This is a genomic window from Mycobacterium sp. 1274761.0 (assembly GCF_001668615.1).
Taxonomy (GTDB): Bacteria; Actinomycetota; Actinomycetes; order Mycobacteriales; family Mycobacteriaceae; genus Mycobacterium.
On the sequence record NZ_LZMC01000088.1, the window covers coordinates 1 to 57,006 of the forward strand.

The 57,006-nt window shown below is 66.8% G+C and carries 53 protein-coding genes (1 of these 53 only partly in view); 33 read left to right on the forward strand and 20 right to left on the reverse strand.

What is annotated here, in order from left to right; all coding sequences use genetic code 11:
* From A5651_RS18280 to A5651_RS18290, 3 genes are all read right to left on the reverse strand, one after another.
* The coding region (locus A5651_RS18280) for an acyl-CoA dehydrogenase family protein (protein WP_197496671.1) at positions 1-551 on the reverse strand (551 nt) is incomplete at its 3' end.
* Between the two features lie 52 nt (positions 552-603).
* Entirely contained in the window at positions 604-1,602 is a 999-nt protein-coding gene (locus A5651_RS18285) for a 2-hydroxyacid dehydrogenase (RefSeq protein WP_369803971.1), read from the reverse strand.
* The gene (locus tag A5651_RS18290; RefSeq protein ID WP_066983966.1) at positions 1,578-2,717 is read right to left on the reverse strand and encodes an alpha/beta hydrolase; all 1,140 of its coding nucleotides are present in this window, start codon (positions 2,715-2,717) and stop codon (positions 1,578-1,580) included. Before A5651_RS18290 ends, A5651_RS18285 begins: the two co-directional genes overlap by 25 nt.
* A 100-nt stretch (positions 2,718-2,817) precedes the next feature.
* On the opposite strand from A5651_RS18290, the gene A5651_RS18295 reads away from it, so the two are divergent.
* Complete coding sequence (locus A5651_RS18295; protein ID WP_066983970.1) at positions 2,818-3,396, forward strand: VOC family protein; 579 nt, start codon at positions 2,818-2,820, stop codon at positions 3,394-3,396.
* Here A5651_RS18295 and A5651_RS18300 read toward each other — a convergent pair.
* Positions 3,393-4,022, reverse strand: a complete 630-nt coding sequence (locus A5651_RS18300) for a TetR/AcrR family transcriptional regulator (protein WP_066983974.1) — start codon at positions 4,020-4,022, stop codon at positions 3,393-3,395. The two genes, A5651_RS18295 and A5651_RS18300, sit on opposite strands and share 4 nt — an antisense overlap.
* Before the next feature lie 78 nt (positions 4,023-4,100).
* On the opposite strand from A5651_RS18300, the gene A5651_RS18305 reads away from it, so the two are divergent.
* The 13 genes from A5651_RS18305 (at position 4,101) to eccE (ending at position 20,176) form a co-directional block, all read left to right on the forward strand.
* Entirely contained in the window at positions 4,101-4,952 is an 852-nt protein-coding gene (locus A5651_RS18305) for an oxygenase MpaB family protein (RefSeq protein ID WP_082943834.1), read from the forward strand.
* 24 nt (positions 4,953-4,976) lie between these two features.
* Positions 4,977-5,876: a class I SAM-dependent methyltransferase gene (locus A5651_RS18310; RefSeq protein WP_066983979.1), complete on the forward strand. Its 900-nt coding sequence runs from the start codon at positions 4,977-4,979 to the stop codon at positions 5,874-5,876.
* Between the two features lie 103 nt (positions 5,877-5,979).
* Entirely contained in the window at positions 5,980-7,788 is a 1,809-nt protein-coding gene (gene eccA, locus A5651_RS18315) for a type VII secretion AAA-ATPase EccA (RefSeq protein ID WP_066983982.1), read from the forward strand.
* Positions 7,785-9,314, forward strand: coding sequence for a type VII secretion protein EccB (eccB, locus tag A5651_RS18320; protein ID WP_066983985.1), 1,530 nt, complete (start codon positions 7,785-7,787; stop codon positions 9,312-9,314). Before eccA ends, eccB begins: the two co-directional genes overlap by 4 nt.
* Positions 9,311-13,267: a type VII secretion protein EccCa gene (eccCa, locus tag A5651_RS18325; RefSeq protein ID WP_066983987.1), complete on the forward strand. Its 3,957-nt coding sequence runs from the start codon at positions 9,311-9,313 to the stop codon at positions 13,265-13,267. Before eccB ends, eccCa begins: the two co-directional genes overlap by 4 nt.
* Positions 13,264-13,572, forward strand: coding sequence for a PE family protein (locus tag A5651_RS18330; RefSeq protein ID WP_066983990.1), 309 nt, complete (start codon positions 13,264-13,266; stop codon positions 13,570-13,572). The genes eccCa and A5651_RS18330 overlap by 4 nt, the downstream gene beginning before the upstream one ends.
* Before the next feature lie 2 nt (positions 13,573-13,574).
* Positions 13,575-15,161 carry a PPE family protein gene (locus tag A5651_RS18335; protein WP_066983993.1) on the forward strand — a complete coding sequence of 529 codons (1,587 nt, stop codon included), beginning with the start codon at positions 13,575-13,577 and terminating at the stop codon, positions 15,159-15,161.
* A complete protein-coding gene (esxG, locus tag A5651_RS18340) occupies positions 15,158-15,451 on the forward strand; it encodes a type VII secretion system protein EsxG (protein WP_066983996.1) in 294 nt (97 codons plus the stop codon). The genes A5651_RS18335 and esxG overlap by 4 nt, the downstream gene beginning before the upstream one ends.
* A gap of 24 nt (positions 15,452-15,475) precedes the next feature.
* The gene (locus A5651_RS18345; RefSeq protein WP_066983999.1) at positions 15,476-15,763 is read left to right on the forward strand and encodes a WXG100 family type VII secretion target; all 288 of its coding nucleotides are present in this window, start codon (positions 15,476-15,478) and stop codon (positions 15,761-15,763) included.
* Positions 15,764-16,591 (forward strand): ESX secretion-associated protein EspG, encoded by an 828-nt coding sequence (locus tag A5651_RS18350; protein WP_066984002.1) that lies wholly within the window; start codon positions 15,764-15,766, stop codon positions 16,589-16,591.
* The gene (gene eccD / locus A5651_RS18355; RefSeq protein ID WP_066984004.1) at positions 16,573-17,988 is read left to right on the forward strand and encodes a type VII secretion integral membrane protein EccD; all 1,416 of its coding nucleotides are present in this window, start codon (positions 16,573-16,575) and stop codon (positions 17,986-17,988) included. Before A5651_RS18350 ends, eccD begins: the two co-directional genes overlap by 19 nt.
* A 17-nt stretch (positions 17,989-18,005) precedes the next feature.
* A complete protein-coding gene (gene mycP / locus A5651_RS18360; protein WP_369803972.1) occupies positions 18,006-19,334 on the forward strand; it encodes a type VII secretion-associated serine protease mycosin in 1,329 nt (442 codons plus the stop codon).
* Positions 19,331-20,176 carry a type VII secretion protein EccE gene (eccE, locus tag A5651_RS18365; protein ID WP_066984010.1) on the forward strand — a complete coding sequence of 282 codons (846 nt, stop codon included), beginning with the start codon at positions 19,331-19,333 and terminating at the stop codon, positions 20,174-20,176. The genes mycP and eccE overlap by 4 nt, the downstream gene beginning before the upstream one ends.
* Positions 20,177-20,186: 10 nt before the next feature.
* Here the strand turns inward: eccE and A5651_RS18370 are convergent, their stop codons facing one another.
* Complete coding sequence (locus tag A5651_RS18370; protein ID WP_066984013.1) at positions 20,187-21,395, reverse strand: S9 family peptidase; 1,209 nt, start codon at positions 21,393-21,395, stop codon at positions 20,187-20,189.
* 182 nt (positions 21,396-21,577) lie between these two features.
* On the opposite strand from A5651_RS18370, the gene A5651_RS18375 reads away from it, so the two are divergent.
* Entirely contained in the window at positions 21,578-22,342 is a 765-nt protein-coding gene (locus A5651_RS18375; RefSeq protein WP_066984016.1) for a trans-aconitate 2-methyltransferase, read from the forward strand.
* Here the strand turns inward: A5651_RS18375 and cysC are convergent.
* Genes cysC through A5651_RS18395 form a run of 4 tightly spaced genes read right to left on the reverse strand, consistent with a single transcriptional unit; the run spans position 22,339 to position 27,299 of the window.
* Entirely contained in the window at positions 22,339-24,195 is a 1,857-nt protein-coding gene (cysC, locus tag A5651_RS18380; protein WP_066984019.1) for an adenylyl-sulfate kinase, read from the reverse strand. The two genes, A5651_RS18375 and cysC, sit on opposite strands and share 4 nt — an antisense overlap.
* Entirely contained in the window at positions 24,195-25,121 is a 927-nt protein-coding gene (cysD, locus tag A5651_RS18385) for a sulfate adenylyltransferase subunit CysD (protein WP_066984021.1), read from the reverse strand. Before cysD ends, cysC begins: the two co-directional genes overlap by 1 nt.
* Positions 25,118-25,915, reverse strand: coding sequence for a Stf0 family sulfotransferase (locus tag A5651_RS18390; protein ID WP_066984024.1), 798 nt, complete (start codon positions 25,913-25,915; stop codon positions 25,118-25,120). The genes cysD and A5651_RS18390 overlap by 4 nt, the downstream gene beginning before the upstream one ends.
* A 7-nt stretch (positions 25,916-25,922) precedes the next feature.
* Positions 25,923-27,299 (reverse strand): sulfatase, encoded by a 1,377-nt coding sequence (locus tag A5651_RS18395; RefSeq protein WP_066984026.1) that lies wholly within the window; start codon positions 27,297-27,299, stop codon positions 25,923-25,925.
* Between the two features lie 164 nt (positions 27,300-27,463).
* Between A5651_RS18395 and A5651_RS18400 the strand changes: the two genes are divergently transcribed.
* On the forward strand, positions 27,464-28,960 hold the full coding sequence (locus A5651_RS18400; protein WP_066984174.1) for an HNH endonuclease signature motif containing protein: 1,497 nt from the start codon (positions 27,464-27,466) through the stop codon (positions 28,958-28,960).
* Between the two features lie 12 nt (positions 28,961-28,972).
* Here A5651_RS18400 and A5651_RS18405 read toward each other — a convergent pair whose 3' ends face one another.
* Complete coding sequence (locus tag A5651_RS18405) at positions 28,973-29,458, reverse strand: hypothetical protein (RefSeq protein ID WP_066984029.1); 486 nt, start codon at positions 29,456-29,458, stop codon at positions 28,973-28,975.
* A gap of 36 nt (positions 29,459-29,494) precedes the next feature.
* Here A5651_RS18405 and A5651_RS18410 point away from each other — a divergent pair, with 36 nt between their 5' ends.
* Entirely contained in the window at positions 29,495-30,166 is a 672-nt protein-coding gene (locus tag A5651_RS18410) for a phosphatase PAP2 family protein (RefSeq protein WP_066984032.1), read from the forward strand.
* On the opposite strand, the gene A5651_RS18415 is transcribed toward A5651_RS18410, so the two are convergent.
* Positions 30,120-31,613 (reverse strand): bifunctional phosphatase PAP2/diacylglycerol kinase family protein, encoded by a 1,494-nt coding sequence (locus tag A5651_RS18415; RefSeq protein ID WP_066984035.1) that lies wholly within the window; start codon positions 31,611-31,613, stop codon positions 30,120-30,122. The two genes, A5651_RS18410 and A5651_RS18415, sit on opposite strands and share 47 nt — an antisense overlap.
* A 61-nt stretch (positions 31,614-31,674) precedes the next feature.
* Here A5651_RS18415 and A5651_RS18420 point away from each other — a divergent pair, with 61 nt between their 5' ends.
* Entirely contained in the window at positions 31,675-32,328 is a 654-nt protein-coding gene (locus A5651_RS18420) for a L,D-transpeptidase (protein ID WP_231988735.1), read from the forward strand.
* Here the strand turns inward: A5651_RS18420 and A5651_RS18425 are convergent, their stop codons facing one another.
* Entirely contained in the window at positions 32,329-32,790 is a 462-nt protein-coding gene (locus tag A5651_RS18425) for a nuclear transport factor 2 family protein (protein WP_066984041.1), read from the reverse strand.
* A 10-nt stretch (positions 32,791-32,800) separates the two neighbouring features.
* On the reverse strand, positions 32,801-34,306 hold the full coding sequence (locus A5651_RS18430) for an FAD-dependent oxidoreductase (protein ID WP_066984176.1): 1,506 nt from the start codon (positions 34,304-34,306) through the stop codon (positions 32,801-32,803).
* A gap of 137 nt (positions 34,307-34,443) precedes the next feature.
* Here A5651_RS18430 and A5651_RS18435 point away from each other — a divergent pair, with 137 nt between their 5' ends.
* The 8 genes from A5651_RS18435 to A5651_RS18470 all read left to right on the forward strand — a co-directional run bounded on the left by A5651_RS18435 (position 34,444) and on the right by A5651_RS18470 (position 42,031).
* Positions 34,444-36,255: an Hsp70 family protein gene (locus A5651_RS18435; protein WP_066984044.1), complete on the forward strand. Its 1,812-nt coding sequence runs from the start codon at positions 34,444-34,446 to the stop codon at positions 36,253-36,255.
* 192 nt (positions 36,256-36,447) lie between these two features.
* The gene (locus A5651_RS18440; RefSeq protein WP_231988736.1) at positions 36,448-37,227 is read left to right on the forward strand and encodes a glycoside hydrolase family 26 protein; all 780 of its coding nucleotides are present in this window, start codon (positions 36,448-36,450) and stop codon (positions 37,225-37,227) included.
* Positions 37,224-38,465 carry a PP2C family protein-serine/threonine phosphatase gene (locus A5651_RS18445; RefSeq protein ID WP_066984050.1) on the forward strand — a complete coding sequence of 414 codons (1,242 nt, stop codon included), beginning with the start codon at positions 37,224-37,226 and terminating at the stop codon, positions 38,463-38,465. The genes A5651_RS18440 and A5651_RS18445 overlap by 4 nt, the downstream gene beginning before the upstream one ends.
* Positions 38,462-40,435 (forward strand): glycosyltransferase, encoded by a 1,974-nt coding sequence (locus A5651_RS18450; RefSeq protein WP_066984052.1) that lies wholly within the window; start codon positions 38,462-38,464, stop codon positions 40,433-40,435. The genes A5651_RS18445 and A5651_RS18450 overlap by 4 nt, the downstream gene beginning before the upstream one ends.
* A complete protein-coding gene (locus tag A5651_RS18455) occupies positions 40,435-40,773 on the forward strand; it encodes an STAS domain-containing protein (protein WP_066984055.1) in 339 nt (112 codons plus the stop codon). Before A5651_RS18450 ends, A5651_RS18455 begins: the two co-directional genes overlap by 1 nt.
* A complete protein-coding gene (locus A5651_RS18460) occupies positions 40,763-41,176 on the forward strand; it encodes an ATP-binding protein (protein WP_066984058.1) in 414 nt (137 codons plus the stop codon). The genes A5651_RS18455 and A5651_RS18460 overlap by 11 nt, the downstream gene beginning before the upstream one ends.
* Entirely contained in the window at positions 41,173-41,559 is a 387-nt protein-coding gene (locus A5651_RS18465) for a hypothetical protein (protein WP_066984061.1), read from the forward strand. The genes A5651_RS18460 and A5651_RS18465 overlap by 4 nt, the downstream gene beginning before the upstream one ends.
* A gap of 37 nt (positions 41,560-41,596) precedes the next feature.
* Positions 41,597-42,031: a cupin domain-containing protein gene (locus A5651_RS18470; RefSeq protein WP_066984064.1), complete on the forward strand. Its 435-nt coding sequence runs from the start codon at positions 41,597-41,599 to the stop codon at positions 42,029-42,031.
* Position 42,032: 1 nt separating this feature from the next.
* Here the strand turns inward: A5651_RS18470 and A5651_RS18475 are convergent, their stop codons facing one another.
* Both A5651_RS18475 and A5651_RS18480 read right to left on the reverse strand, forming a co-directional pair.
* The gene (locus tag A5651_RS18475) at positions 42,033-42,530 is read right to left on the reverse strand and encodes a hypothetical protein (RefSeq protein ID WP_066984067.1); all 498 of its coding nucleotides are present in this window, start codon (positions 42,528-42,530) and stop codon (positions 42,033-42,035) included.
* Positions 42,531-42,540: 10 nt separating this feature from the next.
* Positions 42,541-44,775, reverse strand: a complete 2,235-nt coding sequence (locus tag A5651_RS18480) for a DUF4185 domain-containing protein (protein WP_156663058.1) — start codon at positions 44,773-44,775, stop codon at positions 42,541-42,543.
* A gap of 159 nt (positions 44,776-44,934) precedes the next feature.
* On the opposite strand from A5651_RS18480, the gene A5651_RS18485 reads away from it, so the two are divergent.
* From A5651_RS18485 to A5651_RS18500, 4 genes are all read left to right on the forward strand, one after another.
* Complete coding sequence (locus A5651_RS18485; RefSeq protein ID WP_066984073.1) at positions 44,935-45,210, forward strand: hypothetical protein; 276 nt, start codon at positions 44,935-44,937, stop codon at positions 45,208-45,210.
* Between the two features lie 116 nt (positions 45,211-45,326).
* Complete coding sequence (locus A5651_RS18490; protein WP_066984077.1) at positions 45,327-45,623, forward strand: hypothetical protein; 297 nt, start codon at positions 45,327-45,329, stop codon at positions 45,621-45,623.
* A 10-nt stretch (positions 45,624-45,633) separates the two neighbouring features.
* On the forward strand, positions 45,634-47,226 hold the full coding sequence (locus tag A5651_RS18495; RefSeq protein WP_066984080.1) for a protease pro-enzyme activation domain-containing protein: 1,593 nt from the start codon (positions 45,634-45,636) through the stop codon (positions 47,224-47,226).
* On the forward strand, positions 47,223-49,079 hold the full coding sequence (locus tag A5651_RS18500; protein ID WP_082943835.1) for a zinc ribbon domain-containing protein: 1,857 nt from the start codon (positions 47,223-47,225) through the stop codon (positions 49,077-49,079). Before A5651_RS18495 ends, A5651_RS18500 begins: the two co-directional genes overlap by 4 nt.
* On the opposite strand, the gene A5651_RS18505 is transcribed toward A5651_RS18500, so the two are convergent.
* Positions 49,071-50,231 (reverse strand): cytochrome P450, encoded by a 1,161-nt coding sequence (locus A5651_RS18505; RefSeq protein WP_369803974.1) that lies wholly within the window; start codon positions 50,229-50,231, stop codon positions 49,071-49,073. The genes A5651_RS18500 and A5651_RS18505 overlap by 9 nt on opposite strands.
* Before the next feature lie 332 nt (positions 50,232-50,563).
* On the opposite strand from A5651_RS18505, the gene A5651_RS18510 reads away from it, so the two are divergent.
* Positions 50,564-51,253, forward strand: coding sequence for a hypothetical protein (locus A5651_RS18510; protein WP_066984086.1), 690 nt, complete (start codon positions 50,564-50,566; stop codon positions 51,251-51,253).
* Between the two features lie 6 nt (positions 51,254-51,259).
* Here the strand turns inward: A5651_RS18510 and A5651_RS18515 are convergent, their stop codons facing one another.
* On the reverse strand, positions 51,260-52,030 hold the full coding sequence (locus A5651_RS18515; protein WP_231988737.1) for an SDR family NAD(P)-dependent oxidoreductase: 771 nt from the start codon (positions 52,028-52,030) through the stop codon (positions 51,260-51,262).
* Between the two features lie 90 nt (positions 52,031-52,120).
* Between A5651_RS18515 and A5651_RS18520 the strand changes: the two genes are divergently transcribed.
* Positions 52,121-52,822, forward strand: a complete 702-nt coding sequence (locus A5651_RS18520) for a DUF899 family protein (protein ID WP_066984091.1) — start codon at positions 52,121-52,123, stop codon at positions 52,820-52,822.
* Here the strand turns inward: A5651_RS18520 and A5651_RS26060 are convergent.
* Together A5651_RS26060 and A5651_RS18530 are read right to left on the reverse strand one after the other, a co-directional pair.
* Positions 52,815-54,503 carry an RNA polymerase sigma factor gene (locus A5651_RS26060; protein ID WP_066984094.1) on the reverse strand — a complete coding sequence of 563 codons (1,689 nt, stop codon included), beginning with the start codon at positions 54,501-54,503 and terminating at the stop codon, positions 52,815-52,817. The genes A5651_RS18520 and A5651_RS26060 overlap by 8 nt on opposite strands.
* Positions 54,504-54,640: 137 nt before the next feature.
* On the reverse strand, positions 54,641-55,435 hold the full coding sequence (locus A5651_RS18530; RefSeq protein ID WP_066984097.1) for a hypothetical protein: 795 nt from the start codon (positions 55,433-55,435) through the stop codon (positions 54,641-54,643).
* 261 nt (positions 55,436-55,696) lie between these two features.
* On the opposite strand from A5651_RS18530, the gene A5651_RS18535 reads away from it, so the two are divergent.
* On the forward strand, positions 55,697-56,188 hold the full coding sequence (locus A5651_RS18535) for a hypothetical protein (protein WP_156663060.1): 492 nt from the start codon (positions 55,697-55,699) through the stop codon (positions 56,186-56,188).
* Between the two features lie 58 nt (positions 56,189-56,246).
* Here A5651_RS18535 and A5651_RS18540 read toward each other — a convergent pair whose 3' ends face one another.
* Positions 56,247-57,006 carry the 3' portion of a L,D-transpeptidase gene (locus A5651_RS18540; RefSeq protein WP_066984103.1) on the reverse strand. The gene runs 47 nt beyond the window's last position, so only the last 760 of its 807 coding nucleotides appear in the window; the start codon falls outside the window, past its right edge — the gene reads right to left on this strand; it ends in the stop codon at positions 56,247-56,249.

Below are 57,006 nucleotides of genomic sequence, written 5' to 3' on the forward strand. Positions count from 1 at the left end.
CGCAGCGGGTCGACGCTTTGGACCGGTTCGATCTCGAGTTGGTCGGCGTCGAGCACGACCCACTCCCCACCGCTATCGATCGAGACCGGCAGGACGAGCACCGACGCCTGCTCGGCAGCCGGGACCGCGCGCACCTCACCGCGGATGACCAGCCCGTCGCCGTGCCGCGTCGCCGTCAACCCGGAGTCGATGGCATAGGCGGCGATCACCGCACCGGAAGTCAGATCGGACAGCAGCGCCGCCGCGGGATCGTGGGCGGCGATCAGCGCGCTGGCAATGGCCGACGGCACGAACGGCCCGGGCACCGCGCCGTAGCCGAATTCGGCGAGGACGATCGCTAGCTCGAGGATCCCAAAGCCCTGTCCGCCAACGGCTTCCGACAGGTGGACCCCCTGCAGCCCCTGTTCGGCGGCGGCTTTCCAGTACGGCGGCGGGTTCGGGATCGGCGTTTCCAAGGCCTCATGCAGAACCTCCGACGGCGCGACGCGCGCCACGAAGGACCGAACGGAATCGGCGAGGTCGTTGTGCTCGGAATTCACTGCGATGGGCATGCGTGCACCTCTTCGTGGAGCGTCCCTAATAACCGGTCGGTTGGGAACGAGATTACTCGGGCGAGTTGACGACGTTTCGAAGGTCCCGCCCCTCGCGCATCCGGCGGCAGTTGTCGACGGCCTCGGCTAAATAGCGGCGCATGGTGTCGACGGTGTACCAGGTGACGTGCGGTGTCAGCACCACGTTGGCCAGGCTCAACAGCGGATTGTCGGCAGGCACCGGTTCGACGGCGAACACGTCGAGCCCCGCCGCAGCCAACCGGCCGCTGCGCAGTGCGTCGACCAGCGCCACCTCGTCGACGATCGGGCCGCGCGAGGTGTTGACCAGCACCGCGCCCGGTTTCATCGTGGCGAGCGCAGGCCCGTCGAACATGTCGGTCGTCGCCGACGTCAGCGGTAGGTGAAGCGACACGATGTCACTGGCGGCCAGCAGGTCCGGAAGCGAACGCCAGCCCGGGTGCCCGTCGTCTGCCGTGCGGGTGTGCAGCACCTCGGCCCCCATCGCGGCGACGATCGTCTCGACACGCTTGGCGATGTTGCCGTAGCCGACCAGCCCGACGGTGCACCCGCCGATGTCACGCACGGTTTCCCCGAGGCTCGGATTCGACGGCCAGCCTGCGCCGGCGCGGATGGCGCGGTCGAGTTCCGGCAGCCGACGCAGCGCGGCGAGCATCAGCAGGACGGCGCCTTCGGCGACGGACGCGGCGTTGGCGCCGGGCATATTGGCCACCGCGACCCCCAAGCGGGAGGCGGCGTCGACGTCGATGGTGTTGACGCCCGCACCCAGCTTGTGCACCAGCCTGCACCGCGATGCCCGTTCGAGGTCGTCGGCCGTCAACGGCCGCAAGACATGCCAGATCACCTCGGCGTCGGGCAGCTCGCGGTAGAAGGTCTCGTCGTCGTCCTCTGCGCAGAACCGGACATCGAGCCAATCACGTTCTGGAGCAATGAAATCAAGGACCTTGTCGCCGGCCACGAAATGAGCCAGAACCCTCACCGACGAGCGCTCGCGCGAGGAGTCAGCAGCTAGCGCCACCGCTTCGCGATCCACCTGGCGATCGTATCGGCCTTCTCACTGCGCGCTCCCGGCGTGGTGAAGTAGTGGTCGGTGTCGACCGAAGTCTGCGTCTTGTCGGTGCTGGCGAGCGCGTCGTATATGCGCTGGGCGTCGGAGGGATAGACGCCGGTGTCCTGGTCGGCGTTGATCACCAGCGCAGGGCAGTCGATGCGCGCCAGGTGCGGTTCAGCGCGGGTCTGGGCATGCCGCAGGCTCCACATGCCGAGCCAACTGCGCAGGGTGGATGCGGCGGCGATGCCGTGGGCCGACCGGTTGGCCTTGACCGGCGCACCGGCGTAACACATGTTGGCAGGCCTCTTGGTCGGCTCCAGCGTCGGGTCGACCATGCGGGGATCGGCCCATGTGCGCAGTACCGTGAACGGGCGATCGGAAAAGCCCGCTGCACGAACACGTTTGAGCTCACGCTCGGCCCAGTCGGTGATTGCGTTGTTGCGTTCCACTTGTGCTTCGCGGTAGCAGGCGACAAAGTCCCGGCTGTAGGGCGGTCCGTTGTTCCCGTTGAACAGGTCGAGATCGGGATCGGTTGCCACAGGGTCGTTTTCGTCGACCACGGCGGCATCCATCCACGCGGTCAGGACATCGGGCCTGCCGGGGTGTGCGGCGCTGGCGACGTACCCGTCGGCGGGGGGCAGCTCGGTCAGCCCAGCCGCCGGACGCATGCCCTCCGTCGGCGTCACGTGCGGATCCACCGCTTGGGCCTGGTAGGCCGCCATTAGTGAGCCGCCACCGGAATTACCCAGGAGCACAATAGTTTCCACGCCCTGCACCTCGCGTAACCAGCGCACGCCGACACCGATGTCGACAAGGGCATGGTCCAGCATGAAACTGCTTTCGTAGCCCCGGAAGCGGGTGTTCCAGCCCAGGAACCCGACGCCGCGGGTGGCCATGTAGTCGGCCAGATAGTGCTCCGAGAAGTCGATCTGGTAGTGGGCCGCAATCATCGCCACCTTGGGTTTGCGCCCCACGCCGCGGTGGTAGAGCCCCTGGCACGGATGCCCGCCAGAACCCGCCCGCCGCGCGGTCGGGGAATCCAGGCCGACGAATTCGCGCATCACTCCCGGGCTACCGGATGACGATGTCCTGGTCATTCAGTCCGGTCTCCTCATTGCCCCCGCCTGAACCCCGATGTTAGATTCGGATCTCGCCGCCGACAGGCGTTTCGCGCAAGGCGGCTCAAGGGGATGCGACATGATCAAACCTGACAACCACAATCCCGAATTCGCGCTCGGTGGTATCAACCACGTCGCGCTGGTCTGCTCGGACATGCAGAAGACCGTCGACTTCTATTCCGGTGTGCTGGGCATGCCGCTGATCAAATCGCTTGATCTGCCCGGCGGAATGGGCCAGCACTTCTTCTTCGACGCGGGCAACGGGGACTGTGTAGCGTTCTTCTGGTTCGCCGACGCCGCAGATCGCGTGCCCGGCATCTCCTCGCCCGCAGCGATTCCCGGCATCGGCGAGATCACCAGCTCGGTCAGTTCCATGAACCACCTGGCCTTCCACGTACCTCCTGAAAAGTTTGACGAATACCGGCAGCGCCTCAAGGACAAGGGCGTACGGGTGGGCCCGATTCTCAACCATGATGAGAGCGAAGCGCAGGTGTCGGCGACCGTGCACCCCGGCGTCTACGTGCGGTCCTTCTACTTCCATGACCCCGACGGCATCACGCTCGAGTTCGCTTGCTGGGTCAAGGAATTCGATGATGCCGATGCCCGGACCAAGCCGAAGACCGCCGCCGACCGCCGTCCGAAGGTGACCGCCGGCTAGTCGAAGTAAAGACCCGGGTCGGCCAGCGCGTCGAGGATCGACGTGAGCTGATCGATGAGTTGATCCTGGTCTAGCTCCACGTCGCCGGCCAGCCACGCGCTGAGCGTCTGGCCCACACCGCCCACGACGAAGTGAACGGCGGCCGTGCTCCTGCCCGTCCGGTCGCGGCGCAACGCCGTCTCGAGGTGTTGACCCAGCAGCAAGGCGAACACGGCGCCGAGCTCGGCGCGCTTACGCAGGATCACCGGGCTGGACAGCCGCACGTCGAACAGCACCCGGCCGATACGAGAGTCGGCGCCGATGGTGCGCACTAGGTTCGCGATGCCGGCGCGGCCCTGCCCGGCAGGCGGCGACGCGGCGACGGCGGCCTGGGTGGTGGCCGCGATGTCGGCGACGGCGGTGTCGAACACCGCGGCGACGAACTCGTCTTTGTCGGTGAAGCTTTCGTAGAAGTAACGGGCGGTCAGCCCCGACCGGCGACAGACCGCCCGCACGGTCAGTTCAGCGTCGCCGCCCTCCCCGCCGAGCAGGTCGAGGCCGGCGTCGAGCAGCCGCCGTCGGCGCAGGTCAATGCGCTCTGCCGCGTCGATTCCGCGGTACGGACGGATCTGGGCCACGCGGCTCATACTGCCATCTTGACAGCAGTTCAGGAGGAGGGGAATATCTGAGAACAGACGTTATCACAAATAGAAAACAGGTGGTCAATGGCGATCCTGCAGAGTCGAAGGGTTTCGAAGCCCGGTCCCGACGCCGTCGGCGGCATGATGGGCGTGGGCCTGCTGGCCGGCGCGGCCAACGTCATCATGCAGCTGTCACGGCCGGGCGTCGGCTACGGCGTGATGGAGAGCCGGGTCGAAAGCGGCCGCATCGACCGGCACCCGATCAAGCGGGCCCGCACCACCTTCACCTACCTTGCGGTTGCAGCGCAGGGGACACCGGAGCAGCAGGCGGCGTTCCGCCGTGCGGTGAACCGCGCCCACGCGCAGGTGTATTCAACCGAGGAAAGCCCGGTTTCCTACCACGCATTCGATCCCGACCTGCAGATGTGGGTCGGCGCCTGCATGTACAAGGGCATCATCGACATCTACAACGTCTTTGTCGGCGAGGTCGACGACGCCGCGGCAGCTCAGCTGTTCGAGGAGGGCATCGCGCTGGGCACCATGCTGCAAGTGCCGCGGGAGAAGTGGCCGGCTGACCAAACAGCGTTCGACCGCTACTGGGAAGAGTCGATGGAGAAGGTGCACATCGACGACGCGGTGCGCGACTTTCTGTGGCCCATCGCGGCAGGCCGGGTGCGGGGCGCGAAGATTCCCGCTCCGATACAGCGCCGGCTGGACGACTTCAACCTGCTCATCACGGGAGGCTTTCTGCCGCAACGCTTCCGCGAAGAAATGCGGCTGGAGTGGGATTCCGACAAGCAGCGCCGGTTCGAGAAGTTGATCAAACGCATCCGGTTCGTCAACGACCGGCTGCCCCGTTTTCTGCGGGAGTTCCCCTTCAACGTCCTGCTGAAGGATCTCGACTGGCGGATCAGGACCGGGCGCGCGCTGGTCTGAAACGAGCCGCGTATAACCGAAGTTATGCGCAGCGATGACGACAGCTGGGACATCACCACGAGCGTGGGCGCCACCGCCCTGTTCGTCGCGGCCGCGCGAGCGCTGGAGGCCAACAAAGCCGATCCGCTCGTCGTCGATCCTTATGCGGAGATGTTCTGCCGGGCGGTCGGTGGGCAGTGGGCCGACGTTCTCGACGGCAAGGCGCTCGACGACAAGCTGATGACGGAATTCGGTGGGCACTTCGTCAACTACCAGGCTGCCCGCACCAAGTACTTCGACGAATGCTTCTATGCCGCCGCCGATGCGGGCGTGCGTCAGGTCGTCATTCTCGCGGCCGGGCTGGACTCCCGCGCCTATCGGCTGGCCTGGCCCGACGGCACCGTCGTCTACGAGCTGGATCGACCGCAGGTGCTGGAATTCAAGCGGGGCGTGCTCGCCTCCAACGGTGAGTCGCCGACCGCCGAGCGCCATGAAATCGCCGTCGACCTGCGCGACGATTGGCCACAGGCCCTGCTGCACAGAGGATTCGACGCGGCCACGCCGTCGGTGTGGCTGGTCGAAGGGTTGCTGGTGTACCTGCCGGCCGCGGCGCAGGCCGAGTTGTTCACCGGCATCAACGGCCTGGCGTCCCCGGGCAGCCGCGTCGCTGTCGACGACGGAAAACCCTTCAGCGACGAGCTCTTTCAATCGGCACGTGAACAAGAACTCGCATCGTCCGACGAGGGCGACGCGCGGTTCTTCTCCCTGATCTACAACGAACAGCACGCCCCGGCGATCCAATGGTTCAGCGAGCACGGGTGGAGCGGCAGCGACATCGACCTGCCCAGCTATTTCCGCCAGATCGGCCGCCCCGTTCCAGAGCCAAGCTCCGAGGCCTACCCGATGTTTGCGAATATCTCGCTGGTCAACGCCGTCAAGCGGTGACGGGGTCACTCGCCACCCGTTCCGGGTGCGTCTCGACAGCTTAGCTAGGTAATGCTAACTTCACTCAAGTTAGGCTAACCAAAGCTAGGAGACGTGGGCCCGAATGGGGAGTGACGTGCTTACGGCTCGGGTGGACAGCGATGTCGTAACCCGGTTCGCGACCTGCTGTCGGGCATTGGGCCTGTCGGTGCACGACCGCCAACGGCCCGCCGACAAGTCGGCCGCCCGCACCGGCTTCACCGCCCTGACCCACATCGCCGCCGACCACTGCGATGCCTGGACCGGGCTTGCTGCCTCCGGTGACGTCTCACCGACGGTGATCGAGTCGGTCTGGCGGACCTCGGCCACCGCAGGCCTGCTGGCACGTCAGATCGTGCTGTCGCCAAGGGCACTCGGCTTCGAGTACGACACCGGTCTCTATCTGCGATTCCGCGCCGCCGATCCCGACGACTACCAATTGGCCTACGCCGCAACGCTTTGCGATCAGCACGACTACCAGGAAGCCGACCGGCTCATCGCCGAAGTCCTGGAGCGGCGGCCCGACTGGCAGCAGGCGCTGTGGCTTCGGGTCGCGCTGAACTACCGGACGCAGCGCTGGTCCGACGTGGTGCGGCTGCTCACCCCGGTGGTCAACGAGCCGACGCTGGACGAGTTCTATGCCCATGCCGCGCGGGTGACGCTGGGTATTGCGCTCGCCCACGTCGGGATGTTCGCTCCCGCGCTGTCGCACCTCGAGGACCCAGCGGGCCCCATTGGAGTCGCCGCCGTCGACGGTGCACTGGCGAAGGCGCTGGCGTTGCGGGCCCAGGGCGACGACGAGGAAGCCGCCGAAGTCCTACAGGACCTGTACGCCGCCCACCCGGAGAACACCGATGTCGAGCAGGCGCTGTCGGACTCGACGGTCGGGTTCGTCACCACCACCGCCGCCCGCATCGAGGCCCGCACCGACCCATGGGATCCCGACACCGAACCCGGTGAAGCGGATTTCGTCGACCCCGGCGCCAAGGAACGCAAGGCGCATCTGCTGATCGAGGCGGAAGCCGAACTGGCCGAGTTCATCGGCCTCGAAGAGGTGAAGTATCAGGTTGCGCGGCTGAAGAGTTCGGTCGCCATGGCGCTGCGGCGCCAAGAACGCGGGCTGACCGTCGCCAACCGGACCAACCACCTGGTGTTCGCCGGCCCGCCCGGTACGGGAAAAACGACGATCGCCCGGGTGGTCGCCAAGATCTATTGCGGCCTGGGCCTTTTGAAGAAGGAGACCGTCCGCGAGGTGCACCGCGCCGACCTGATCGGCCAGCACATCGGCGAGACCGAAGCCAAGACCAACGCGATCATCGACAGCGCACTCGACGGCGTGCTGTTCCTCGACGAGGCGTACGCATTGGTCGCCACCGGCGCGAAGAACGACTTCGGGTTGGTGGCTATCGACACCCTGCTGGCGCGGATGGAGAACGACCGTGACCGTCTGGTTGTCATCGTCGCCGGGTACCGCGCCGACCTCGACATGTTCCTGGACACCAACGAAGGGTTGCGGTCGCGGTTTACGCGCAGCATCGACTTTCCCTCCTATACGCCGAAAGAGCTCACCGAAATCGCACAGCGGATGGCCGAGAAGCGCGACAGCGTCTTCGAGCCGGCCGCACTCGCCGACATGGAAAACCTGTTCAGCTATCTCGCCGATACGTCTTCACCGGACGCCAACGGGGTGTCGAGACGCGGTCTCGACATCGCTGGCAACGGCCGGTTCGTCCGTAATCTCGTGGAGCGATCGGAAGAGGAGCGCGAATACCGGCTCGACCATTCCGACACCGAGGACTTCACCGACGACGAGCTGATGACGATCATCGACGCGGATGTCCAGCAATCGATCACCCCGCTGCTTCGCGGCCTCGGCCTCACGGTGTCGCAGTGAGCGGCCAGGCAGACGACCGTCGCGCCTTCACGCCCCGCACGCCGGCCAACGAGAACCCCGACGGCGTGTCATATCGGCGTGGCTTCGTCACCCGTCACCAGGTGTCAGGCTGGCGATTCCTCATGCGGCGTATCGCATCCGGGGTCGCGCTACACGACACCCGGATGCTGGTCGACCCGCTGCGCACCCAGACCAGGGCCGTGTGGGTCGGGGCGCTGGTCGTCGTCACCGGCGTGGCCGGATGCTTCCTGTTCTCGCTGATCCGGCCGGGAGGCGTGGCGGGCAACGAGGCGGTGCTCGCGGACCGGTCCACCGCCGCGCTGTACGTCAAGGTCGACGAGCAGCTGCACCCGGTGCTCAATCTGGCGTCGGCGCGCCTCATCGTCGGCAGGCCCGACAACCCGACGACGGTGAAGTCGGCAGAACTCGACAGGTTCGGCCGCGGCAACCTTCTCGGCATCCCCGGCGCGCCGGAACGCATGGTGCAGAACACTTCTCGAGATGCGGACTGGACGGTCTGCGACGCCGCATCCGGACCGGCACGCGGCCCGACCGTGATCGCGGGTCACCTCGCCGGAGGCGGAGAACGTGCCGGCGCGCTGCCGGAGAACTCCGCGGTGCTCGCCGAGAACGGCGGGCGCACCTGGCTGCTGTGGCAGGGCAGACGCAGCCCGCTCGACCTCAACGAGCGCGCGGTTGCCGACGCGCTCGGCCTAGGCGCTGGCCCGCTCACACCTCGCCCCATAGCCACCGGCCTGTTCAACGCCGTCCCCGAATCGCCCGCCCTGAGGGCTCCGTCGATCCCGGGAGCCGGCGAACCGCCGCGATATCCGCTGCCGGTAGACGCGCCCGTCGGCGCTGTGGTGGTCGCCTTCGACACCGAAAACACCGTGCGCCACTACGCGGTCCTGGCCGACGGTCTGCAACCGATCCCGCCGGTGCTGGCCGCGATCCTGCGTAACACCAACTCATTCGGTCTCGACCAGCCGCCGCGGCTCGGCGCCGACGAGGTGTCGCGGACGCCGGTTGCCTCATCTATCGGGGCCCTCGACACCGGTGTGTTCCCCAACGATCCGGTCACCCTGGTCGATACCGCCGAGGCCCCGGTCATCTGCGCGCACTGGGCCAAGCCGGAGGGCGCGAACGTCAGCGGTCTGACCTTACTCTCAGGGGCCGCCCTGCCGCTCGAAACCGGAACGCCCACAGTTGATCTCGTCGCATCCGGAACGCGGGTCGTGGTGGCGCCCGGCCGCGGGTACCTGGTCCAGACCGTGGGACAGGAGCCTGGGTCACCGGTCGCCGGCGCACAGTTCTGGGTCAGCGACACCGGCGTCCGCTACGGCATCGACACCACGGGTGACACCAAAGCCGTTCAAGCGCTGGGCATCACCGCGCCGCCGCTGCCGATCCCGTGGTCGGTGCTGTCCCTGTATGCCGCTGGGCCGACCTTGTCCCGCGACAGCGCGCTGACCGTCCACGACACGATCCAGACACAGTCCGCCGCGATGGCGGGGGAGAACCGATGAGCAGGCTGATATTCGAGGCGCACCGCCGGTTGCCCCGGCCTGAGGTACGCAAACCCACGATCACCATCGAGCCTCCACCGGAACTGCCGCGGCTGGTGCCGCCATCACTGCTGCGACGGGTGCTGCCGTACCTGATCGTGATCCTGATCGTCGGGATGATCGTCGCGTTGGTGGCCACCGGCATGCGGCTCATCTCGCCGACCACCCTGTTCTTCCCATTCGTTCTGTTGTTGGCGGCCACCGCTTTGTACCGGGGTTCGGACAACAAGATGCGCACCGAGGAGGTCGACGCCGAGCGCGCCGACTACCTGCGGTACCTGTCGGTGCTGCGCGACAACGTGCGGGCCCACGCCGCCGAACAGCGCGCCGCACTCGAGTGGTCGCATCCGGCGCCCGACACGCTGGCCGTCATCGCAGGCACCCGCAGGCAATGGGAACGCGATCCGCACGACGACGATTACCTTGTGGTGCGGGCAGGTCTGCACGAGGCGCCGCTGAAGACCACGCTGCGCGTCAAGGACACCGCAGACGAGATCGACCTGGAGCCCGTCTCGCACAGTGCATTACGCGGGCTGCTCGACACCCAGCGCACGCTCCATGACGTGCCCGCAGGCGTCGACATCACCAAGATGTCTCGCATCAACTTCGTCGGCGAGCCCGACGACGTGCGCGCGGCGCTACGCGCGTGGATCGCACAGGCCGTCACTTGGCACGACCCGGAGGTCCTCGGTCTCGCGGTCGCCACCCCGGAGCTGGACGCCGACCACTGGACATGGCTGAAATGGTTGCCGCACACCGATATTCCCGGTGAAGCGGACGGCGTCGGACCTGCCCGACGGTTGACGACCAGTGCCGACGAGCTGCGTCAGCTGGTCGCCGGGCTCGACTGGACCAAGCACCTGCTGGTGATACTCGACGAACCAGACGCCGATGCAGACGATTTCGTCGGCGCGCAGAACCTGGACGGGGTCACCGTCATCCACACGTCGGCCATCGAACCGCACCGCGACCAGTACCCGGACCCCGAGCGGCCGGTGCTGCGGATCGCCGACGGCTCCCTCCACAGGTGGCAGGGCGCGGCCGGATGGCAGCCCTACATCGGCCGGGCCGACACCCTCGCTGTGGCCGACGCGGCGCACTTGGCGCGGCGGTTGTCCCGCTGGGATTCCAACCCGCTGCACACCCGTTCCTCGAGCACCGGCGGCGGCACGTTCGGCACGCTGCTGTCCATCCCGGACGCTTCGGCGCTCGACGTCGCGCAGCTGTGGGCGCCGCGCCCGCGCGATGAGGAACTCCGGGTGCCGATCGGCGTCACCTCCACCGGCGAGCCCCTGTACTTCGACCTCAAGGACGAAGCAGAGGGCGGCATGGGCCCGCACGGCCTGATGATCGGCATGACCGGTTCGGGCAAGTCCCAGACGCTGATGTCGATTCTGTTGTCGCTGTTGACAACTCACCCCGCCGACCGGCTGATCGTCATCTACGCCGACTTCAAGGGTGAAGCCGGCGCCGATATCTTCCGCAACTTCCCCCAGGTCGTCGCCGTCATCTCGAACATGGCCGAGAAGAAGTCGTTGGCCGACCGGTTCGCCGACACCCTGCGCGGTGAGGTGGCGCGCCGCGAGCAGTTGCTGCGCGATGCCGGGCGCCGGGTCCAGGGCAGTGCCTTCAACTCAGTGCTCGAATACGAGGCCGCTTGTGAAAGGGAAGGAGCGGCTGGTCACGACCTTCCTCCGATACCGACGCTGTTCGTCGTGGCCGACGAGTTCACCCTGATGCTGGCCGACCACCCTGAGTACGCCGAGCTGTTCGACTACGTCGCGCGGAAAGGCCGCTCGTTCCGCATCCACATCCTGTTCGCATCGCAGACGCTCGACGTCGGCAAGATCAAGGACATCGACAAGAACACGTCGTATCGGATCGGCCTGAAGGTTGCCAGCCCCAGCATCTCTCGCCAGATCATCGGCGTCGAGGACGCCTATCACATCGAGTCCGGCAGAGAACACAAGGGAGTCGGCTTCCTTGTGCCCGCACCGGGAGCTGTGCCGATCAAATTCCGCAGCACCTATGTCGACGGGATCTACGAACCACCGCGGCGAGCGAAATCCATCGTGGTGCACGCCGATCCGCAACCGCAGCTGTTTACCGCCTCGCGGGTGGAGCCGCCGCCCGAGACGGCGATCGCGGACTCCGATGGCGACGCAGACGTGCGGCCGCCGCGCAAGCTCATCGCCACCATCGGCGACCAGCTGGCGAAGTACGGACCGCGCGCCCCGCAGCTGTGGCTGCCGCCGCTGGACGAACCGCTGCCGCTAGAGGAGGTCCTGCAGCGAGCCGACATTCCGGATCGGCAGTGGCGCTGGCCGCTCGGCGAAATCGATCGGCCCTTCGAAATGCGCCGCGACCCGTTGATCTTCGACGCCACCTCGTCGGCAGGCAACATGGTGATCCATGGTGGGCCGAAGTCCGGCAAGTCGACGGCGCTTCAGACGTTCATCCTGTCGGCAGCGGCGCTGCATTCGCCGCGCGATGTCACGTTCTATTGCCTCGATTACGGCGGCGGACAGCTGACGCAGCTGGCCGGACTCGCCCACGTCGGCAGCGTCGCGTCGCCGCTGGAGCCAGAACGGATCAGGCGCACGTTCGGTGAGCTGGAGCAGCTGCTGTTGGCGCGACAGCGGCACGCGCACGCGAGGAGCGATAAGGGGGGCGGCTGTGCTGACCGCGATGACGGTTACGGCCAAGTGTTCCTCGTCATCGATAACCTCTACGCGTTCAGCAGAGACAACACCGACCAGTTCAACACCCGGAACCCGTTGCTGGCCAAGGTCACCGAGCTGGTCAACGCGGGCCTGTCGTACGGCATCCATGTCGTCATCACCACCCCGAACTGGATCGAGGTGCCGTTGACGATGCGCGACGGTCTCGGTCTGCGCCTCGAGCTCAAGCTCCACGACGCACAGGACAGCAACGTGCGCGTCGTGGGTGCCCTGCGACGGCCCGCCGAGAGCGTGCCGGCAGACCAACCAGGACGCGGCCTGACCATGGCGGCCGAGCACTTCCTGTTCGCCGCGCCGCCGCTGAACGCGATCGGTGAACTCAATGCGCGCTACCGCGGTCTGACCGCGCCGCCGGTGCGACTGCTGCCCACCGACCTGCGTCCCGAGACCGTCGCGCCGCTGTATGCGGGCCCCGAACGGATCGTCGTCGGTCAGCGCGAGGAAGACCTCGCCCCGGTCACGCTAGACTTCGTGCAGAACCCGCTGTTGATGGTGTTCGGCGACAACCGATCCGGCAAGACGACCTTGCTGCGCCACATCATCCGCACGCTGCGCGAGAACACGACGGAAGACCGGATCGCCTTCACGGTCATCGACCGGCGACTCCATCTTGTCGACGAGCCACTATTCCCGGAGAACGAGTACACCCCCAACATCGACCGGATCACCCCGGCGATGCTCGGTCTGTCGTCGATCATCGAGAAGCGCAGGCCGCCAACCGGTCTCACTCGTGAGGAGCTGAGCGGCTGGTCATACACCGGCCATACCCACTACCTGATCGTCGACGACGTCGACCAGATCCCGGACGCCCCTGCGATGGGTGGGCCGTTCGTCGGGCAGCGCCCGTGGACGAGCCTGATCGGGCTGCTGTCCGAGGCCGGCGACCTCGGCCTGCGGGTGATCGTCACGGCACGGGCCACCGGATCGGCGCATGCGGTGATGACCGCCCCGCTGCTGCGTCGCCTCAACGAGCTGCAGGCGACCACACTGATGCTGTCGGGCAACCCGCAGGACAGCGGCAAGATCCGTGGCCAGCGCTTCAGCCGGCTACCCGCGGGCAGGGCAATCCTGTTGAGCGACAGCGATTCGCCGACATACCTACAGATCGTCAACCCGCTTGTTTCAGAAGCGGTCGCACATGGCAACGGTGAGAGAAAGGACTACGGCCGATGACTCTGCGAGTAATTCCCGAGGGACTGACGGCGGCCAGCGCGGCGGTCGAGGCGCTGACGGCGCGGCTGGCGGCCGCACATGCCGGCGCGGCGACGCTCGTCACCGCCGTGATACCGCCGGCCGCTGACCCTGTTTCGCTGCAGACCGCAGTCGGGCTCAGCGCACACGGCGCCCAGCACGCCACCGTCGCCGCCCAGGGCGTCGAGGAGCTGGGCCGGTCCGGTACCGGCGTCGGGGAGTCGGCGGCCAGCTACGCCACCGGAGATGCCGCGGCCGCGGCGTCCTACCTCGTGGCGCGGGGCTGACGATGACCGGTCCGTGGATGGCGCTACCCCCGGAGGTGCACTCGACGCTGCTGAGCAGCGGTCCGGGACCGGGGTCGTTGCTTGCCGCGGCAGGGGCCTGGCAGGCGTTGAGCGCAGAATATGCCTCTGCCGCAGCCGAACTCACGGCCCTGCTGGGCGAGGTGCAGGCGGGATCGTGGGAGGGGCCGAGCGCCGAACAGTACGTAGCGGCCCACGCGCCCTACCTGGCCTGGCTCGCCGATGCGAGCGCGAACAGCGCCGCAGCGGCCGTGCAGCACGAGACCGCCGCCGCCGCTTACACCACCGCACTGGCCACCATGCCGACAATGCCCGAACTGGTCACCAACAAAGTCGTGCACGGCGTTTTGGTGGCCACCAACTTCCTCGGCATCAACACGATCCCCATCGCGGTCAACGAGGCCGACTATGTCCGGATGTGGATTCAGGCGGCCACCGTGATGGGCACATACGAAGCGGTATCGGGTGCGGCGCTCGCGGCGGCCCCGGTCATGCCTCCCGCGCCGCTTCTGCTGCAGCCGGGTGTCGGCGAAGCGGGCAATGCGGCAGCGACGGTCCACCAGATGGCCGCCCAGGCGCAGGCTGCGGAATCGGGTAGCTCCCTGGATCTTTCGGACATCATCTCCGACCTGCTGGCCTACTATCAGGACTACCTCGACCAGCTCTACGGTCCCATTCTCGATTTCCTGAGGGATCCGTTCAACAGCATCATCCAGCTGATCCGTGATTTTCTGACCAATCCGGCCGGCGCCCTGGTCACATGGTGGCCGCTGCTCTTCGCAGTGGGTTATCTGGTCATCACCAACCTCCTCGGCTGGCCCACCTGGGCGATGATCCTGAGTGCGCCGTTCCTGATCCCGTTGTTGATCGGTCTCGGACTGGCATACCTTGCGCCGGTCGCGGCGCAGGAAGCACCCCCCGCCGATGCCCCCGCGGCTGAGCCGCACGCGCCTGTGTCAGCACCGGCGCGGGCCGAACAAACGGCCCAGTGGCCGGTAGCCGGTATCGCCCCGACGACGGTCAGCCCCGGCGTCGCCCCGTCGAGTGCTGTCAGCCCCGCCGCGCCGAGCACGGCTGCGCCCGCGCCGGCAGCACCGGCTCAGCTGGTGCCGTACGCCGTGCGCGGCGACGACCCGGGCGAGGGGTTCACGCCGACGCTGCGAGACAGCGCAGCCGCAAAGGCCCCCGCCGCCGACATCCCCTCGGCTGCGGCGCTGGCCGCCGCGGCGGCCGCACGCGAGAAGAGGCGGGCCCGCAGGCGCGCGAAGGCCAAAGAGCGCGGCTACCGTGACGAGTACATGGACCTGGAACCCGAAATCGATTCCAGTCCACCGCAATCCGAAGAGGCTCGCGTTTCGGCGTCACTGCGCGGCGCTGATCCGATGGCTTTCAGCGGCACCGCGACGAAGTCCGATGCGCCCGCCGCCGGGCTGACCCGGCTGCCAGGTGACGCATTCGGCGGCGGAGCCGTCGCCCCGATGTTGCCCACCACGTGGCATGCAGATGATCAGGAAACCGAAAAAGGAACCGAAAAAGGAACCGAAAAAGGAAAAGGAAGGAAGAAGCCATGAGCCTCCTCGATGCTCATATCCCGCAACTGGTCGCATCGGAGGCGGCCTTCGGCGCCAAGACGGCGTTGATGCGGAGCACCATCGCACAGGCTGAGCAGGCGGCCACCTCCGCACAGGCGTTCCACATGGGGGAGTCGTCGGCGGCATTCCAGGCCGCCCACGCCCGGTTCGTCGAGGTGTCGGCGAAGGTCAATGCGCTGCTCGACATCGCACAGCTCAACCTCGGCGACGCCGCGGGTAATTACGTCGCCCAAGACGCCGCCGCCGCCAGCACCTACACCTCTATCTGAGTCAGATCGGAAAGGCCCAAAACCATGTCCCAGATCATGTACAACTACCCGGCGATGCTGGCGCATTCGGGTGAGATGGCAAGCTACGCAGCGGCATTGCACGCCGTCGGCGCGGACATCGCCAGCGAGCAGGCCGCATTGGCCGGCGCGTGGCAGGGTGACACCGGCATGACCTACCAGGCGTGGCAGGCGCAGTGGAACACCTCCATGGAAGAGCTCGTGCGCGCATACCGGGCGATGGCCTCGACCCACGAGCAGAACACCATGTCCATGAACGCCCGCGACCAGGCCGAGGGCGCCAAATGGGGATAGATGCGCCCTAACGCCGTCGAGCTGACCGTCGAACGGGCGTGGCGGATCGCGGATTCCCTTGGCGCGGGCAGTTTTCCGTGGGTGCTGGCGATCACGCCGCTGACACCCGGCAGCGGCGATCACATCCAGGTTGTCGCCGAACCCGTTGTCGAAGAATGGATCCGGCTGGCCTGCCATCCGGCGCAATGGCTCGAGCTCCGATTCGTCACCGCAGGCGGCGACCTGCTGCGGGGGCTCATCGCGCGCCGCGGTGACCGGACTGTGGTGGCCCTGCGCAACGCGCACCTGGTCACCTTCACCGAGATGGACATCGGCGATCCGCACGCGCTGGTGCCGATCGTGACCGCGGGCCTGTCGGGGCGGGCGCCGGCGCGGTTTGACGAGTTCATGCTGCCTGCGCAGGTCGGTGCAAGGGCGGACGAACGGATCCGCAACGGCACGCCGGTCGACGAGGTGCTGGAGTTCCTCGGCATCCCGCCGTCCGCGCGCCCTGTGGTGGCGTCGGTGTTCGAGGATCGCCGTACCTACGTCGAGATCGTCGCGGGGCAGCGCCGCGACGGCCACCACGTGGCGACCGACGTCGGTGTCGGCATCATCGATTCTTCTCAGGGTCGCGTGGTCGTCAGCCCGACTCGCGCACCCGACGGAGAGTGGATCTCCACCTTCTCCCCGGGCACACCGTTCGCGATCGCCACGGCCGTCGACCGGCTGATTGCCGCGCTACCGGACGGCTCCTGGTTTCCCGACCTACAGCTCACCCGCGACTTCGACCACACAACGGAACACCAGAGAGAGCACCAGAAAACGGCATGTCCAACAACACTGTGATACCCATTGTCCGCGTCGCCGTGCTGGCCGGCTTCCAGTCCGACACAGCATCGGAGACCGCCGCGCGGCTTACCGAGCTGGCGCTGCCCGCGGAGCTGCCGCTGCGCGAAATCCTGCCCGCCGTCCAGCGTCTCGCGGCGCCTGCCGAGGACGGCAGCCCGGTGCGGCTGAGCCTCGCGCCGATCGGCGGGGCCCCGTTCAGCCTCGACGCCACCCTTGACACGGTCGGCGTGGTCGACGGCGATGTGCTGGCCCTGCAACCCGTGCCTGCGGGCCCGTCGTCGCCCCCGATCGTCGAGGACATCGCCGACGCCGCGGTGCTCTTCTCAGAGGCCAGAAGCCGGCCGTGGGGCATCGGTCAAATCCGCCGCGCCACGGCTCTAGCGGTCATCGGCCTGATCCTGGTCGGCACCGCATTCGCCGTCGCTCATCATCTCGCGACGGCGCAACTCATCGGCCTGGCGACGGTCAGCGCCATCGCGGCGGCAGCGGTGCTGGCGTCGCTGCTCACCCGGACACGACTGCCGGCTTTTGCGGTGGCACAGGCGATTACCGCCCTCGTCCCGGTCGGCGCGGCGTTCGCGCTGGCGGTGCCGGGCGACTTCGGAGCAGCAAACGTGGTGCTGGGCGCTGCGGGTGTGACGGCGTGGGCGTTGATCAGTCGAATCGTCTCCGATCGTGCGGTGGCGTTCTTCACCGCCGCGGTGGTGACGGGACTGGGTGTGCTTGCCGCGGCGGGAGTGGCGACGTTGTGGCACTTCCCCGTCCGCACCATCGGCTGCGGGTTGATCGTCGCTGCGCTGCTGGTGACGGTGCAGGCCGCCGCGCTCTCTGCGCTGTGGGCACGGTTCCCGTTGCCGGTCATCCCGGCGCCGGGTGATCCGACCCCGTCGGCTCAGCCGCGCCGCGTGCTCGAAGACCTGCCGCGCAGGGTGAGGCTCAGCGATTCGCACCAGACGGGATTCATCGCCGCCGGGGTGCTGCTGTCGGTCCTCGGATCGCTGCTTGTCGTCGGCCTGCCCGCCGACCCGCCCGGCGTGTGGGCGTGGGTGCTCGTCGCCGCCGCGGCCGCCGGGGCGACGTTGCGCGCGCGGGTATGGGACACCGCCGCCTGCAAGGCCTGGCTGCTGGCTCACGCGCACCTGTTGACGGTGTCGCTCGTCGTTGCCTTCGCGGTGACGGGGCGCTATCACGCGGCGTGGTGGACGTTGGCGGTGTTAGCAGCGCTGGTCGCGGTGTGGGTCGTCGTCACGTTGAACCCGTCGGTCGCTGAACCGGACACGTACTCGTTGCCCATACGCCGCCTGCTCGGCTTTGCGGCGGCCGCAGTCGATGCGTCGGTCATCCCGGTCGCGGCCTACCTCGTCGGTCTGTTCGAGTTGGTGCTGAATCGGTGAAACGTTGCGTAGCCTGTTTGCTCACTGCGACATTCGCGGTGACGGTGGCGGCATGCCCTGCGGCGGGCGCGGTCAGCCCGCCCGCCGTCGATCCGCAGATCCCGCCACCTGCCGGCACCGCGGGTCCCGCACAACCGATGCAGCAGCGCAGCCCGTGCACAGCCACCGCCGTCCTGCCCGGCACCGATCCGGGCGCGGTCAACCCGAACCAGTTGGCACTCAACCTTTCCGACGCCTGGCAGCACTCACGCGGCGAGGGTCAGACTGTCGCCGTCATCGACACAGGGGTGCGCCCCGGACCACGGTTACCCAACGTCGAAGCCGGCGGGGACTTCGTCGAGTCGACTGACGGACTGGCCGATTGCGACGGGCATGGCACCCTGATTGCCGGCCTCATTGCCGGTCAGCCTGGCCAGGACGGATTCTCCGGGGTGGCACCTGCCGCACGGCTGATCTCCATCAGGCAGACATCAGCGAATTTCTCGCCCCGCACGCCGGGCGGCTACTCCGAAACCAGCAGGGCCGCAGCAGATATCGGCAACCTAGCGCGAGCTGTCGTGCGGGCCGCGGATCTCGGCGCCCGCGTCATCAACATCTCTGTGATCACTTGCGTGCCCGCGGACAAGAACTTCGACCAGAACGAGCTCGGTGCCGCGCTGCACTACGCGGCCGTTGACAAAGACGCGGTGATCGTGGCCGCGGCGGGCAACAACCAAGGCGGCCCTGCGACGGGTGCTGCGTGCGAGTCGAATCCGCCGGGCGGTGACTGGTCGGGGGTCACGTCGATCTCGATCCCCTCCTGGTGGCAGCCCTATGTGCTGTCGGTCGGATCGTTGACGCCGACAGGCCAGCCGTCACCGTTCACCATGGCGGGCCCGTGGCTGGGTATCGCAGCGCCCGGGGAAAACATCGCGTCGGTCAGCAATGCCGACGGAGGGGGCATCGCGAACGCGTTGCCCAACGATCGTCAGGAACTGTCACCGCTCAGCGGCTCGAGCTACGCGGCGGCGTATGTCTCCGGCGTTGCGACCCTGGTGCGCAGCCGTTTCCCCGATCTGACCGCCGCCCAGGTGGTCCGTCGGCTGACGCAGACCGCGCAGGGCGCAGCTCCCTCTCCGTCGGACCTGGTGGGCGCGGGCGGCGTCGACCCGGTGGCCGCATTGACCTGGCAGGTGCCACCACCCGATCCGCAGACGCCGAACAGCAGGCAGATCGCCGCACCGCAGCCACCGCAGGCGGGAAACCCGCTGCCACGCAACGTCGCGTTCGCAGGAACCGGAGCGCTCGCAGTGGCGGTGCTGGTCACCGCCACCGTCGCGCACCGAAGGAAGGACACATCCGCATGACGGCTCGAATCGCGTTGGCACTGTTGTTCATTGTTTCCGCTGGAATGGCGTATCCGTGGCCGTCGGTGCGCGACCGCTGGGTGCTGGGCATCGCCGTCGCCGCGGTGGTGATCCTGTTCGCGTGGTGGCGCGGGGCATTTCTGACCACGATCGTGGCGCGACGCGTCGGAGTGTGGCGGCGTAACCACGGGCGGCGCCGTCCGGCGCCTGATACCCGCACGACCGCGGTGCTGAGGGTGGAACCCGAATCGGATGACCAGGATCCGCCGCTGGATGTCCTTGCCTGCTACCTCAACCGCTACGGACTGCGCACCGACGCGGTGCGGGTGACCACCCGTGACAACGGCGGCCTGCGCACCACCTGGATCACGCTGACGCTGGACGCCACGGAAAATCTTGCTGCGCTGCGGGCCCGATCGGCCGACATCCCTCTGGAGGAGACCGCGGCGATCGCGATCCGTCGTCTCCGTGACCACCTGACTGAGTTCGGCTTCAGCACAACGGTTGTCGATCCGGGTGAGGTGCCGGCGCTGCCGAAGGGCAAGGAAACGTGGCGTGGCGTGCGCACCGACTCGGGGTATCTCGCCGCCTACCGTGTGGCGATTGATGACAGCCTGGGCGAGACGCTGTCGGCTGTCCGGTCGCAGGCATCGGGGGAGACGTGGACCACCCTCGAATTGTCGGGCGCCGCGGGCCGACCCTCGGTGGCGGCGGCCTGCGCGCTGCACTCGCCGAACCGGCCCGCCAATGCCCCCGTCCCCGGGCTGGCCGCGCAGCGGGGACGCCACGGGCTTGCGCTGGAGGCATTGCATCCGCTGTCGGTGCAGCGGTTGCCCGTCTAGCTGAAGATGTCTAGGTGAACATGAAGCCGCGCAGGAACCGCGTCATCCTGCGCAGGTAATCCGGCTGGCTGACATGCAGGATGTGGTTGCCGGGGAACCAGTGAAACGCGCAGCGATCCCAGTGCTCCCACAGCACCTCGGCCTGTTGCGGCGGCGCCAGCCGATCGCCGAGGCCGGCGATGATCAGTCGACGGTCCTTGGGAACCAGCGCCGGATAGTTCAGCGGCGAGTGAAACATCGCTGCGGCCGTGGTCAAGTCGTCGTCGGTCCTGCTGAGCTGATTGCCGAGAGCCAGCAGCATGCTCGCCGGCCACCACTCGTCAACCAGCTTCTCGGGCATGACGACGGGCACGTTCGGGATCACGGCCTGGATGCGGTCGTCGGCGCAGGCGATCAGGGCAGAGGTGTAACCACCCAACGACATTCCGGTCAGCGCGACCCGATCGACGCCGGTGTACTCGAGGTAGTCGACCAGCGACCGGAAGTCGTGTACGGCCTGGGCCATGGCTTCGGCGAACCCAGCGAAGCCGTTGGCAAAGATGCCGTAACCGCTGTAGGGAGAATACTTTTCGGCACGGCGACCGTGGAACGGCAGCGTGTAGAGCATGATGTCGTAGCCGGAGCGGTAGAACCACGGCAGCGAGAAGAACAGGCCGTTGAACAGGTAGGCCGACCCCATGAACCCGTGGATGACGCACAGGGTGGGACGGGGCCCGTCGTCGTGTCGCCAGTGCTGCGCGTGCACGACGTTGTTGCATTCATAGGAGCTGCACCGGTCGCGCATGGCGGGGTTGACCGCCTGAAAGCTGCTGTTGAACCGGATGTTGTGCACGTGGCCGTTGGCGATCCATTCGGCGACGGGATTGGCCGGACGCGACGAGATCCGCGGCGCCTCCGTCGGGGTGGGGAACGACAGCTCGGGGTCTTTGGCCGCGCCGAGTTCGGCGTAGAACCGAAGCGCGTCGCGCTGCTCCTTTGAATTGGCGCCGTTGAAAGCCGACCACAGCATCTGCGGCACCATCGCCGCGCCGACAACCGACGCCAGTGCTGTGCGCAGGCCGAGGTCGGCGATCGCCGACGAGTCGACGATCAGGCGTTGGCGCAGCGTGAGATCCACACGCCGCGGTAGTCCATGCGCGGTGGCGTCGGCGCCGGGTACATCGGGAACGGGTATGGGCGGGTCAACCGGCGCGACATCGGGCGGCTGGAAGGTGGACACGTCCCGATGGTACTTGCGGACGCGAGGAGCACAACGGACTGCGGACGCGAGGAGCACAACGGACTGCGCACGCGAGGAGCAACTAGGGTCCTGCGCACGCGAGGAGCAACTAGGGTCCTGCGCACGCGCGGAGCACAATGGAGCACAAGGGACTGCGCACGCGAGCTGCCAGACTGTGTCCTATGTGGAACCCCGACACCTACCTAACCTTCGCCGACCATCGCGGGCGCCCGTTTTTCGATCTGTTGTCGCGCGTCGGCGCCGAGCGCCCGCGACGGGTGGTCGATCTTGGTTGTGGCCCAGGAAATCTCACCGCCGCGCTGGCCGAACGCTGGCCTGCTGCGGTCATCGAGGCGTGGGACAGCTCGCCTGAGATGGTCGCTGCCGCACGGGAACGCGGCGTGGAGGCCAATATCGGGGACGTCCGCTCGTGGGCGCCGCTGCCTGACACCGACGTCGTGGTCAGCAACGCCACGCTGCAGTGGGTGCCGGAGCATGGAGAGCTGCTGGTGCGTTGGGCGGCGGCGTTGGCGGCGGGTTCGTGGATCGCGGTGCAGATGCCGGGCAACTTCCAGTCACCCTCGCACGAGTCGGTACGCGCGGTCGCTCGCCGCGAGCCATTCGCAAACCGCCTGCGCGACATGCCGTTCCGCGACGGCAAGGTGGTCGATTCCGCTGCGGAATATGCGGGCAGGCTGACCGACGCCGGATGCCGCGTGGACGCCTGGGAGACGACGTATATCCACGAGCTGACCGGTGACAATCCGGTGCTCGAATGGATCACCGGGACCGCCCTGCGGCCGGTGATCGACCGGCTGTCCAGCGAGGCGTGGCAGCAGTTCCGCCAGCAGCTGATCCCGCTGCTGGATGCGGCCTACCCGCGCCGGGGCGACGGCCGCACCTTCTTCCCGTTCCGGCGGGTGTTCATCGTCGCGCAGGTCAGCTAGCGCCGCTGGTTGAGTAGGTCGATCACCTTGGCGACCAATTCGTCGAGGTCTGCGCCGGTGGTGTCGAGCACAAGATCGGGATTCTCCGGTGGCTCATACGGTGCGTCGACGCCGGTGAGCCCCCTGAGTTCCCCGGCGCGCGCCCGCGCATACAGCCCCTTGGGGTCTCGTTTCTCGCATTCGGCCAACGACGTCGACACGTAGACCTCGATGAACGGCAGCTTCGCGGCGTCGCTGAGCGCGCGGGCGATCTCCCGGTCGGACTTCAGCGGCGACACCAGCGACGCCAGCGCCACCACGCCCGCGTCGGCGAACAACCGGGTGAGATGGCCTACGCGGCGGATGTTCTCGGCGCGGTCGCCAGCCGAGAATCCGAGGTCGTCGGACAGCCCGTGCCGGATGTTGTCGCCGTCGAGGAGGTAAGCGACATCACCGGACTCGACAAGCGCGCGTTCGACAGCGACCGCGATCGTCGACTTTCCCGAGGCGGGCAGACCGGTGAACCAAATAGTCGCGCCCCGTTGGCCCGTGGCCGCCCAGCGGTGTGAACGGTCCAATGCCGAGGGATGCCAACGGATGTCGTTGCGTGTCTGCAGGCCCGGTTTGACTTCGCGGGGCTCGACGATGGTGCCGGCGCCGACGGTGTCGTTGGTGGTCTCGTCGATGAGGATGAATGCGCCGCTGTCCCGGTTGTCGGTGTAGGCGTCGGAGACGACGACCGAGCTGGTACGCAGCGTGACCGAACCGATGTCGTTGAGCACCAACTCAACCGGGTTGTCTTGCTCGTCGAGCGTCTCTGGGTCCAAGCGGGAGTGCAGCGCCTGCACGGTGGCCCGCACGGTCCTGGTGCCCTGTTTGAGTGCGAGCCGGTCGCCGGCCCTCAGCGGATGGTCGGCGAACCAGCAGACCGTGGCCTCCAATTCCCTGGCCAGCACGGGCAGCACCGCGTCCTCGGCGCCGCTGACGAAGACGTCGCCGCGGCCGACATCGATGTCGTCGGCCAGCTCGATCGAAACCGACAGCGGTGCAACGGCTGTCGTGCGGTCGTCGTCGAGGGTGTCGACGACGGTGACGGTCGACCGGGTTCCTGCGGGCAGGCTCACGACGGTGTCTCCGACCTCAAGCGTGCCCGCCGACAGCCGTCCGGTGTAGCGCCTGCGCTGTTCGGCCGAGGGCCGCGAGACCCATTGCACCGGCAGCCGCAGCTTCTGCGGTTCCGGTTGCGGCGCCGTCAACTCGACCCCCTCGAGGTACTCGAGCAGCGTGGGGCCCTCGTAGAAGGGCGTGTTCTCGGATCGGTGTACGACGTTGTCGCCGAGCTTGGCGGCGATCGGGATCACGGTGACATCGAGGCCGCCGAGTCGGGCGGCCATCTGGCGCAGTTCTTGCTCGACCTCGAGATAGCGTTCCTTGCTGAAGTCCACCAGGTCAAACTTGTTCACCGTGGCGACAAAGTGCTTGATTCCTAGTAGCTTTGCGATCCTGGCGTGCCTGCGGGTCTGCCGCAGCACACCGGCGCGCGCGTCGACCAGCAGCACCGCCACGTGTGCGTTGGACGCGCCGGTGAACATGTTCCGCGTGTAACGCTCGTGCCCCGGTGTGTCGGCGAGGATGTAGCTGCGGGTCTCGGTGGAGAAGAAGCGGTACGCGACGTCGATCGTGATGCCCTGCTCGCGTTCGGCGCGCAGACCGTCGGAGAGCGCAGCCAGATCGGCGACGCCCTCCTCATCGGTGACGGCTTCCAGGTGATCGGTCGGCAGGCTGTCGGTGTCGTGCAACAACCGCCCGATGAGCGTGCTCTTACCGTCGTCGACCGAGCCCGCGGTGGTGATGCGCAGCAGCTGGCGTGTCATCAGAAATACCCTTCCCGCTTACGGTCTTCCATCGCGGCTGCCGACGTCCGGTCATCGGCACGGGTTTCGCCTCGCTCGGACACGGTGGCCGCAGAGATCTCCTCGATCACCCGCTCGATGTCGGTGGCGGTCGATCGCACCGCGCCGGTGATGGTCAGGTCACCGACCGTGCGGTAGCGCACCCATTCAACCGATGAGGTTTCGCCGTCGGTCGGTCCGGCGTACTCCGACACCGCGAGCAAGATGCCGTCGCGTTCGAACACCTCGCGCTCGTGGGCGAAGTAAATCGACGGCAGCTCAAGGTTTTCCAACTGGATGTAACGCCAGACGTCGAGCTCGGTCCAGTTGCTCAGCGGGAATACCCGCACCTGCTCGCCCTTCTTGATCCGGCCGTTGTAGAGCGACCACGGTTCCGGGCGCTGCGCCCGCGGGTCCCACTGGCCGAATTCGTCGCGGAAGCTCAGGATGCGCTCCTTGGCTCGCGCGCGCTCCTCGTCGCGGCGGGCGCCGCCGAACGCGGCGTCGAAGCCGGCCTCCTCCAGCGCGTCGAGCAGCGTACGGGTCTGTTGCCGGTTGCGCGACGCGCCCGGCCCAGGGTCGGGCACGCGGCCTTTGTCGATGGATTCCTGAACAGACGCGACGATGAGCTTGTGTCCCTCCCCGGTGACTCGGCGATCCCGGAACTCGATCACCTCGTCGAAGTTGTGTCCGGTATCGACGTGCATGACCGGAAACGGCAGAAGAGAGGGCCGAAAAGCCTTCTCCGCCAACCGCAGAAGTACAATCGAGTCCTTACCGGCGGAAAACAGCAATACGGGGCGCTCGAGCTCCGCTACCACCTCCCGGATGATGTGCACGGCCTCCGCCTCGAGCAACCGGAGCTCGTCGACGTGCAGGGTGTCGTAATTCGTGGCAGTCGTCGTCATGTCGGCAGCCCCTCCTTCTCGGCATCGGCCCGGTAGCGGTCGACCCAGTCGTCGGACCGTTGATCCGCCTGGCGTTCGAGGACCGGAGCCGGCGCCAGCCGCCGGTCCTGGCCCAGCGCCTCGAGGATGTCGCCCACGATCGAGGTCAGGTTGCGCCACAGTACGGGGTAGGAAATCTCCATCGGAGAGACGCCTTCCTCGTCGAACCAGGCCCGCCAGCCCTTCTCCTGCTCGCGCAGCATGGTGATGACGTGGGCGATCGCACCGGGGTGGTACTCGGCCCGGGAGTCCCGAATCGGGTCCGGGCGGCCGCGCCATACCCGTGTCTGCACCGCTCGCCAGAAGGAAACGGCTTGGGACACAACGTCGGGACGATAGACGTGGATGAGCAGAGGGTCGCTGCCGATGACATCGCGGATCGCGGAAAGCAGACCCCTGCCGGAGCGGTCCGGTAGGCCCTCGGCGCGCTGCAACAACAGGGGGGTCTGGTTCCACATCAGCTTGCCGCCCCAGATTCCGTTCGGTGTTCGGCCCACGGTGCGGATGTAGTCGCGCCAGATCTCGGGCGGTGCGAGGTCGGGCTTGCCCTCGTCGAGCGGGTCGAGCAGTCGAAGGATCGATTCGTCTTCCACCCCTTCGAACCATTGCCGCGGCTGGGGGGACTGGCTGGTGCTGGGAAGATACTGAAAGAACTCGCCCGGTTCGCCGGCAACGCCTGTCGCCCTGAGGGATTCGACGAGCAGTGTGCTGCCGCTGCGTTGCGACGCGAGTACCAAATATGCGGATGCCGCCATTACCTACCTAACTGATCTGACTGTGGTCGTCTTCGATGCCGCGGTCGGCGGCGATGGCGGACCGGCTGGTGATCCGTGGACCGTGGATGCGCAGATAGGTCTCGGTGTAGCGCTCCGAAATACGGGTGCCCGCGAAATCGGACGGGATGACGTCGTTGGTCTTCTGCCGCCAGTCATTTAACAACAGCGCCAGATCGTTGGCGATCGCCTCCGCCTTGTCGGTCGCTTCCGGCCCGAGCAGGTTGTGCGATTCGCCCGGGTCTTCGAGCAGGTCGTACAGCTCGCGCTCGGGGCGTCGGCCGGCTGTCAGCGGCGCGACGGCCAGGCCAGGAGCGGTGTCGGCGATATCCCAGGGGAGGTCGAGAAGTGGCCGCGGTGCGTAGTTCTCGATGTAGCTGTATTCCTTTGTGCGAATGGCTCTTATCGGATCAAAGGAGTCGTGGTAGGTCTTGGTCGTGTAGACCTCGGCGCGAACCGGCGGCTCGTCCTCGGCGGGGGCGAGCAGGTGTGCGGCATGTGAGATTCCCTCGACGTCGGAGGGCACGTCGACCCCGAGCAGCTCCAGCACTGTCGGCAGCAGATCCACGCCGCTGAACAGCTCGTCGTACACCTGCGGCGAGTGCCGCTCGCGCGGCGGTCGGACGATCAGCGCGATGCCGGTGCCGGCGTCATACAGCGTCGACTTGGCGCGCGGCAGCGCCGGGCCGTGGTCGGTCATGAACACCACCCAGGTCGAGCGGTCCAACCCGGTCGCCGACAACTCGTCGAGCAGCTCGCCGACGGCTGCGTCGGCGACGGTGATCGCACCGTAGAAGTCGGCGAGGTCCTGGCGGACGGCATCGGTGTCGGGCAGATAGTCCGGCACCTCGACGGCGGTTCGGTCGGCGGGTTCGTAGCGGTCGGGCGGATACGGCCGGTGGGTTTCGAAGAAGCCCGTCGTCAGCAGGAACGGCTGCCGCGGCGCGTGGCGCAGCCATTCGGTCGCGCGTTCGACGACGTACTCGCAGTAGGAGTTCGAGACGTCGTACTCGTCGAAGCCCAGGCGGCTCGGGTACGACGTCTCGTGCTGCATGCCGAACAGGGCGGAATACCAACCCGCGTCCGACAGGATCTCGGGCAGCGTCCGGACATCGGCGCGGTACTCCCAGCCGTGGTGGGCCAGCCCGACGAGTCCGTTGCTGTGCGGATAGCGGCCGGTGAACAAGGATCCGCGCGACGGCGAGCACAACGGCGCGGTGGCATGCGCGCGGTTGAACAGCACGCCCTCGGCGGCGAGCTGGTCGAGCCGCGGGCTGGACACATCGGGGTGGCCGTAGACACCGAGATAACGGCCGAGGTCGTGCCAGTGCACGATCAGCACGTTGTCTTTCGGTCGGTCGGTCACTGCAGGTCCTTTCTGGTCGCCGGTACACCAAACCGATCGGTGGCCGTTCGCGCAACCGTTTCGCTCACTCGGAGTTATCCACAGTTGCGGATTCATACACAGGTTTCCTCTGGAGCGGGTGTTGAGGCTGGTCATAGTCGGTGACCGTCGATAACTTCGAAAACATGTTCGCTGTGCTTGTGGCGACCGCTTCCACCGCTGTCGGTGGTGCAGCGGTTGGTGGGTGGGCGCGGGTGGAGAACGCGGCGTGCGCGCGGCGGTTGTCGGCGATGGCCGACATGCTGGAGGCGCGCTGGGCTGAAGATGGCTCGACGGATCGCGAGCAGTGGTGTTTCGACAACTGGAACGCCGTCGCCGCCGAGGTCGCGGCATCCTATGAAGTGTCGCTGGGTGTCGCCTCTCACCAACTGTTGGTTGCGCTGGCGTTGCGCGAGCGGCTGCCGCGGCTGGCGGAGGCATTCGCCACCGGGCGGGTCACTTTTCGGATGGTCTCCACGATCGTCAACCGCACCGCCCTGGTCACCGATCCGCAGATACAGGCCAAGATCGACGTCGACGTCGCGGCTGCCGTCGCGGGGTGGGGTGCGCTGCCGCAAGCCAAGGTGGAGACGGCCATCGATGACTGGGTGGAGCGCTATGACCCGTTGGCGGTGCGGCGAATGGAGTCCCACGCCCGCGGGCGACATGTCGACAAGCACAGCGACGGCGGTGGCACCTCCACCATCGAGGCGGTCCTGTTGGCGCATGACGCAGAGGCCGTCGATGCACGACTTGACGCCATGGCGCGCAAGGTGTGCGAGGCCGACCCGCGCACGCTGGATCAACTCCGCGCCGACGCGCTGGGCGCGTTAGGGCATGGCTTCGATCATCTGGCCTGCTTGTGCGGATCAGACGACTGCTCGGCAGCCGGTGTGCAACCCAACGCCGTGGTCATCCATGTGATCGCCGAGCAGAAATCCCTCACCGACGACACCCCGGTCGTTCTGGACGGGGAAAACCCCGACAAGCACAGCCAACCAGTACCGCCGCCGACCGGGCCGGCGCGCACACCGGCTGCGGTGATGATCGCAGGCGCAGTCCTGCCTGCTCCCTTGCTGGCGGCCAGGATCGCCGCCGGCGCCACCATCCGCGCGCTCGTGCACCCCGGCAGTGCGCCGCCCGAACCGAGGTACCGCCCCTCGGCCACACTCAGTCGGTTCATCCGGTGTCGCGATATGACCTGCCGGTTTCCCGGGTGCACCAAGCCCGCGCACCTCTGCGACTTGGATCATACGATCGCCTATCCGGTGGGCCCCACCTGCGCGTCGAACGTGAAATGCCTCTGTCGAGAACATCATTTGTTGAAAACGTTCTGGTCGGGACCTCAGGGTTGGCGCGATGAACAACTACCCGACGGCACCGTCATCTGGACCGACCCGCACCGCCAGACACACCTGACACGACCGGGCAGTTACGGGCTGTTCCCACAACTGTGCGAACCGACCGCGCCCGCGCACGCCGCGAAGCTCGACCAGGCACCACCAGGCCGCGGCCTGGCCATGCCACGGCGCCGCCGCACCCGCGCCCAACACCGCGCAGCACGCATCGACGCCGAACGGCGCCGCAACGAGCCATACGCCACCGAACGACTCGCCCAACGCAACAAACCCCCGCCCTTCTGAGCCGGGCCCCTGTCAGCCGCCACTGGCGGGGACGCCGACTGCGCGAAGCACGTAGTCGGGCGGGACCTCGAAGGCCAGCGACCGGTGCGGCAGTTGCGCAAGCACGTCGTCGGGGATCGCCGTCTTGTAGTTCAGCGACAGGTGGCCTTTGAACCTCGGGTCGACGTCACCGATCTCGACCTCGATGTGCAGGCCGGTGTCTGCGAGGTCGGCCCTTACCGGTCCGCCCTGCGGTGCATCCCATCGCCGGTCGATCGTGCGACCCGCGAGTTTGGGCACCGACGACAATGTGGCCAGCACGCGCTGCGGGGTGAGCACGAGCGAGCCGACGTAGCTCGCGATGTCGGCATGAGCTTTCTTGCCGGGCACTGCCCCGCTGAACCGCCGCGTGACCGGCACATACTCGGACAACAAGAGGACGCCTTCGGCTTCCACTTGCGTGCGCAGCGCGGTCGGCAACCCACCGATGCGCAGCAGCTTGCGCAGATATACGGCCATAGGTGCACGGTAACCGCAGCGTGGTACTCGTAGGGAGTGACACAGCGGAAACCGTGGCTGCTCGGCCTTGCCGCATTCGCGCTGGCGCTGTATGCGCTGATGTGGGTCGGCTTCGCAGCGCACTGGCACTGGATCGCGGCCACGGACCAGTTCGCGCTCGATCCGCTGTATACCTACGGGCGCTCGCGGCCGGGGTGGATCGGCGCCTGGGATGTGTTCTGCACGGTGCTGGGGCCGACGGCTTTTCGGCTGATCGCGCTTGTCGTCATCGTCGTCGCGCTGGTGCACCGCAACCTGCGCGCGGCGCTGTTTTTGGTCATCAGCGTCGAACTCAGCGGCATCATCACCGAAGCCGCCAAGGCCGCGGTTCACCGCCCGCGACCCGATGGCGCGTTCGTGGCGGCGTGGGGGTCGTCGTTTCCGTCCGGGCACGCCCTCGGTGTGATGGTCGGCGTGCTGGCGTTGTCGACGCTGTGGTGGCCCCTCGCGCGGCGGCCGCTGCGGTTCTGGATCGTCTTCATCGGCGCGGTGGTGGTGATCGCTATCGGGGTAGGACGAGTGGTGCTCAACGTGCACCATCCCTCAGATGTGTTGGCAGGCTGGGCGCTTGGCTATGTGTGGTTCGTGGTCTGCGTCCTGCTTGTCCCGCCCGCGGTGGCGGTCACGGCAGCGGACGAAACACCGGCAACGCCCGGTACTGCACGCTGAAAGTTGCTTCGGCGCACCGCGTTCCGACTTCACCGTCCATCGCGAGCACCGTGGGCCCATCGACCGCCTGGAATGCGAACTGCGGCACCCGCATCTCGTGATACAGCGGGCTGCGCGTCAGCCGGCCCAGCGCCAGCGAGCTGACGATCCGCAGCGTGGCGAATTTGCGCCCCGTTTCCAGAATGCGAACATCGAGCAGACCGTCGTCCATCCTGGTTCGCCGCGACGGCGCGAAACCCGATGGCAGATACGTCGAATTGCCAAGGAAGAACAGCGATGTCTGCAGCGTCTTATTGTCATACGAGATCCGCACCGGCTCGTCACGCCGCAGTGTGTAAAACATCGCATACAGCCCCGCAAGCGGCTTTCCGATTTTGTGCTCGAGCTTTTCGCGCGTTCGCACGAACTTCGGGTAGGCGCCGATGCTGGCCGTATTGATGACGATCTTCTTCTCGTTGAGGCACACCAGGTCGACGCATGCCACGCTGCCGCGCTGAATCGCGGCGACCGTCTTGGCGATCGTGTCACATCCGATGTCCTTGGCGAAATGGTTGAACGTGCCGCCGGGGAACACCGCCAGCGGTACCCCGCGGTGGACCGCGATGCCTGCCGCGCACGACACCGTGCCGTCACCACCGCCAACGGCGAGCACCTCGGCCCGTTCGGCAGCGTCGTGCAATGCCGCTGCGACGTCGTCGCCCTGATCGATCTCCACAATCTCCGCGCGCGGAAGCGCTTCACGCACCTCGTCGATGACGCGTGCGCCGGTGCCGCTGCCCGATGCGGGGTTTATCACCAGCACCACGCCCTCACCCTCGGGCCGAGGGGGAGTGTCCACCCGAAGCGGGTCGGCGGTGGGAATCTTCGTCGGCACGACCGGCGGGACGATCCGCCCGCCGAGCACGGCGATGCCCGCGCCGATTCCGAAGCCCGCGAACACGTCGCCGGGATAGTGGGCACCCACCACCACCCGCGACAACCCGACCAGGCCTGCCAGCAGTGCCAACCCCAGCCCCACCGGCGGGTTTTCCAAGCCGACCCCAACCGCGAAGGCGGCGGCACTGGCGGAATGTCCCGACGGAAGCGAGTTCGACGTCGGGAACCGTCGGCTCTGCCTGACCAGCGGAACCAGCGTGCGGTTGGGCCGTGGACGCTTCCACACCCGCTTGGCGAACTGGTTGGTGACCAGGCTGGTCACGCCCAGGCTCACAACGCCGCGAAGAGCCCCGCGCGTGGTCGGCTTGTGACGGGTCGCGATCAGTGCCGCCGCGATGGCGAACCACAGCTTCGAGTGGTCGGCGGCCCAGGTCAGGCGGGGCATCGTCGCGTCGAGCAGCGGGCTCGGCGACTCCGCGACGGCCTCGAAGACTTCCCGGTCCAGGGTGCCAAGTCCCTGGCCGATCTCGGCCAGGCCGCGCAAACCCTGTGGCTTTCGACGCAACAGCATTACGCCAACGTACCCAGCCAGCCGACGGCCCAATCGAGTCGTCATGTGCAACCATGGGCGCGTGCGTCGATGGCTGCTACCGCTGATAGCAACCCTGCCGTTGGCGCTGGCGTCGGTCGCGCACGCCGACTACACGCCGTGGTTCGCGCCCAAGGTCGGCAACGCCGCCCAGGTCATTTCCGTTGTGGGCGACGGGGGTTCGTTGGCCAAGATCGATGTCTTCCAGCGCACCGCCACCGGCTGGCAGGCGATCAGGACCGGCATCCCCGCGTTCGTCGGATCCAACGGCATGGCGCCGGAAACCCATGATGGCCAAGCGAAAACGCCGATGGGGATATTCACCCTCGACTTCGCTTTCGGCACCGCACCCAACCCGGGCGGCGGACTGCAGTACGTGCAGGTCGGCCCCGACCACTGGTGGGACGGCGATATGAAGAGCCCGACCTACAACACCATGCAGATCTGCAAGAAGTCGCAGTGCCCGTTCGACACCAACCCCGCCAGCGGCACCGAGAACCTCGACATTCCGCAGTACGTGCACGCTGTGGTGATGGGCGTGAACAAGCAACGTGTGCCGGGTAACGGCGGCGCGTTCTTTCTGCACGCCACCGATGGCAGCCCGACGGCCGGGTGCGTGGCACTCGACGACGGCACGCTGGTCGAGATCATGCGCTGGCTACAGCCCGGCGCGCTGATTGCTGTCACCCAGCAGTAATCAAATATTCAGTGCCGCACCGGGTTTCACCTTGAAATTGGTGATCGACTCGGTGGACATGTTCACCTCGTAGGTGCGTTGGTACCCGGTCGCCGAGATCCGCCAGCCGTCAGCGGTGCGCCGGTAGCGGTCGTGGTAGAACGCCGCACCGAAGAGCATGAAGTTGAAATCGGGGACGATCACGCGGTCCTGCAGATACCAGATACCGGTGGCTTCGTCACCGTCGACGTCGATCTCGGGTTGCGTCACCCGGTGTTCGGTGAGGACGTTCGCGGGCATCGAGGTGCGCATGAAGTCGACCAGCGTGTCGCGGTCGGTGAACCGGTGCTCCTGGCCCAGTGAGCTGCCGTAGTCACCCTCGATGTCCTCGGTGAGGGTGTCTGCGAACTCGTCCCAGTGCTTGGTGTCCAGCGCCCGCAGGTATCGGTACTTCACCCGCTTTATCTCGTCGATATCGCTCATGGGCGGGATACTACTGAGCGGCAGTGAGATCCCGGGTCGCAGGACCTTCGAGCAGTGTGCCGTCCGGTGCGAACCTCGAGCCGTGCAACGGGCACTCCCATGCCTCGTCGGCGTCGTTCCAGTTCACGATGCCGCCCAGATGCGGGCAGACGGGCGAGACGCGGTGCTCGACACCGTTGACCACACAGCGGCCCTCGAGTTGCCAGGGTGGGCCACTGACGACGCCGCCGTCGTCGGGTGTGCGGTTACCGATCCGGGTCACCGGGGTGATCCAGCCCCGTGCCAGATACATCGCCACTTGAAGGTTGGCCTGCATGGCTTTCGGGATGCCGGACAGCTCATGAGGGCTCCAGCTGGCGAACGCCTCCGCCCAATCCATCCGGCCACCGAGGATCCGGCTGGACAACGCCAGCGCCGCGGCCGAACCGTTAGTCATGCCCCACTTGTCGAAACCCGTTGCCACAAAGATCTTGTCGTGGCCCGGAAGGATCGGCCCGACGTAGGGCAGCTCGTCAGCGGGTGAATAGTCTTGTGCAGACCAGTAATGCGTCTGCATGGCACCGGGATAGTGCTTTTTGGCCCACGCATCGAGTTCTTGCACCGACGACGCCGGGTGCTTCTCATGACCCACCGGGTGCCCTGCGCCGCCGACGATCAGCCGCTGACCGTCCGCGGTCGGTGCATAGCGGACCGACCGCGTCGGGGAATCCGTGGAGATGTACATGCCGCTGGTGATGTCACCCGGCACGCGATAGGCCATGCAGTAGGAGCGCTGCGGCTTGAGCCGCGCGAAGAACCCACCGCGATCCAGGATCGGGACACCGGTAGCCAGCACGCACTGCTTGGCCCGCACGTCGAACTCGTCGCCCTCGCTGGTGCGCACATGCAACGCCAAACCGTCGCCCTCACCCGAAACCTTCTGCACGCGAACGCCTTCCACGAGGCGCCCGCCGTGCTCATCGAGTTCGACGATGAGGCTGTCCACCAGCGGCATCGGGTCGAACTGGGCCTGATCAGGCAGGCGAACACCACCGTGGAAAGGGAACGGGACATTGGCCTCTTCGACCCACTCCACAGGCAACTCCGCGGCTTTGCCCGCCTCGAGTTCGGCGCGCGCCGCCGGAACACCCTTCTCGGACTGCGCGTAGGTAAACGCGTCTTCGCGCTGCACCGAAATGCCGTGCGCCTCACAGTGGTGAATCAGCCACTCCTGGCCCTCGCGATTGCCGTCGACGTACTGCCGGGCGCGTTTGGGGCCGTGCTTGGCGACTATCTTCGACAGTTTGGTGCCCTGCAGCAGGCTGATTTTCGCGGTGGTGTTGCCGGTGGCCCCGGCTCCCGCCGAGAATGCCTCGAGCACCAGGACGTTCTTGCCGGCCCTGGCCAAGAGCACAGCGGTGGTGAGCCCCGTGATGCCCGCGCCGACCACCACGACGTCGGCCTGCCGGTCCGCCTCAAGCAGCGGGCTCGGGGGCGACGGTGTATTTGCTCTATCGTCCAGCCACAACGAAGTCATGGTCATGCCAGTACCCTGCGCACCGATGACGAAAACCGCGCGGTCAAAACCACGCTGGCCGAACGCTGTTCAAACCAGCTGCACGCGGAGTGTCGTCAGCGGTAACCGCTGAAAACACGACTAGGGTGTGGGCCGTTATGAGCGACCCCTTGGGGTTGTCGGTAGGGACAACAAACCTGGTCGCGGCGCGTGTCGGCAATCTACCAGTGACGCGCCGCTCGGTGCTGACCCTTGGACCGTCCGGCGAGACCGTCAGCGGGTTCGTCGAGCGGGTCGGGGACCGGGTTCCGCTGGTCACCCCCGACGGCACGAGCTACCGCGCCGAACAGCTTCTCGTCCAAGCGCTCGACGCGATGGTGCAGGTGGCCGGTGGGCCGTCGCCCGACCTCACGATCGCTGTCCCCGCCCATTGGAACCCGACGACCACGTGGGCGTTCCGCAGCGCGCTGACCAACAGCGCGACGCTGGCGCCGGCCGGCGTGCCGGTGCGGGTGGTGTCCGACGCCGTCACCGCATTGACAGCGCTGCAAGCCAGTCCCGGCCTAGCCCCCGATGGAGTGGTCGCGCTGATCGACTTGGGCGGCACCGGCACGAGCATCACGCTCGCCGACGCGGCTGCCGGTTTCCAACCGGTTGGCGAGACGGTCCGGCACGCCGACTTTTCGGGGGACCTCATCGATCAGACGTTGCTCACGCACATCCTCGATAACCTGACCGACGGCGCCGATACCGCGGGCACCACCGCCGTGGAATCGCTCGCCCGGCTGCGGGAGGAGTGCAGACAGGCCAAGGAGCAGCTGTCCGCCGACACCGCGACGCATTTGGTATTGGACCTGCCGGGACATCGCGCAGACATCCGCGTCACGCGGGACGAACTGTCCGATCTGATCCGGCGGCCGCTCGACGGTGTGGTCACGGCGTTGGACGACTTGGTGGAGCGCAACGGTCTGGCACCGACCGCGCTGTCCGCCGTGGCAGCTGTCGGCGGTGGTGCCGCCATTCCTCTCGTCGCACAGCGACTTTCGGAACACACCGGGCTCCCGGTGATCACCACACCGCAGCCTGCGCTCAACGCCGCTGTCGGGGCGGCGCTCGTCGCGGCGTTCGGGACCGATGCCGAAGCGCCGACCGGAGCCAACGCGGCGACGGCGATTGACGCCGGGGCGCCGACCGGCGCGGCCCCCGCCGCCACCGACGTGACCGCCGCCGAACCGGTCTACGACCCTGCGGTCGCCGACGCCGCTGACTCGGCGACGTTCCGAGCGCTGGCCTGGTCGCAGGACGAGGGCGGCGACGAGCCAGTCCCGTACACCGGTGAGAACCCGTATGTACTCGCGAATTCCGGCGCGCGACCGGTGATCGAGTACGTGCCGACGACCGGACGTATCTACCAGAAGCCGCGGCGGCCGTGGCACCGCGTGGCCGGGCTGGTCATCGGCGTCGCCGCCGTCATCGGCATCATCACCGTCGGCGGGGTGACCTACGCGTTGACCAGCGCCACCGACAGCACGAAGGCCACCGAGGCGTCGAAGGCCGAGCCGCCCAAGCCGCCCGAGCCCCAGCCGCAGGAACCGCGGAAGCAGGAGAACTCCCAGCCGGTGCCACCGAGCCCGCCGACGGCCCCCGCCAGCGAGGCGGTCAGCGAAGCGCCGCCACCACCCCCGCCACCTGAGACGCCCTCGTGGACGCCGACCACGGTGCCGACCACCACCAAGACGACGACCACCACGCCGACGACAACCACGACGACGTCACCGACCACCACCACGACCACGACGACGACCACCACCACGACGACGACCACGACAACCACCACGCCGTCGATGACGACGAGCTATGTCAGGGTCCCGTTCGTGCCGGTGCCGGTGCCGATCCAGGTGCCCAACACCGGACCTCCGCCGCCACCGGCCTATCAGCCGCCGGTGTATCCGCAATCTCCCTGGGGTTAATTTCTGCGACGTCGGGTAACCCTGCTAATCGTCTTTTACTACCGATTACGGCAACGTCGGCTGAGGGGCGAACAGTGTTTGCTCGAAACGTCAATTAATTCGTTCATGGGTGGAGTGGTGTGCGACAGAGGTCGGTTGCGATTCGGGGTGAGCGTCGAGGGCGGTCCATTAGCCTGCCGTGAGCTTCGCGCGGTGGCCGCCGCCGTCGCCGAAGAACCGCAATTGGTCTTGTGGTTCGACCACTTCGACGCGGTCCCGCCCGCGGCCGGTATCAACGCTGTTCATCGCCGTCACGCCGACCCCATCATCACCTGGGAACCGTGGACGGTATCGCTCGCCGCGATCGCCGATGGTGAGTACGACGATCATCTCGTCCAGTGGGCGAATGCATTCAGGGCTTACGACGACACCGTCTATTTGCGCTTCGCACATGAGTTCAACGGCGACTGGTATCCGTGGAGTCCCGCCCACGGTGAAACGCCAAGCCGGTTCGTCGCGGCCTGGCGTCACATCGTCGATATCTTCAGGGAGCGCGAAGCGACCAGCGTCGAGTGGGTCTGGTGCCCCAACGCGGTCTCGGACGAGGACGCTCCTCTGACCGCCTGGTATCCCGGCGGCGAGTACGTCGACGTGCTCGCTGCAGACGGCTACAACTGGGGCGACACCCGGCCCGATGCTGAGTGGATCGCACCCGCCGATCTCTTCGACCCGGTGCTGACCGCGTTGCGGGGCCTGGACGCCAACAAGCCCATCTTCGTGGCAGAGGTGGCATGCGCGGAATCCGGCGGTTCGAAAGCCGACTGGATTGCCGAACTGGTGTCCTATCTGGCCGACTACCCCGGTGTGGACGGCTTCGTCTGGTTCGAGCACGACAAGGAGACCGATTGGCGGATGGTCAGCAGCTCCCAGGCCGTGGCCGCGATGGCCGCAGCGCTCAAGAAGAGGGCGGCCGCCTACGAGGTGGCGCCATGACCTCCGACGTCGTCAGCGAAGGGTTCGTCCTCTCGCCAGAACTAGAAGACGCGCGAATGAGGTCGGTAGAGCAGCTCCAACTGCTCGGCTCCCCGCCTGAGGAGCGCTTCGCGCGCATCACCCGGATGGCCCGACAGATATTCGGAGTACCGATGGCCGCGGTATCGCTTGTGGACCGCGATCATCAGTGGTTCAAACAGAACGACGGTCTCGATCTGGCCGGCGCTATACCAAGGCAGGAAACCGTCTGCCGAGCCACCATCGCGCGAACATACGAAGGTGTCGACGAGCCGGCGCTGATTATCGAAGATGCGCGAGAAGCGCCAGATTTCTGTGAACTACCGGCAATCAAAGCCGACGGCGGCGTGCGCTTTTATGCGGGTTACCCCTTGTTCGGCCCCGGGGGCCACGCCGTGGGCACTTTCTGCATCTACGACACCGAACCGCGAGCGCTCGACAGCGAGCAGCTCGAGACGTTCCGTGAACTCGCCGGTTGGGTGCAGCGTGAACTCGAGCAGACCGACGAGATGGAACGGGCCGCCGAGGTGCAGCGCCACCTCCTGCCTCGTGCCCTCGGGGATCTGCCTGGTTACTCGGTGTGCGCGATGTGCATTCCGGCGTTCGCCGTCGGCGGAGACTTCTACGACCACTATCCATCGCAACGCGGAGTGATCTTCACCGTCGCCGACGTGATGGGCAAGGGCCTCGGCGCTGCAATCCTGACCGCGAGCGTCCGCTCGGCGATGCGGGCCGCGACCAAAGCCCTCGACGAGACTGCCCAGGGTGCTGACCTCGCTGATGCCGTCAACTCGGTGGCCGCGCAGTTGTCTGATGATCTGACCAGAACGGACACCTTCGTCACCATGTTCCACGCGCGGCTGGAAACGGCCACAGGTTCGGTGCAGTACGTGGATGCCGGTCACGGGTTCGCGGTGATCGTCCGCAAGGGTGGGGAAGTGGAGCCGCTGTCGAGTGAGGGCACCCCCCTTGGTGTGCTGCCCGACGACTTCTGGACTTCCAAGGAAGTTCACCTCGACTATGGGGAGACGCTGGTCATCGCATCCGACGGCGTCCTCGATCTGAGCGGCGACGGTAGCGACGTCCGGCCCGCGCTGGCATTCGTCGCTGAACACGCCGATCCTGCCGACCTGTGTTCCCAAACCAAGGCGCTAGCTGCGGTCAATGTGCCGATGGACGACATCACCCTCCTCGCGATCCGCAGAGAGCTCACCGGATGAGGCATCGGCTCCCTGAAGATCCCGAAGGCAAATACCCGTCGCCGTGGCTGCGGCTGCTGATCCTCTGCAGCGCAGCGCTCGGCATCAACTACATCATGTGGCGGTGGCTGGCCTCCATGAACTGGGAGGCGTGGTGGATCGCGGTCCCGCTCGTGATCGCCGAGACCTACAGCCTCATCGACTCGCTGTTGTTCGGCCTCACCATGTGGAAGCTGCTGAGACGGAGCCCGCCGCCACCTCCGCCCGACGGTGCTACCGTCGACGTCTTCATCACCACCTACAACGAGCCCGAAGAGATGGTGCTGGCTACCGCCGAGGCGGCGCAGCGAATCCGTTATCCCCACAGCACCTGGATCCTCGACGACGGCGAGCGGCCGAGTCTGGCGAACGCCGCGGCCGAGCGCGGCATCAGCTACCTGACGCGTTCGGCCAGCTGGTCTGACAAACCCCGGCACGCCAAGGCGGGCAATCTGAACAACGCGCTCATGGAGACCCAGGGCGAATTCATTCTGGTCCTCGACGCCGACCAGGTGCCCGAGCCGGAACTGCTCGATCACACCCTCGGCTATTTCCGCGATCCCCGCATGGCGCTTGTGCAGACACCGCAGTACTTCGTCAACGTTCCGTTCAGCGATCCGCTGGGCAGCCAGGCGCCGTTGTTCTACGGCCCGATTCAGCAGGGAAAGGACGGCTGGAACGCCGCGTACTTCTGCGGCTCCAACGCGGTATTGCGCCGAGAGGCGCTCATGCAACTCGGTGTGGCGGGCTACGTGCGTGCCGTGGAAGACGGCATCAAGCGGACGTTGTATGCCGCTGACAAAATACTGAAGCAGTCCCGCCGAAAGGTCGGCGCTGATCAGCCGGAGGCGCAGGCAGCGCTGGACTCCGTCCGAAGCGCCGTGCATGACGCACGCGGCGAATTGCGGCGAAAACGCCACCTCGCCGACATCACCTACGATTTCCAACAACGCGTCGACGCCGCGGCCAGAACAGTGGTGGCCTCACACGTCAGCAACATGCGTGCCGACTTGGAAGATATAGCCGCGCTCAACGCGCATTCCGAGGCCGTTGTCACCGCAGTGATTTTCGACGACGAAGCGCTGGAGACGCTGGCCAGCCGGGAGTGGTCACCCTTGGGAGCCATCGAGTCCATCCGGGCGATGATCCGTGCGGTCGACGTCGGGCGCGACGACGAGGCACAGCCGCTGCTGCCGATGGCGACGATCTCGGTGACGGAGGACATGGCGACCTGCATGCGACTGCACGCCATGGGGTGGCGCACGGCATACCACCACGAAATCCTCGCCCGCGGACTTGCGCCTGACGATGTGCGCACGATGCTCACTCAGCGGCTACGCTGGGCGCAGGGCACCATTCAGGTGATGCTGAAGGAAAACCCGTTGGTGCAAAAGGGTTTGAGCATCGGCCAGCGCCTCATGTACTGGGCGACCATGTGGAGTTATCTGGCCGGCTTTGCCGCGGTCGCCTACATCGCCGCACCGGCCATCTATTTGATCTTCGGCATCATGCCGGTCAAGGCGTACAGCTTGGACTTCTTCGGACGGCTTATTCCGTTCCTCATTCTCAATCAGCTGATGTTCATCATCATCAGCCGCGGCACGCCCACTTGGCGCGGTCAGCAGTACAGCCTTGCCCTGTTCCCGGTCTGGATCAGGGCCTGTGTCACGGCATTTCGCAACGTGTATTTCGACCGTCCGCTTGGCTTCGCCGTGACACCGAAGACCAAGCAGGAGCAGCGTGCAATTCCTTGGCACCTGGTCCGGTGGCAGATCGGCGCGATGGCGCTGCTGCTCGTCGCGTCGGCGATCGGCATCGTCCAGCTCTACTTCGGCGCGATCTCTGTGCTGGGTGTCGGTGTCAACTTGTTCTGGGTGCTTTTCGACATAGTCATACTCAGTGTCGTGTTCCAGGCCGTGCGGTACCGCGGGCATGAAGGTGAGGGGGAGTGATGGGTCAGTATGAAACTCGCGCAACGCATTCCGGTGCTCTGGTGATCAAGCCAGAGGGGCGGCTCAACATGGTCGCCGCGCCGGGACTGCGCAAGGAGCTGCACACATTGGTGGAGAAGGGGAATAGCAGGATCGTCGTCGACCTCAGCGGCACCGAGTTCATCGACTCATCGGGTCTCGGTGCGTTGATCTCGGGTCTCAAGGCCGCGCGCCAGGCGGGAGGGGATCTTCGCATCGCGGCGCCCACCCGGCAGGTCACGACAGTGCTCGAGCTCACGAATCTGAACCGCGTTCTGCGCACGCACGGAAGCGCCGAGGAGGCGTTCGATGACTCCTGATCGGCACGTGCTGGACACCACAACCGGCCCCGAGACCCTCGATGCGATTCAGGGCGTACTCGACGAGGTCTGGCGTGAGCATGATGTGCCGGAGATCGTGCGCATTCACATGGACCTCGCGGCAGGCGAGATCGGTGCCAACATCATCGAGCACTCCGGGGGCGGCAGACCGGTTCGATTGCGGATGGAGGTGCGCATGCGGCCCGACGCGGTAGAGGCGGTCTTCAATGACGACGGCAAACCCGCCCGCATCGACCTCGCGGGGGCGGGTCTTCCCGAAGAGTTCGCCGAGCGTGGTCGAGGCCTTGCGATGGCGCATCGCGTCCTCGATGAGCTTTCTTACCGACGCGATGAGCAAGGAAATCACTGGACGCTTGTGCGGAAGCGCACAATGGATGGATGAGCAACAGTGGGCCGTTCGGGTTCGACCCGGATGACTTTGATCGAGTGATACGCGAGGCCGGCGAGGGGCTGCGCGACGCCATCGGGAAGGTCTTCGACATGACCGGTGAGCGGGCGGGCTGGAGCGTGCTGTTCGACGAGTTCTCTCGGCGCCAGCGGCACGAGCCGGAGACCACCGGGGAGGCAGGCGACGGGGTGTGGGCCATCTACCTCGTCGACGACGACGGCAAGGCGCACGTCGAAGAGGTGTACGCCACTGAACTGGACGCGCTGCGCGCCAACAAGACCAACACCGATCCCAGACGCAAGGTGCGCTTCCTCCCCTACGGCATAGCCGTCAGCGTCCTCGATGCGTCCCCGGAGGCGTCCGAAGACGCTGAATAGGGCGGCGAGTCTGCAGCGCAGTTCGTAGCATTTGCCCATGCGCACCTGCACGATCCTGGCTCTGACGGTGGCCGCGCTCGCCTTGTCGCCGTCGGCGGCGGCGACCCCGGCGGAAGGCGACGTGCAACGCACGGACTTGGCCAAGGGCACGTCGAACACGCCCGTCTCGATCGTCACCAACGGCGAGGAGACGGCGTTCTATGTGCAGAGCCTGGTTCTCAAGCCCGGCGCAAGCAGCGGCTGGCATGCTCACCCGGGCCCCGAGCAGTCGGTGATCACCGAGGGCAGCGTCGTCGTCACCGCCGCCGACTGCGTTCCGGTCACCTACTCGGCCGGCCAGACGGTGTTCCTGCCCCCCGGTGTGCCGCACGTGGTCGCCAACCGCGGTGCTGTCGATGCCGACGTGGTGGTGACGTACACGCTGCCCGCCGACCGCATGGTCCGCGACGACGCGCCCGCGGCGTGCCCCTAGGTCATTGCTCCTTCTGCCACAGGCACTGCCCCGTCAACTCGACCGTGAAGAGCATCGGCACGACCTGGACATCGAGGGGCTGCCCCGGCTGGCCGGTTGACACCTGCGGAGCGGTCCGGTTTCCCGCGGCGGCGTTGTCCAATTGCGCGGCGCCGCAGCGGGTGTCAGGGGTTTGCGGGTAGCCGAACCACCGTCCGGAATCGATCTCGCGATTGCGCTGGCCTTCGCCGTGCAGTGTCAGCGCGGGTCCGTAGGAGAACCAGCGGTCGCTTTTCGGATACGGCGAATCATATGTTCGCCAACGGAGTTGGCCGTCGCCCGGATCCTGGCATCCGACAACGGTCTTGAGATCGGGCAATTGGGCAAGCGCACCGGCGACGGCCTGCGGGCACGGCGCATCCACCTGGGGCACCGCCGGATCGGCTGCCGCGACCGGCGCGGCCATCGCCGGTGAAGCGATGACCGCGACCGTCACGGCTTTCAGCGCACGGCGTTTCATGCCTTCTGCGCTACACCTTGCTGAGGTCGGTACGCATGGTGGTGACCTGATAGTCGTTCCAGGTCGATATATTCCAGTACAGGTACTGCTGATCGGCTGCGGAGACGTTCGACGTCGAGGACCACGGGTGGATCATCGGCGCATACGCGCCCGGCATCTTGGTGCCCGACACCAACGTGATCGGTGCCGACCACGGACCTTCGGGTCGACTCGCCTTGCGCATCACCACGTTGCCGGCCGGATCAGTGGTCAGCATGATGTACTGCTTCTCGTATTCGTTGTACTGCACCGACATTTCGCCGACGCTCGGATACGTCGTCGTCTTGACCAGCCCGAAGAAGCTGCTGGTCGTCGTCGCAGGCAGGATCGGCTTGGCGGCAGCGGGATTGCCTGCAACCCAGCCCTTTCCGTCCCAGTACTGGTACTGGCTGGCATCGAGGATCTGGTCCTGCTTGACCCGCGACAGGTACGCCGTTCCGTACCGACCCGACGGTGTGCCGTAGGCGTACACCCAGCCATCTATCGCGTCCTGTGTGTTCGGAGCCGGCTTGACGAGTGCGAACTGTTGAAAGTTCTGGTTGCCGTTGACAAACGGCTGCGTCGAGTAACCCGGCGCGGACGCGCGGATGCTCTCCGGAGCGACATGCCATGTCACGCCGTTGTCGTCGGAGAACGCGACGCCGGAATAGTTGGTCGTCCACCGGCCGGACGAATCCCACGACCGGACGTCCATGAACGTCGCGTACTGCCGCGACCCGTAGTCATTGGGATACGGAGCCGAGATCGCGGACGTCGGAATGATCGTCACATCGTTGCCGACTGCGTAGCGCTCGTTGGCGATGACCTGTTTGAAGATGGCCTTGTTGCTCAGCGTCGGCTCGATCACCAGCGGCGCGCCGGAGAAGTCGTCGACGGTGGTGCCGTCGATCGGCAGGCTGCCATCACGGACATAGATGCCGTTGGACAACATGGTGTCCGAACTCCGGAACAGCATGTTGTTCTTCCACACGCCGGTGCGCACCGGGGTGGTGTTGGAGAACGTATCGCCGAACAACATCAGCACCTGATGCTGCTCCACCACTGTGGTGTTCGGATTGTCTGTGATTCCGTTGTCCCACATGATGCCGAGGTCGGTACCGCCGACGCCGAACCGGTTCTGTGCGTCGTTGAGGCTGTTGACTCCGGAGCCGGTCACCGAGGTGAGCTTCCAGGTATTGGAGCTCACAGCGACCGGCGTCACCACGTACGATGTCGACTTGTCGGGCGTCGTGACGGCCGCTGTCGGTGAACCCGTCAGGGCCAGCGCCGCGACCGGCGTATTGCCCACCGCCGCAGTCCTGGTCAGGGTGGTCACCGATTCGGATTCGCGACGAGTACCCAATGCCAGCAGTGCCATCACGATCGGCGACCCGAACGGCGCCCCCGGCGTGTTCGCGGCAAGTGCGCCCAGCCCGAACGCCGACACTAAACTGGTCAGAAGCCTTGGCAGCGTGGGTTGTTCGACAGGCTTGACTGCTGCCGCCATCATCGTGGGTACCGATTTTTCGTCCACCACCGTGGTGGAGAAAGTACGGATAGCACCCTGATCCACACTGGCCGCGGAACTGGAAACGAAGGTCTGCGCCGACTGTGCGGCGCTGGTCACCGTGGTGGTTAGGTTTTTAGCGGTGATGGCGGCGCCAGTTTTGGCGGCGGTGTCCACACTGCGCGCCTCGATGTGCGGCGTGACCGCCTGCAGGCGGTGAATGACCCCTTCGCCGGGGTTGTGTGTGGTCGCCGACGATTTCTTTGGCGCCGGTTTGATGTCCTCCGACTCGACGACCTCACGGTCCTGCGGCTCGGTCTCGTCAGGCTCGGGCTGCTTTTGCGCCGCGGGCTTCCCGCTGGTGTGTGCCCCGCCTGTGGCGACGGTGACCCCGTGCTCGGCGGCGCGGGTCAGTGATGACAACGCATCGTTTGCCCGCGACGCCAACCGTGTCAACGATGGACGCTGGTTCACTCGCGACTTCGCGGTAGTCGACGCAGACGTCGATGTGTTGTCAGCCGTCGCACCCGACGTGGTGTCGGCACCGGTCTTGGCGTCGTTGTCGGCGTCGCCGCCGGCCGACGCCGATGGCTGGCTGACCGTCTGGTCCTTCTCAGTTGGATCAGCCCAGGCCACCCCCTGGCCTGTTGTGACTGCGGCTCCGATTCCGAGTGCGACAGCTAATGCGCCGACGCGTCCGATATAGGCAGATGCACCCATGATTCCCCTCGTTGTGCATCCCCGACTTGCGGAGAGTTTCGCATCCGCGGCAACCTTTTTTCAGCTCTTTCAGTAATGCCGAAAAATTCTTCGACGTTCCTTAACGGGACTACGATTCGACACAGAGAAGGTCGGGGATGAGCGTGAGGGAGGCCTTCGATGAGAAATACAATGCGTCGTCTTGCGATCGTCTGCGGGGCCATCTTCGCGGCGTGCGCCTTCGTCACGGTGGCCGCGCCGGGGGTCAGCGGCGCGGCCGAATGCGGCGCCGGCACCGTCTTCGATCCGCCGTCCAATTCGTGCGTTGCTGCGCCGGCGCCGCCGCCCCCTCCACCACCGCCGGTTTGGAACGGTGACCCGACGCCGTATTTCTCGGTGGGTGTTTGCGTTCCGATCCCGGTGCCGTTTGCTCCGTCGGTCTGCGCAAGCGTTTAGTAGGTTCTTCGCACACGTTAAATTTTGCTAAGAAAGCTGGCGCGGCTTCGCTGTCTGTGTCAATATGGTCGGTAATCCCTGCGTATTACGCGCAGGCACCGTAGATAAGGATACGAATGACAACGCAGCGTCGTTTGCCTCGTCGACTCGCGGCCGTTGCCGGTTTGGCAGCTGTCGCGACCATGGGCTTCTTCACCGCCGGCTGCGCCGGTGAGGAGAAAGCCCCCGAAACCTCGACGACCACCACCACGACCACGACGACGACGTCGCCGGCGGCCCCGGTTACACCCACCGAGAAGGCTCCGCGGATCGATCCGCAGGCGCCCAACCGGTTCACCCCGACCAACTTGGCACCCCCGCCGCAGACGGCGTTGCCGGGCCAGGGCGGTCGCCATCAGAACATGAACCCGTAGGGAACCTCACATGCGGCGGCATCTGCCGGCGCTGATCGCGACGTCATCTCTGATCGCCGTGTGCGGTCTGAGTGCAGGATGCTCGCCGCAACATACGGCGGCGGTCATCACCGGACCCTTCGCGGCGCTGCTGGCCGACTCCACCGATCTCGGTCCTTCACATACCGGTGAAGCGCAGTTGACCGCCACGCTGCCGGACGCCGACCGCCCGGCGGCGTTGATGGAATGGGCTGACACCCAACACCTTGGCGTGCGATGGCGTGCCGGCGACGGCTGGGCGGTAGTCGAGGGCACTGCCGCAGACCTGGCGAAGGCGTTCGGTGTCCCGGTCAACGACTACCGCGGCCCGAAGGGTCAGCTGTTCTATGCGTCACCCCAGCAGCCGTCGGTGCCGGCGGCCCTCGGCGGCGACGTCACCGCGCTGGGCCGGATCATGAGCTACACCCCACACCGCATCAAGCAACCGAACCACCTTGCGCGCGACGTGCCTAAAGGCGGCCTGACGCCGCACGGTCTGCTAACGGCGTACAACGCCGACCCGTTGGTGCGCGAGGGGCATACCGGCAAGGGCGAAACGATCGTCTTCTTCGAGTTCGACCGCTTCGACCAGAAGGACCTCGACACCTTCGCCGACACCTCGGGATTGCCGCGGTTCACACCCGAGGTGATCGGCGGTCAACCCGAGGAATCACACGGTGAGACGGCGATGGATCTGCAAGTCGCACATGCCATTGCGCCGGACGCCAAGCTCGTCGTCATCAACGCCAGACCCACCCTGGAGGGGGACGGCGCGTACGAAAAGATCGGGCGGATGTTCGAAGACGCGGACCGGCGGTACCCCGGCGCCGTATGGAGCCTCTCCATCGGTTGGGCCTGCGACTCCTTCGTCAACGCCGCCGACCTGGCACCGGTCGAATCCGCCTTGGCCGGGGCTCAGTCTCACGGTACTTCTGCGTTCGACGCGACCGGTGACAATGCGGGCTTGGAGTGCAAGGGCGCCGACGAGTGGTCGGCACCACCGGGCCCCGATGATGTTGGGCTGGACGCGGTTTCATCGCTTCCGGCCATGACCGCCGTCGGTGCCACCACATTGTCGACCGGGCCCCGCAGCCAGTGGCTTGCCGAGTACCCGTGGTTCGACTCGCCACTGTCGCAGGGCACCAGCGGCGGTGTGTCGGCGCTGTTCGACCGGCCGCTATGGCAGCAGCGACTGGTGGCCGACCGAGACGGCAACCGCCGCAGGCTCTCCCCCGACGTCGCGGCCGTGGGTGATCCGATCAGCGGAGTGAGATTCGTCTTCGGCCAAAACAATTACGTCGGCGCAGGCACCTCGCAAGCGGCCCCCATCTGGGCGGGGCTGACGGTGTTGATGAACCAATACGTCAAGGCTCACGGCGGCAGGCCGTTGGGCAACATCAACCCGCTGCTGTACCGCGTTGCTGCGGGCTCCGATCTGCCCGGCTTCCGCGATGTTCACAAGGGCGGCAACGCCGTCGACCTCGCCGTCCCCGGCTACGATGTCGTGACCGGACTCGGCAGCCCCAATACCTACAACCTCGCCCAGAACCTCCTCAAGGCCCAATCGCAGGTAGCGCCAGGATGACACAACCGCCCGTCGGCGACAGCGGCGTGGCGACCATGGCCTGCGAGCAGTGCGGCACCCAGGGGCCGACGGCGGCGTTCTGCGGAGCGTGCGGCGCGCCGTTGTCGCAGCGGCGCGGGCCTCTTCGGTTGGACGCCTATGCGGCCGCACCCGGTGAACAGGTGGTGCGCCTGTCGGTGGCGAGCTCGCTGTTTCCGCATCTTCCGCACCGCTCCCGCACGGCTTTTCGCGTCGGCCTCGCGGTGTACTTCCTGCTGCTGCTGGTTCTGGCGCTGCTGCGGTGCCAGGCGCCGATGCTCGCTATCAGCGCGCTCGGCCTGCCCACGGTATTCCTGCTGTACCTGTATCAGTCCGGTGCCCACCGCGACATCACGGTGTCCACCCTGATTTCGACCGCACTCGGAGGCATCGCGCTCGGGGTCGGATGGGCGTTGCTCACCGCATCATTCGTCGCCCACTTCTACGACGTGTCCTTCGCCAACGCGGACTCCAGGAGACTGGCTGCACTCGTCGGCATCGTGGTTCCGATCGCCGGCGCGGCGGTGATGCTGATGCCTGCCGTCGTCATGCGTTTCGTTCGGTCGAGCCGGGAAACGTTGGACGGCTACGTCATCGGCGCGCTCGGCGCCGTCGCATTCACTGCCGCGGCGATCCTGACTAGGCTGGCACCGCAGTTCGCCACCGGGGTGGTTGCCGACGATCGGCCCGTCAAAATGCTGCTGGTGCAGGCGGCCCTGCAAGGCGTGGCCATCCCCCTGACGGCAGCGGCGATGGGCGGATTGGTCGGTGCCGCACTGTGGTTCGGCCGTCGCAAGCTGGTGGTGGCCAGCGTGGGAGCAACCGTGGCTGTCTTCGGCACGCTCGGCGTCACCGAAGTCGTGCCCGCGCTGGAAGGTTTGCATGTCGGTGCGCACCTGCTGGTCACTGTCGCCGCACTGGTGATACTGCGAATAGGAGTGCAGTACTTCCTGTTACACGAACAGCGCGAGGCCACCGGCCACGCCGGATATGTGCTGTGCCCCCACTGCGACCACGTCGTGGCCGATATGGCGTTCTGCCCGAACTGCGGGGTCGCCGCCGCGGCGGCATCGCGGGCGTCGCACGCCGCACGTCGCATCGAGACCGGCGGTGATGTGACTGTTCGGCGCCCCGGCTACGCCACGCCTGAAAGCGTGTATGAGGTTGCGCCGGTGCATCATACGGGCAACACGTGGATGCTCACCACGCTCGCTGCAGGGCTTGTGGTAGCCGCGGCGGCGGGAATCACGGCGGCGGTACTGGCAACACCGCAGCGTCCGCGCTACACCTGTCCACCCGACTGTGGGCGTCCGCCGATCGGCGAGCCCGTCGACATCAACCCGCGCTTCGTCTCCGCCGACGGCGAGTTCTCGGTGCAGTACCCCGGGCCCGGATCTCTGTACAAAGCCACGCTGTACCCGGACTGGGTCGAGATGGAGTACACCGGCGGCGACACCGGCACGCTGGACCTGTGGGGCGAACCCGCCACGAAGCGCTCGCCGAAGCAGATCATCGACACAATGATCGCCGACTACTATCCCGATGCCACCCTCGACTACGAAATCCCCAACGCCATGGTCGGTTACGAGCCGGGGTACGGCGCGGTGTACGACCAGTACCCGCAGGACGCCAGCGGCGAATTCACCCGGCTGCGGGTGGTGGCCTTGTGCGCCATCAAGAACGACTACGCTTTGGTGGCCACCGCGGTCGGCCCGTACCACGAGTTCAGCCCTGACTTCGGAAGCGGCCATCCGTCGGGGGTCAACCTCGAACTCGCGCTCGATATGGGCAAGTTTGTCAACAGCTTTCGCTGGCACAGCGGACCGTCAGCATGATGCGGTGAACCTGACCGGCATCGCGTGGATGCCGTTCATGAGGTTGGAGCGCACCCGCTCGACAGGCCCGGTGAGCTCGAGGTCGGGCATTCGGGACAGCACCTCGGGAATGATCGCCGACGCCTCGACGCGGGCGAGGTTGGCGCCCAGGCAGAAATGTGTGCCGCCGCCACCGAATGCCAGGTGCGGGTTGGGGCTACGGCCGATGTCGAAGCGGTCGGGATCGGCAAAGTGCGTCTCGTCACGGTTGGCCGACGGGTAGAACATCGCCGCCCGGTCCCCGGCCTTGACTCCGATGCCGCGGAGCTCCGTGTCGCGGGTCGCCGTGCGCACGAAGACCGTGACGGGGCTGGTGTAGCGCAGCATCTCCTCGATCGCGGTGGGCAGCAGGGTTGGATCGGCCGCCAGCCTGGCCTGCTCGGCCGGATGGTCCATCAGCGCGAGAATGCCCGCGGCCACCAGGTTGCGAGTGGTGTCGCCGCCTGCGTTGATCAGCAGCAGAAAGAACATGTTGAACTCGAGATCGGTGAGGCGTTCACCGTCCACCTCGGCGTGCAGCAGCGCGGTCGCGATGTCGTCGCCGGGCTCGGCCCGCTTGCGCGCGGCGAGCTCGGTGCCGTACTCGAACATCTGCATCTGCGCGTCGACCACGTGTGAATACTCGACATGGGTGTCGCCGACGGCGCCGGAGTTCATGATCTCGGTCAGCGCGTACAGCCGCCGCCCGTCCTCCAGCGGGATGCCGAGCAGTTCGGCGATCACATACGACGGCAGCGCGCCGGCGATGTCGGTGACGAAGTCGCATTCACCGCGCCCGATGACGTCGTCGACGATCTCGCGGGCCATGTCCGCGACGTGGTCGTTCAACCGCGCAACCTGGCGCGGCGTGAAGCCGCGGCTGACCAAAGACCGCAGCTTGGTATGCCGCGGCGGGTCCATCGTCAGCATCATCAGCGCCAGCTGGAACTCGTCGTTGTGCTGGGCGGGTTCGAAGAACACCCCGGTGGCCTGCGACGACCACGTCGCGCTGTCCCGGGAGACGGCGAGGATCTCGTCGTATCCGGTCAGCGCCAGGAAGCCGGGCCCGTCGCCGTACGGGTGCCATGCGACGGGCGCGCGGCGCCGGAGTTCGGCGTATGCCTCATACGGCATGCCGGAGGCATACGTGTCGGGGTCGGCGAGGTCGACACCGCCGACGGTGATGGCATCATGAGCCACGCCAGAAAGTTTGACCGACGGGGGGCTTTGGCGGGTGTACATCGAACCGGCCGAGTGAAAACTGCCGGCTCGGTTGATGCGCCCGACCGGTTCGACGTGTGACGTACGCTACGCCACTGAACTCGGCAGGCGGCGGTGGCGACGCCGATGAGCTGCGGAAATGTGAGCGTATCGAGATGCTTCGCTAACTCATGGTGCTCGGCGGTTTTTAAGGGTTCTTTGGCAGAAGATGAACATTCGCGGATTTGCTCGTATGGTGCTTCGTGATGGGGAGGCATAGCGCTGCTCGCCGCCGACGTATACCGTCGGTCGCCCCAGCGGCCGCAGTGATCGCTCCCTACGCCCTCTTACTCGCCGCCGGCGGAGATGTGTCGGTACCTGCTCCCAGCGTCGAGGCCGACGCACCGGAGGCGGTCATCGATGACGCCGCGACGCGCAGCGTGCAGATCATCGCCTCCGCCGCGCCGGATCTGTCGTCGACTCCGACCGCCCTCGATTCGGCCGCCGCCGCTGCGCCCGTGCAGCTCGCCGCGTCGCGGCGCTACCGGGTGTACGACCGCGAGGCCGAGCGCGTCCTTCCGGTCGGAAGAGCACCCGAGCGCGGCCTGCAGGTCAAAACCATCCTCGTGTCGCGCAGCGTCAGCGCCATGTTCCCGGAGATCCAAAGCATCGGCGGGGTGCGGCCGGACGCACTGCGGTGGCATCCCAACGGGCTTGCCCTCGACGTGATGATCCCCAACCCGAGCTCCGCTGAAGGCATCGCGCTGGGCAACCGGATCGTCGCGTTCGCGCTGGAGAATGCCGACCGGTTCGACCTGCAGGACTGCATCTGGCGCGGCATGTACTACACGCCCGATGGCGGCGCCAGGGCCGGCGGGTACGGCCATTACGACCACGTCCACATCACGACCCACGGCGGCGGATATCCCAGCGGCGACGAGGTCTATCTCCGCTAGTTCACGCTAGGGGCGGAAGGTCACCCCGCCGTCGACGCTGATGGTCTGTGCCGTGATGAAGCTGCCGTCGTCGGACAGCAGCAGCGCGCCCAGCGCGGCGACGTCGTCGGGCTCACCGAAGCGGGACTTGATCATCTGCCGTGCCCTGGTCTGGTCGACGATCCCGTCGGGCATCGGGGTCTGGTCGAATTTGTAGTGCCAAATCAACCCTGGCGCAATGGCATTGGCGCGGATGCCTTTGGGGCCGTATTTGCGCGCGATGTGGCGCATCAGCGCGAGCTCGGCGGCCTTGCTCATTTGATACGACACCCGCGTGCTCGCACCGTTGTAGGCGTCGATGGATGCGGTGAACACGATCGAGCCGCCACCGCTGTCGATCATCGGCGGAATCATGTGCTTGGCGCAGATTACGAAGCCGCGGGTGTTGACCCGCATGACGTCGTCGAACACGTCCAGGGGTAGGTCGACGACGCCGCCCGGCAGGTACGCGTCGTCGGCGTTGGTGAAGTTCACGTGTGCGCCGTCGAGCCGCCCGAATGTGTCCACAGCGAGGGCGACGGTCGACGTCACCGACGCCTCGTCGGCACCGTCGAGCAGGATGGCGTGCACCCGTTCACCCGACGGGTCGAGCTCGGCGGCCACCCGCGAAGCCAGTTCACCGTCGAGATCGCCGACCACCAGCAGGGCGCCCTCGTCGAAATACCGGCGGGCCAGGCCGTTGCCGATGCCGCCCAGCCCTGCCACGATCACGACTTTGTTCTCGAGCGCTCCTGTCACCGCTGCGATCTTTCCCGATGCGTCAGCCGAACCGATGACTTTCCGGGGCCGGCCGTGTCTACATGGAAAGCGCTACGAGAGGAGAACCCTATGGCCGAGAATGTCGCGAAACCGCCGGTTGTCGATCAGCAGACCTGGCGCAAGGAGCTCGACGAGCTGCGGCGGCGCGAGAAGGCTGCGACGCGCGAGCTCGACGCCATCGCCGCCCAACGCCGAAGGCTGCCGATGGTCGAGATGGGTGAGTACACGCTGATCGGTGAGGACGGCCCGGTCCGCCTGGTCGACGTGTTCAAGGGCCGGTCACAACTCATCGTCTACCACCACATGTGGCAGGACGGAGCGGAGTGGCAGTGCGGCGGGTGCACAGGGTTCACCTCTCAGTTCACCCGGCTGGAGTTCCTGAACAACTACGACGCCCGATTCGTCATCGTGACGAACGGGCCGATCGACGAGGCTCTGGCCTACCGCGACAAGGTCGGCAACAAGATGGAGTGGTACTCGTCGTCGGAGAGCTCGTTCGGCGCCGACGTGGACGCGCCGCCGGGAGGCGGCTTCGCCGTCAACGTTTTCCTGCGCGCGACGGATCCATCAGGAGAAGACGTCGTGTACCGCACCTGGCACACCAACGGCCGCGGCACCGAGCAGCTCAGCCACTCGTTCGGGCTCATCGACATCCTGCCGTGGGGTCGTCAGGAGGAGTGGCAAGACTCTCCGCAGGGCTGGCCACAGTCGCCGACGTATTCGCGGTGGCTGGACTCGCCGGACATCGCGCGGGCGTACGGCACTACTTGACGCAGATGTCCGTCGGGTCGCTGCAGCCGCCGCCGGTTGCCGGTGGCACCGGATGCGGCGCCGGCCCAACGGGATCGGGCACCGTGTGCGGTGCGGGTCCGACGGGATCGGGAACCTGCGGCGCGGGCTGCGCAGGAGCAGGCAGCTGTTTCGCGGAGCCGGGATCAGGCGCCTGGGGCAGCGGGTTCCCTTGATCGGGCAGCTTCTTGGGCAACTGGTCGGCCGGCGGACCCGGTGCAGGCGCGGGAGCGGGAAAGTCCGCCGGCGGCACCGGATTCTGCGGCAGTGGCAATTGGGGCAACGGAAGGCCGATCGGCGGTAGAGGAAGCGGCGCAGGGGCGGGCGCCTGCGCTGGTGCCGGAGCGGGCAATTGAGGTGCCCCTGCCTGCGGCGTCGGGATGGGCGCTTGCGGCGTGGGGATCGGCGCCTGCGGGCCCGGCAGTTTCGCCGGTGTCGGCAGTGGGGCGCCCGCGCGAGGCGCCTGCGCCGGCAATGGGGTGGGCGTGGCCCTGGGCGCCTGCGGAGTCGGGAGCACCGCCTCGGGGGTCGGCATCGGCGCCGAAGGTGTGGGTTGCGGCGCCGGTTGCACCACCCCACTCGGCGACAGCGCGGTACTCGGCAGGTACACCCACGCCAGCGCCCCGCCGAGGATGACGAGCGGCACGCCGATCAACAGCGCCATGAACGGAACGACCCGACGTTTGTCCTCGCCGGCGGGGTCGACGACGGCCGCCGGCTCCACAGGGGGTTCCGGCTTGAGCGCGGGCCGGGCGGCCGTGGCCGCGAAGTTCAAAGCCGATGGGCCGGGTATCGGGCTCAGCTGTGTCGCAACGCCGTGCGATGACGTGCCCATCCCATGTGAGGCCGAGGTCAGCTCGAAGTCGCGCATCACGTTGTTCTTCAGCCAGGACGGCGCGGGAATGAACACCGGAGCACCGAGCAGCGCGGCCGGGCTCACCGATCGACTGCGCAGGTCCTCACACGCATTGCACGATTCGATATGGCGCGCAATGCGTTTGCGCATCAGGATGTTGAATTTGCCGTCCCAGCCGTGCAATACGGCAGCCAGCTCAGGGCAGCTGCCCGGATCAGCCTGTACCCGGCGCGCCACCAGCAGGGCACCGAGCGAACGCTCGATGGTGTCGCGGAGCCGTCCGACCATGGTGTTGGCGTTGGTCTGCGTGACCCCGAGCGCCATCGCGAGTTCGGGCCCGTCGAGACCTTGGCGGTAGGCGAGCTCCAACACCGCCTGGTCGCGATCTGAAAGACCGCCTGCCGCTTCGGAAATCAGGTTGGCCAACTCCATCCGGTGAGCCAACGTGTCGGGGCTTGCGTCGTTCGACACCACGTCGGGCATTTCATCCGACGGCCGTTCGCGCTTGAGGTCGCGAAGTCTTTTGTGGGCTTCGTTGCGGACGATCGAATATAGCCACGGGCGCAGCTTGTCCGGTTCTCGCAGACCCCCGACGCTGGTCGACACGATGCAGAAAGCATCCTGCACGCAGTCGGCGGCCGAGTCCCGGTCGCGGAGCATTCCGATGCAGAAGTCGTGAAGCCGGTCGGCGTAGCGGTCATAGATCCCAGCGAAGGCGTTCCGGTCACCGGCGGCGGCTGCGACGGCCAACTCGGCGTCGCTGCTGCCTGGGCCTATGCCACTCCAGTTTGATAGCGCGGCGGTCATGAGGTGTTGCTCCAGATTGGTCAGCGGCGGTAGCTGTCAGCGTAGATGCTGGGGCCGCTTCGGGATAGGTATTCGAACTTTGGATGCGTACTCGCCCAGACCTGGGGTGGCCTGGGCCGAGTCCGTGGTGATCCTTCCTATTTCGCGTTGCCGTCGGTGGGTTTCTGCGAATCCGTGCCCGTCTGATCGATGCCGTCCTTCGCGGGCGGCTGGGGACCCGGCACCTCGACCACAACGTCCCCGCCGTTCTGACCGGGCACTCCAATGCCGACAACCGGCGTCTTGACCGACACGTCGCCCTTGCTGCCGACGCCGACCTCGGCGCCGGGCACCTTGACCGCCACGCCGGGGCCGGCGACCGGTGCGGGAGCAGGATCGGCAGGGGCCGCAACCGGGGCGGGTGCGCTGACGGGCGCCGGGCCTGCGGCGGGCTTCGAGATCGCGTTCGGCTTCTGTGCCGCAACGGAATTGGACGACGACGGCCCGCTGATTCGGATCGGTGCCGGGTTGTTGACGATCACCGGCGTCGCATTCTGCGCCGGGGCGACCGCCGGGATGCTGACCGCCGACGGCAGGTTGACGACCGTCTGACCCGACGGCAGTGTGGCGGCGGTGTTGCTGCTCGCCGTCTGGGCGGGCTGCGAGTCGCTCGAGTTGAGCAGCATGACCCCGCCGAAGGCGGCCGCGCCGACCACCGCAAGGCCGGCAACCAACAGCAGGCCCTTGCTCGACGACTTGGCCGCGGGCTGCTGCACCGGCTGCTGGGGCATCGCGTAGTAGTCGTGGTAGGCGGAGTACTGCGGCTGCGGCGGGTAAGGGTGTTCCGGCTCGGGCATGCACTGCGAGTAGGCCAGCGCGACCCCCGAACGCACGGTCGGGTCCTCGTAGCGGATGTCTTCGTAACGGATGATTGTGGTGGCGGTGGTGTTCATGGTTTCCCCTCTGGCTCGAAGCCGCCCTCGCGGCTGCTTTCACACCTAGGAGCCAGCAGCGGAGGAGACTCGCACACTTTTTTGAAAAGAATTCTTCGCCCGGTTTTCGGCGTCGCTCAAGGGCCGGTGACAACTGCATCACCATTGGGAAACGGCGCGGTGCGGCGTGGCGCGCGTCCGAAATCACCCAAGACAATTGACGCGGTCGTTGGAGAAACGGCGATGCGAATTGTCTATGCGTGAATGAAGGAGTCGACGTCAATGGCGATCATTGATCGAATCAACAGCAGCGCGATCGCTGCAGGGGTGGGGTTGTGCGGGGTCGCGATTGCGTTGAGTCCGGCCGCGTCAGCGATCCCGCTGGTAACGGGTGGATGCGACTACTCAACGTCGGCGGGCAGCGCCCCTGCGCCGGCTGGTGCGGCACCTGGTGCGCCATGTGCAGCTGCGGTGAGTGATATGGCGGGCGTGCCGATGGCCGCGCCGGGACCGCTGCCACTGGCACCGCCTGTTCCGGCGGCTCCGCCGCCGTTGCCGCCCGTGCCCGCGGCCCCGCCGCTTCCGGTGGCTCCACCGCTGCCGGTCGCCCCGATCGTGCCTGCGGCCGGGCCTGTTGGCGCGGCACCCGCGATGGGTGGTGCGCCGGTGCTCGAGATGGGTGGTGCCGGAGGTAAGGGCCAGCCGACAGGCCCCGCGCCGGCGGGTGCCCCTGAGGCCGGCAAGCCGCTACCTGCGGGTCCGTCCGGCAGCTAAGCGACGGAAAGCGGCCGTCGCGCCAAGCCTTACGGCTTGTGCGCGGCGGCCACTTTCGTCATTCCTGGACGATGACCGGGTCGCCGACGTTGACGGTGTTGTAGTACCACTCGGCGTCTTCAGGACTCAGGCTGATACAGCCGTGGCTGACATTGGCGTAGCCGAGTGAGTTCACGGCCCACGGCGCCGAGTGCACGAAGAGCCCTCGGCTGGTGATGCGGACGGCGTAGTCAACGTCGAGGTAGTAACCGTCGGGATCGGTTACCGGGATACCGACGCTGCTGGAATCCATGACGATGTCGCGTTCCTTGGCCAGGACGGTGTAGTGGTCGACCGGCGTGGGGTAATCGGGCCGTCCCATCGAGGCCGGGAACACACCCTCTCTACCCCAGTAGGGCCGGTGGTGCGGGGCGGGCAGCGACGGCGGGGGTCCCGATTCGACACCGTCGATGGTCACGGTGAACGTGTGGTCGCTGATGTCGGCGACGCCGACGACCTCGGGCCCGGTGTGGAAGCTCATCGACCGGCCGCCGACGGACAGCGCCACGGTGTCGTGGGCGGGCCAGTACCGATCGGGCACCCACTGGACGACCTTGTCGTCGAGCCATTCGAACTTTCCGGTCATGGCGGGCGCAGAGGTGATCCTGATGGCGCGCTCGGCGGCGTGCCGGTCGATGACCGGGAGCTCGAACGTCACGACGACGGGATGCGCGACGCCGACCACCGCATCACTTCCCGGCAGCACCGAGGCGATGGCGGACCTGATGGAATGGTTCACCGCAGCCGTGCTTTCCCCTGCGGGCGCCACGATCACGCTT

Bases quoted from the DNA above. Each gene is read 5' to 3' on its own strand.
- esxG (WP_066983996.1), top strand. From the start codon at position 15,158: ATGAGCCTCCTCGATGCTCATATCCCGCAACTGGTCGCATCGGAGGCG.
- A5651_RS18495 (WP_066984080.1), top strand. From the start codon at position 45,634: ATGCGGCGGCATCTGCCGGCGCTGATCGCGACGTCATCTCTGATCGCC.
- A5651_RS18330 (WP_066983990.1), top strand. From the start codon at position 13,264: ATGACTCTGCGAGTAATTCCCGAGGGACTGACGGCGGCCAGCGCGGCG.
- A5651_RS18295 (WP_066983970.1), top strand. From the start codon at position 2,818: ATGATCAAACCTGACAACCACAATCCCGAATTCGCGCTCGGTGGTATC.
- A5651_RS18520 (WP_066984091.1), top strand. From the start codon at position 52,121: ATGGCCGAGAATGTCGCGAAACCGCCGGTTGTCGATCAGCAGACCTGG.
- A5651_RS18425 (WP_066984041.1), bottom strand. From the start codon at position 32,790: ATGAGCGATATCGACGAGATAAAGCGGGTGAAGTACCGATACCTGCGG.
- A5651_RS18510 (WP_066984086.1), top strand. From the start codon at position 50,564: ATGGGGAGGCATAGCGCTGCTCGCCGCCGACGTATACCGTCGGTCGCC.
- A5651_RS18435 (WP_066984044.1), top strand. From the start codon at position 34,444: ATGAGCGACCCCTTGGGGTTGTCGGTAGGGACAACAAACCTGGTCGCG.
- A5651_RS18465 (WP_066984061.1), top strand. From the start codon at position 41,173: ATGAGCAACAGTGGGCCGTTCGGGTTCGACCCGGATGACTTTGATCGA.
- eccCa (WP_066983987.1), top strand. From the start codon at position 9,311: ATGAGCAGGCTGATATTCGAGGCGCACCGCCGGTTGCCCCGGCCTGAG.
- A5651_RS18445 (WP_066984050.1), top strand. From the start codon at position 37,224: ATGACCTCCGACGTCGTCAGCGAAGGGTTCGTCCTCTCGCCAGAACTA.
- A5651_RS18335 (WP_066983993.1), top strand. From the start codon at position 13,575: ATGACCGGTCCGTGGATGGCGCTACCCCCGGAGGTGCACTCGACGCTG.
- A5651_RS18305 (WP_082943834.1), top strand. From the start codon at position 4,101: ATGGCGATCCTGCAGAGTCGAAGGGTTTCGAAGCCCGGTCCCGACGCC.
- A5651_RS18350 (WP_066984002.1), top strand. From the start codon at position 15,764: ATGCGCCCTAACGCCGTCGAGCTGACCGTCGAACGGGCGTGGCGGATC.
- A5651_RS18490 (WP_066984077.1), top strand. From the start codon at position 45,327: ATGACAACGCAGCGTCGTTTGCCTCGTCGACTCGCGGCCGTTGCCGGT.
- eccE (WP_066984010.1), top strand. From the start codon at position 19,331: ATGACGGCTCGAATCGCGTTGGCACTGTTGTTCATTGTTTCCGCTGGA.
- A5651_RS18310 (WP_066983979.1), top strand. From the start codon at position 4,977: ATGCGCAGCGATGACGACAGCTGGGACATCACCACGAGCGTGGGCGCC.
- A5651_RS18345 (WP_066983999.1), top strand. From the start codon at position 15,476: ATGTCCCAGATCATGTACAACTACCCGGCGATGCTGGCGCATTCGGGT.
- A5651_RS18470 (WP_066984064.1), top strand. From the start codon at position 41,597: ATGCGCACCTGCACGATCCTGGCTCTGACGGTGGCCGCGCTCGCCTTG.
- A5651_RS18390 (WP_066984024.1), bottom strand. From the start codon at position 25,915: ATGGCGGCATCCGCATATTTGGTACTCGCGTCGCAACGCAGCGGCAGC.
- A5651_RS18480 (WP_156663058.1), bottom strand. From the start codon at position 44,775: ATGGGTGCATCTGCCTATATCGGACGCGTCGGCGCATTAGCTGTCGCA.
- A5651_RS18485 (WP_066984073.1), top strand. From the start codon at position 44,935: ATGAGAAATACAATGCGTCGTCTTGCGATCGTCTGCGGGGCCATCTTC.
- A5651_RS26060 (WP_066984094.1), bottom strand. From the start codon at position 54,503: ATGACCGCCGCGCTATCAAACTGGAGTGGCATAGGCCCAGGCAGCAGC.
- A5651_RS18460 (WP_066984058.1), top strand. From the start codon at position 40,763: ATGACTCCTGATCGGCACGTGCTGGACACCACAACCGGCCCCGAGACC.
- A5651_RS18475 (WP_066984067.1), bottom strand. From the start codon at position 42,530: ATGAAACGCCGTGCGCTGAAAGCCGTGACGGTCGCGGTCATCGCTTCA.
- cysD (WP_066984021.1), bottom strand. From the start codon at position 25,121: ATGACGACGACTGCCACGAATTACGACACCCTGCACGTCGACGAGCTC.
- A5651_RS18300 (WP_066983974.1), bottom strand. From the start codon at position 4,022: ATGAGCCGCGTGGCCCAGATCCGTCCGTACCGCGGAATCGACGCGGCA.
- A5651_RS18500 (WP_082943835.1), top strand. From the start codon at position 47,223: ATGACACAACCGCCCGTCGGCGACAGCGGCGTGGCGACCATGGCCTGC.
- A5651_RS18405 (WP_066984029.1), bottom strand. From the start codon at position 29,458: ATGGCCGTATATCTGCGCAAGCTGCTGCGCATCGGTGGGTTGCCGACC.
- A5651_RS18400 (WP_066984174.1), top strand. From the start codon at position 27,464: ATGTTCGCTGTGCTTGTGGCGACCGCTTCCACCGCTGTCGGTGGTGCA.
- A5651_RS18530 (WP_066984097.1), bottom strand. From the start codon at position 55,435: ATGAACACCACCGCCACCACAATCATCCGTTACGAAGACATCCGCTAC.
- A5651_RS18375 (WP_066984016.1), top strand. From the start codon at position 21,578: ATGTGGAACCCCGACACCTACCTAACCTTCGCCGACCATCGCGGGCGC.
- eccD (WP_066984004.1), top strand. From the start codon at position 16,573: ATGTCCAACAACACTGTGATACCCATTGTCCGCGTCGCCGTGCTGGCC.
- eccA (WP_066983982.1), top strand. From the start codon at position 5,980: ATGGGGAGTGACGTGCTTACGGCTCGGGTGGACAGCGATGTCGTAACC.
- A5651_RS18535 (WP_156663060.1), top strand. From the start codon at position 55,697: ATGGCGATCATTGATCGAATCAACAGCAGCGCGATCGCTGCAGGGGTG.
- A5651_RS18430 (WP_066984176.1), bottom strand. From the start codon at position 34,306: ATGACTTCGTTGTGGCTGGACGATAGAGCAAATACACCGTCGCCCCCG.
- cysC (WP_066984019.1), bottom strand. From the start codon at position 24,195: ATGACACGCCAGCTGCTGCGCATCACCACCGCGGGCTCGGTCGACGAC.
- A5651_RS18450 (WP_066984052.1), top strand. From the start codon at position 38,462: ATGAGGCATCGGCTCCCTGAAGATCCCGAAGGCAAATACCCGTCGCCG.
- A5651_RS18505 (WP_369803974.1), bottom strand. From the start codon at position 50,231: ATGCCGTATGAGGCATACGCCGAACTCCGGCGCCGCGCGCCCGTCGCA.
- A5651_RS18455 (WP_066984055.1), top strand. From the start codon at position 40,435: ATGGGTCAGTATGAAACTCGCGCAACGCATTCCGGTGCTCTGGTGATC.
- A5651_RS18290 (WP_066983966.1), bottom strand. From the start codon at position 2,717: ATGACCAGGACATCGTCATCCGGTAGCCCGGGAGTGATGCGCGAATTC.
- A5651_RS18415 (WP_066984035.1), bottom strand. From the start codon at position 31,613: ATGCTGTTGCGTCGAAAGCCACAGGGTTTGCGCGGCCTGGCCGAGATC.